Genomic DNA, 43,540 nt, shown 5'->3' with positions numbered 1-43,540 from the left:
AGGACGGTGAGGCCGGAGCGGAGGACGGCCGTACGGACCGGCGGGCGGGTGAAGGGGCCGACGACGGACGTGACGCCCTCGCGGAGGAGGCGCTGGAGGCCCCGGCGGGCGCTCGCGCCCCAGCGGACCTCGTCCATGGGGAGGGAGGACAGGGCCTCGTCCGTGATCGGGTCGGTGCCGGGGATGCCGGGGAGGCCTACCTCGCGCGGGTCGGGGTGGTAGGCGGCCTCCAGCCATGCCGCCGCGTCCGCCGCGCAGCGGCCGGGCCCCAGGGTGCCCGGCCAGCGGCGTACCCGGGCGGACGGGTACGCCGCGGTCAGTTCGTCCAGCGGTCCGATCGCCGCGATCCGGTCGCCCTCGACCGCCACCGCGCGGTCGGCCAGCGGTTCGCCGTCCTCGGTGAGGCGGACGGCGAGCGGGGCGTGAACCGTCAGCACGACCGGGCCGCTACTGGGCGTCGAGGAGCCTGAGCTCCGGGTGGGCGGTGCCGCCCTCGATGGCCGTGGAGGACAGGTGGGAGACGACGCGGTCGTCCACCGGGTCGTTCGCCGGGTCGTCGTGGATCACCAGGTGCTCGTACGTGGTCGAGCGCTGCGCCGGGACGCGGCCGGCCTTGCGGATGAGGTCGATCAGCTCCATGCGGTTGGAGCGGTGCTTCGCCCCGGCGGAGGAGACCACGTTCTCCTCCAGCATCACCGAGCCCAGGTCGTCCGCGCCGTAGTGCAGGGAGAGCTGGCCGACCTCCTTGCCGGTGGTCAGCCACGAGCCCTGGATGTGCGCGACGTTGTCCAGGAACAGCCGGGCGACGGCCAGGATGCGCAGGTACTCGAAGATCGTCGCCTGGGTGCGGCCCCGCAGGTGGTTGTTCTCCGGCTGGTAGGTGTACGGGATGAACGCGCGGAAGCCGCCGGTGCGGTCCTGTACGTCGCGGATCATCCGCAGGTGCTCGATGCGTTCGGCGTTGGTCTCGCCGGTGCCCATCAGCATCGTGGAGGTGGACTCCACGCCCAGCCGGTGGGCGGTCTCCATGATCTCCAGCCAGCGCTCCCCGGACTCCTTCAGCGGCGCGATCGCCTTGCGCGGGCGCTCCGGCAGCAGTTCGGCGCCGGCGCCGGCGAACGAGTCCAGCCCGGCCTCCCGGAGGCGGGTGATGGCCTCCTCCACCGTCACGCCCGAGACCCGGGCCATGTGCTCGACCTCGGAGGCGCCCAGGGAGTGGATCACCAGCTCGGGGAAGCGCTTCTTGATCGCCGCGAAGTGCTCCTCGTAGTACTCCACGCCGAAGTCGGGGTGGTGCCCGCCCTGGAACATGATCTGGGTGCCGCCCAGCGCCACGGTCTCCTCGCAGCGGCGCAGGATGTCGTCCAGGTCGCGGACCCAGCCCTTGGCGGTGTCCTTCGGGGCCGCGTAGAACGCGCAGAACCGGCAGGCGGTCACGCACACGTTGGTGTAGTTGATGTTCCGCTCGATGATGTAGGTCGCGATGTGCTCGGTGCCCGCGTACCGGCGGCGGCGCGCCGCGTCGGCGGCCTGGCCCAGCGCGTGCAGCGGGGCGTGCCGGTAGAGCTCCAACGCCTCCTCCGCGCTGATCCGTCCGCCCCCGGCGGCGCGGTCGAGTACGGACGTCAGGTCGGCGTTCTCGGTCACCGGGCGGTCCTTTCGGGACGTGGTGGTCGGGTCGGTCCAGCGTCCTGGCGCGGGATCCGATCCAGCGTACGCCAGCCCCCGGACGGCGTTCCGGCCGGTCAGTCCACTCTGGTCAGCTCCCCCGCGGGGTTGCCGGCCCCGGCGTCGCGGGACTCGTAGCGCAGCCGGTCGTCCCCGAGGAGGGTGAGGACGACCGTGGAGGTGTTCCCGGTGCACACCTTGACGCCGAGCACCTCGGGGGAGTCGCCGACGCTCTCGTCGGTGACCGTCAGCCGGTCGTCCGCGATCTCCTCGACCGTGCCCTTGGCCCGGCACTCCTCGCCGAGCAGTTCGGAGACGATCCTCAGGGCCTCGTCCCCCTTACCACCCTCGGAGATCGTGAGGGTGACGGTCGGGTTGGACAGGCCGGTCGCGCTGCGGACCTGCCCCCGCCAGGTGCCCAGGAACGCCTCGGGCACCGTCGTGGGCTTCCCGCCGCCGTTCCCCTCCCCGGGGAGGAGGAAGAGGGCCCCGGCGGTCGCGGCGGCCGGCACCCCGGCGGCGAGGACGGCCGTGCGGCGCCGTCCGCGTCCCGGCTCCCCGCCGTCGCGGGCCGGGACGGCGCCGGGGGTGCTCCCGTACGCGGGCGGGGTGCTCCCGTACGTGGGCGGCGGCCCGAAGGCGCCCGGGCTCCCGGCGGGCTCCCCAGGTCCGGCGTACGGCCCGGCGTACGGTGCCGGAGACGGGTGCGGCCCGTGGTCGTGGTCCGCCTCCAGTTCCAGCAGCTCCACCGCGCGGCGGCTCACCCCCTCCACCACCGGCCCCGGCAGCCAGCCGGTGCGGACGAGCCCGGCCGCGCCGGCCGTGCCCGCCAGTTGCCGGGCGACCTCGGCGGGGGCCGGGCGGGCGGTGGGGTCCCTGGCCAGGCAGGCCGCGACGGTCTCGCGCAACCCGCCCGGCACGCCGCCCAGTTCCGGTTCCTCGTGAACCACCTGGTACAGCAGCGCCGCCGGGTTGTCGCCGGGGAAGGGCGGCGCGCCCGACGCCGCGAAGGCGAGCACCGCGCCGAGCGAGAAGACGTCCGTGGCCGGGCCCGTTCCCCTGCCGAGGACCTGCTCGGGCGACATGTAGCCGGGCGAGCCGACCGCGACGCCGGTGGAGGTGAGCGAGGCCGTGCCGTCCAGGGCGCGGGCGATGCCGAAGTCGATCAGGCGCGGGCCGTCCAGCGTCAGCAGGACGTTCGACGGTTTGACGTCCCGGTGCACCAGGCCGAGCGCGTGGACGGCGGCCAGCGCCTCGGCCAGTCCGGCGCCCAGCGCCCGTACGGTGTGCTCGGGCAGCGGCCCGTGGTCGGCGACCGCCTGCTGGAGCGAGGGGCCGGCCACGTAGCCGGTGACCACCCAGGGCGCCGCCGCCTCCGGGTCGGCGTCGAGCACCGGCGCGGTCCAGGCGCCGCCGACCCGCCGGGCGGAGGCGACCTCGCGGCGGAAGCGCGCGCGGAACTCCCCGTCCGCGGCGAGGTGCGGGTGCACGACCTTCACCGCGACCGCCCGGCCCCCGGGGCTGCGCCCCAGGTAGACCCGTCCCATGCCGCCGGCCCCGAGCCGCCCCAGCAGCCGGTGGTCGCCGACGGTCCGTGGACCGTCCGCCTCCAGCGGCCGCATGGCACCCCGCCTTCCCCCGTCGAAGTACGGTGCTCAGCTCAGGAGTTCGACGCGCACGTCGGCCGGGAATCCGGTGGTGGGCCCGGTGCGGCGGGCGAACTCGGCTATGCCGGAGAGCTGTTCGGCCCCCAGGCGGAAGTCCAGCGTGGTGAAGTAGCGCTCCAGCAGGGTCGCGTCGAAGGACTCCCAGCGGGCCGCCTGCTCGGCCACCTTGCCGACCTCCTCCAGGGACAGGTCGCGGGAGGCGAGGAAGGCCCGGTGGACCTCCCGTACGGTCGCCGGCTCGCGGTCGAGGTAGTCGCGGCGGACGGCGAAGACGGCGAAGACGAAGGGGAGGCCGGTCCACTCCTTCCACATCAGCCCCAGGTCGTGGACGTGGAGGCCCAGCCGGGGCGCGTCGTGCAGGGAGGCGCGCAGCGCGGCGTCGCCGATCAGCACGGCGGCCTGCGCCTCCTGCATCATCAGCCCCAGGTCGGGCGGGCAGGTGTAGTAGTCGGGGGCCAGTCCGTACCGCTCGGCGAGCATGAGCTGCGCCAGCCGTACGGAGGTGCGGGAGGTCGAGCCCAGGGCGACGCGCTCGCCGTCGAGGCCCTCCAGCGGCCCTTTGGAGACGATCACGCAGGACATCACCGGTCCGTCGCAGCCCACCGCGATGTCCGGCAGCGCCACCAGCCGGCCGGCGTTGCGCAGGAACTCCACGAGGGTGATCGGGCCGATGTCGAGTCTCCCGTCCACGAGCTGTTCGCTCAGCTTCTCGGGGGTGTCCTTGGTCAGCTCCAGGTCCAGCAGGGTGCCGGTCCTGGCGAGGCCCCAGTAGAGGGGCAGGCAGTTGAGGAATTGGATGTGCCCGACGCGGGGCCGCCTCCGGGGCGCCGCGGCGACGGGTTGGTCAGCGGCAGTACTTTCCACCTCGCGAGGCTATCGCCGGGGTCCGGACGGCCCCGGTGGGGGGTGTCCGCCCACGGCGGCGGCACGCCGCGGCATGATCCTCTTTCTCTCCGGGGGCCGTCGTGCTAGGCTGGGAGCAAGTTGCAGTTTGGTTTCCCTTGCAGTACAGAGCCTGCGGAGCATGTAACCGCGGGCTCTCGTCGTTTTCAGAGTTCCTGTGGGTTCTGGAGCAGGGCAACCCTTATAGGCCCAAGGAGGGCTTATGGCTACCGGAACCGTCAAGTGGTTCAACGCCGAAAAGGGCTTTGGTTTCATCGCCCAGGACGGCGGCGGTCCCGATGTGTTCGTTCACTACTCCGCCATCAACGCTTCTGGTTTCCGCTCCCTGGAGGAGAACCAGGCGGTCACCTTCGACGTGACGCAGGGCCCGAAGGGTCCGCAGGCGGAGAACGTCACCGCGGCCTGAGTTGCCCGGCTCGGCCTCTGGCCGTGTCGGCGCGGTCCCCTCGGCAGAGGGGGCGCGGCGCCGGCAGACGACCGGATAAGCAGTACCCAAGGAGCCCCCGCCCCGGCGGGGGCTCCTGCCTTTGCCCCCGTGCCCGGCCGCGGTGCCGCGTCCGCCCGGGGGCTTTCGCATCGGCGCCGCGCCCCGCGCGCCTGCCGGTCGTGCCGCCTGCCGCGCCGGGGCACGGGGCCCGGGAGGACGCGGACGGGCCCCTTCCGCCCCCGGCGCGCGGGGTGGAAGGGGCCCGTGGGCCCATGGGACCGGTGTCCGGGCTGTCCGGGCGTCCGTACCGGATTGGGCCGGATCGGACCGGGGGACGACCGGCCGGATCAGGCCGGGACGGCGGCCGGGTCGGCGCTGCCCCGGGGACGGTCGGCGCCGTCCGCGTCGGCCTCGTCCACGTCGAAGCTCCGGGCGCGCTCGAAGGCGTCGAGGTCCAGGATCTTCTCGCGGGCCGCGACCAGGACCGGGACCACGGCCTGGCCCGCGACGTTGGTGGCGGTCCGGATCATGTCCAGGATCGGGTCGATCGCCAGCAGCAGGCCCACGCCCTCCAGCGGCAGGCCGAGCGTGGAGAGGGTCAGCGTGGTCATCACGGTGGCGCCGGTGAGACCGGCGGTGGCGGCCGAGCCGACGACCGAGACGAAGGCGATCAGCAGGTAGTCGCCGACGCCGAGGGAGACCCCGAAGATCTCCGCGACGAAGATCGCGGCGAGCGCCGGGTAGACCGCGGCGCAGCCGTCCATCTTCGTGGTCGCCCCGAAGGGGACGGCGAAGGACGCGTACTCCCGGGGCACGCCCAGGCGCTCGGTGACCTTCTGGGTCAGCGGCATGGTGCCCACCGAGGAGCGGGAGACGAAGGCGAGCTGGATGGCGGGCCAGGCGCCGCGGAAGAACTGGAGCGGGTTGACGCGGGCGACCGTGGCCAGCAGCAGCGGGTAGACGCCGAAGAGGACCAGCAGGCAGCCGATGTAGACGTCGGCGGTGAAGGTGGCGTACTGGCCGAGCAGGTTCCAGCCGTACTCGTTGATCGCGCGCCCGATCAGGCCGAGGGTGCCCAGCGGTGCCAGGCGGATGACCCACCACAGCGCCTTCTGGAGCAGGGCGAGGGCGGCCTCGCCGAAGGACAGCAGCGGGGCGGCCTTCTCGCCCAGCCGCAGGGCGGCGATGCCGGTGACGGCGGCCATGAAGACGATCTGCAGGACGTTCAGCTCGGTGAACGGCGTGATGACGTCGGCCGGGATGATCCCGGTCAGGAAGTCCAGCCAGGACCCGGTCTCCTCGGGCCGGGCGCCGTCCTCACGGGACAGCCCGGTGCCCGCGCCGGGGTCGGTGAGCAGGCCGATGGCCAGGCCTATGCCGACGGCGACCAGCGAGGTGGCCATGAACCACAGCAGCGTGCGGGTGGCCAGCCGGGCCGCGTTCGAGACGTTCCGCAGGTTGGTGATCGAGACGGTGATCGCGAAGAAGACCAGCGGGCCGACGGCCAGCTTCAGCAGTTGGACGAAGGTCTCGCCGATCCGGTCGAGGGTGGTGCCGAGCCAGGCGGCGCCGGTGCTGCGGGCGATCCAGCCCAGCAGGACACCGAGGGCCAGGCCCAGGACGATCTGGGCCCAGAAGGGCACTCTGGGCACCTTGGACGGGCGCGCAGGCGCGGCGGACGTGCTGGATGACACGTTGGATGACACGGACACACTCCGGTGAGGCGTCGGGGGACGGAGCACTCCGAGGGCTCGGAGGACTCGACGGTCCCGGAAAACTCTGAAGGGGGAAAGGGCGCGCCGGAGGGGACGTCCGGCCGCTGTGGTCGCGCTCGCTCAGCGTGTGCGACAGGCCGCCGCGGGACAGCGGCAGAGGTCGACGTGCAGCCGCGCCACGAGCATCGTGCTCCTGGCGCGGGGAGAGCGGGCCGCGGTCGTCATGGTCCTCACGCTAACACCGAGTCTTTGAGGGACCCAAAGAACACCTTTGGGCAGGTCGTACGCCGACGCACAACGCCCCGCCGGGGAAGGGGTATTCCCGGCGGGGCGTGCGGAGGGGCCCGGAAGGGTGTGACGCTGATTACGCCGGCCTGCACCGGCTTGCACCGGCCGGGCCGGTCAGGCCGCCTCGTCCTCCTGGCTCTGGTTGGCCGCGAGCTTCCGCTTGGCGCGGGCCACGCGCGCCGCGATCTGCACGGACATCTCGTCGCGCTGCTTGCGCAGCAGCACCAGGCTGAGCGGCGCGGAGACCACCAGGGCGAGCATGACGAGCCACAGCGGGTTGGCCTTGCCGATGGCCTCGGGGAAGACGCCGACGTAGGCGAGCACCGAGACGACCACGTAGCAGGCGGCGAAGAGGCCGAGGCGCATGGCCGTGTAGCGGAGCGTCGCGTGCGGCGCGCGGCCCGGCGCGTTCTCCCGGGTGTTCTCCTGGATGTTCTCCGGTGTGCTGGTCACGGTGGTGGTCCTTTCGTGTGGCCGGCGTCAGCGGAGCTGGAGCCACATGGTGATGTCGTCCCGGAAGTCGTCGTCCGCGACCTTGATGGCGCCGGGGACGCGACCGACCTCCTTGTAGCCGCACGAGCCGTAGAAGCGCTCCAGTCCGAGGCCGCCGCGGCAGGTGAGCCGTATGCCCCGGATGCCGTCCATGCCCCGGACGGCGTCCTCCACGGCGGCCATGAGGGCGCGGCCCTCGCCCCGGCCCTGGCGGGCGGGATGCAGCATCACGGTGTACAGCCACACCCAGTGTCGCATCAGCCGGTGTTTGTTGAAGGTGAGGAAGGCGGTGCCGGCCGGCCGCCCGTCCTCGTCGTACGCCACCAGCAGCCGCGTCCGGCCCTCGGCCATCGCGGTGAGGTGCCCGACCAGCTCGGGCCGGACGTCGTCGGGGGTCACGGGCGGGACGAAGCCGACGGCGCCGCCCGCGTTGCTCACCTCGGCCCACAGCGTGCAGATCCCGTCGACGAGCCGCCGGTCGACGGGGGGATCGAGGACGTACCGCAGCGTCATCGTGTCACCGCGCCGTCCCCGTCGGCCCCGCCGGTTCCATCGCTCCCGTCGCTCCCATCGGTCCCACCGGTCCGCGCCGCCGGGTCAGACCCGCATGGGCTGCGGGGACTCGCGCCGCATCGGGTCGGGGCCGTCGTACTCGCGGATGACCTCGTAGCGGGTGTTGCGCTCCACCGGGCGGAAGCCGGCGTCGCGGATCAGCTCCAGCAGGTCCTCGCGGGTGAGCTTGTCCGGGGTGCCGTAGTTGTCCGCGTCGTGGGTGATCTTGTACTCGACCACCGAGCCGTCCATGTCGTCCGCGCCGTGCTGGAGGGCGAGTTGGGCGGTCTGCAGGCCGTGCATCACCCAGAAGACCTTCACATGCGGCACGTTGTCGAACAGCAGCCGGGAGACCGCGAACGTCTTCAGCGCCTCCGCGCCCGTGGCCATCGTGGTGCGGGACTGGAGCCGGTTGCGGATCTTGCCGTCCTTCATGTCCACGAAGTCGTGCTGGTAGCGCAGCGGGATGAAGACCTGGAAGCCGCCGGTCTCGTCCTGGAGTTCGCGCAGCCGCAGCACGTGGTCCACCCGGTGGCGGGGCTCCTCGATGTGGCCGTACAGCATCGTGCACGGCGTCTTGAGGCCCTTGGAGTGCGCCAGGCGGTGGATGCGCGACCAGTCCTCCCAGTGGGTGCGGTGGTCGACGATGTGCTGCCGCACCTCCCAGTCGAAGATCTCCGCGCCGCCGCCGGTCAGCGACTCCAGGCCCGCGTCGATCAGCTCGTCGAGGATCTCGGAGGCGGACAGGCCCGAGATCGTCTCGAAGTGGTGGATCTCGGTGGCGGTGAACGCCTTCAGCGACACCTGGGGCAGGGCCTTCTTCAGCTCCCGCAGCGAACGCGGGTAGTAGCGCCAGGGCAGGGTGGGGTGGAGGCCGTTGACGATGTGCAGCTCGGTGAGGTTCTCGCCCTCCATCGCCTTGGCCAGCCGCACGGCCTCCTCGATGCGCATGGTGTACGCGTCCTTCTCGCCCGGCTTGCGCTGGAAGGAGCAGTAGGCGCAGGAGGCGGTGCACACGTTCGTCATGTTCAGGTGGCGGTTGACGTTGAAGTACACCACGTCGCCGTTCAGCCGGGTGCGCACCTCGTGGGCGAGGCCGCCCAGCCAGGCCAGGTCGTCGGACTCGTACAGGGCGATGCCGTCCTCACGGCTCAGCCGTTCACCGGCGCGGACCTTCTCCTCCAGCTCACGCTTGAGCCCAGCGTCCATGCGTCGCCGCCTCCTTGTCCTGTGCGGTCCTGTACGGGGCCGCCTGCCGCGGGCGGCTCACCGAGCCTACGCCCAGCCCGGTCCCCGGCCGGACCGGGCCCCCGCCGCCCCTCGCGTCAGTCCTCGCCGCCGGGCAGTTCGCCGACCCGGTTCTCCCACTTGGTGGAGAGCACGATGGTGGTGCGGGTGCGGGAGACGCCCTTGGTGCCCGACAGCCTGCGGATCGTCCGCTCCAGGCCGTCCACGTCGGTGGCGCGCACCTTGAGCATGAAGGAGTCGTCGCCGGCGATGAACCAGCAGTCCTCGATCTCCGGCAGCTCCCGCAGCCGGTCGGCCACGTCCTCGTGGTCCACGGCGTCGGACAACTGGATGCCGATCAGCGCGGTGACCCCGAGGCCCAGCGAGGCGGCGTCGACGGTCGCGCGGTAGCCGGTGATGACCCCGGCCGCCTCCAGCCGGTTGATGCGGTCGGTGACGCTGGGGCCGGAGAGGCCCACCAGCCGGCCCAGTTCGGCGTACGAGGCCCTGCCGTTCTCGCGCAGCGCCTGGATGAGCTGCCTGTCCACCGCGTCCATGCGTCCTGGTGCCTTCCGTCGTTCCGCCCTGTCGGATGTCTGTGACCGAATCTAAGGCATACGGGCAAGTTGCCCTACGACTGGCCTTGTGCGGCCCCCAGCTCGCCTTTCCATCGGCGGTAAAGGCTGTGGGGGACACCCATCGCGTCCAGCACCCGGCCGGCGACGAAATCGACCAGGTCCTGGATGTGGGTCGCCCCGGCGTAGAACGCGGGCGAGGCCGGCAGCACGACGGCGCCGGCCTCGTCGAGGGCGACCAGGTGCCGGAGCGTCCGGCCGTTCAGCGGCGTCTCGCGCACGGCGACGACCAGCGGGCGCCGCTCCTTGAGGGTCACGCTCGCCGTGCGCTGCAGCAGGTCCTTGGAGAGTCCCAGCGCGATCCCCGCCACGCACGCGGTGGAGGCCGGGACGACCACCATGCCCCGGGCCGGGTACGAGCCCGACGACGGCCCGGCGGCCAGGTCCCCGGCCGGCCAGTACCGCACGGTGCCGCCGGTGCCGGCGCTGCCGTCGCTGTCGGCGGTGCCGTCGGTGTGCTCGGGGATCTTCACGTCGTACGCGTCCGGCGTGCCGTCCGCACCCCGGGCCAGCCAGCGCCGCAGGTCCTCGCGCCAGTGGGCGTCCCGGAAGGGGTGGCCGGTCTCGTCCAGCAGCGTCAGCCGGGAGGCCCTGCTGACCACCAGGTCCACGTCCTCGCCCGCCGCCAGCAGGGCGCGCAGCACCGACGCGGCGTACGGCGTCCCGGACGCCCCGGACACACCGACGATCCACGGCCGTCGCACACTGTCCCTCACGGCACCGAGCCTAGCCGCCGCCGTACCGCCCTCCCCCGCCGACCGGGCACCCTTGGTTCCCGGCCGGTCCTGGCCGCATCCGTCCCGGAGTAGTTGGATCGTCACATGCCCATCACCCGCAAGAGCCTGGCAGCCGCCGGGTGCGCCCTCCTGATCGCCGCCTCCGCCTCCTGCGACACCTCCGAGCGGGCCGACGCGGAGACCAGGGCCCGCCGGGCCGTCGAGAAGCTCGGCGAGTGGGAGGCGGTGTCGGTCACCGCGCGCGTCGAGGCCCCGGCCGACGACGTGTACGCCTTCCTCCGGCGCCTCGGGGGCCGGGAGGGCGGCGCGCTCCCCTCCCGCACGGACGCCCTGGCACTGTCCCGGATGGAGACGGCGATCACGGTCGGCGCGGACAAGCCGCTGAAGGACGTCGGCGAGGGCGACCGCCTCGACTCCGGCACGATGGTGAACTTCGGCGGCGTGGACCTGGCCGGCTACAAGTCGATCGGCACCGACTTCTACGTCCGCGCCGACTGGACGCGGCTGGCCTCGGAGCTGAACTGGGGCCACGCGACGGTGACGCAGGCCGCCGAGCTGGCCGGTTCGGCGGACGAGCTGCCGCCCTCCCTGGCCGCGGCCCGGGACATGTTCCAGGGCCGGTGGGTGCAGATCGACCCCGAGGAGTTCGACCACTTCGCGCGGGCGGTGGGCGGCAAGTACGGCGAGCGCGCCGAGCGGCTGGCCAACAGCGTGGACCTCCTGCAGAGCGCCCGGGCCCAGCACCACGTGGTGGACTCGGTGCGCCGGGCCCTGGACGAGCACGCCTCCTTCCGGGACGCCGGGCGGCGCGACGGCGCCGAGCACATCACGGTCTCCCTCCCGGCCCGCGCGGTCGCCCGCGACCTGGCGGCGGCGCTGGGCCCGCTGGAGGAGCGCTTCGACGGGATCGGGTTCGCCTGGCTGGAACGGGCGCCGGACCGCGAGGTCACCGTGGACCTGGCGCTGCGCGACGGCGCCCTGTCGGGCATGACGGTGGACCTGGCGCAGTTCGCCGGGCCGGAGGACCCCGAGGGTTCCGGGGGCTCCGGGGACTCCGGGGGTTCGGGGAAGTTGCCGCTCACGCTGTTCTTCGCGGCCGGGCAGGCGGTCCCGGTGGAGGCGCCGCAGGGCGCGAAGTGGCTGGACCCGCAGGACGTGATGGCCGCGGCGCTCTACGGGGAGCTGGACGCGTCCGGCTCCTGACGCGCCCGGCCCCCGGCGCGTACGGCTCCGGAACTTCCGGCGCGGTCCGTGACGTTGTCGTACACGACGGCGAAAGCGGGCAGACCCACTGCAGCGCGGTGTGGCCGGCGGACGGGGAGAGGACCGGATGGTGTACGGATCGACGACCGGCGCGACCCGCCCGTCGCGCGCGTCCAGGGCGGTGGCGGCGGGCGTGCTGATGCTGGCCTGGGTGACCCTGCTGTGGCTGCTGGAGGCGTTCGACGTCGCCACCGGCCACTCCCTCGACCCGTACGGCGTCTCGCCGCGGGACACCGACGAGCTGGCCGACGTCGTACCGGCGGCGTTCCTGCACTTCGGCTGGGACCACGTCGCCGCCAACAGCGTGCCGCTGCTGGTGCTGGGCTTCCTCGCGGCCGTCCGCGGCATAGGCCGCTTCCTCGCCGTGAGCCTGACGATCATCGTCGTCAGCGGCGTCGGCGTCTGGCTGACCGCGCCGGAGAACTCGATCACGGCGGGGGCCTCGGGCCTGGTGTTCGGCCTCTTCGGCTACCTGCTGGTCCGCGGCTTCGTCGACCGCGACGCGCTGGACATCACGGTCGGCATCACGGTCGTCCTGCTCTACGGCTCGATCCTGTGGGGCGTGCTGCCCACCGCCTCGGGCGTCTCCTGGCAGGGCCACCTGTTCGGGCTGGTCGGCGGGGTGCTGGCGGCGTTCTGGTTCCGCCGCTCCACACCGGTCGGCCGGTCCCGGCGGGCCCGGCTGACCGGCTGAGCCGCCGGTCCGGACGACCCCCTTCCGGCGGCCCCGGCGTCCCGCGGCCGTCACACGGTCAGGCCGCGCACCACCAGGTCGGCCAGGGCGCAGCCGAAGAAGACCATCCCGATGAAGCCGTTGACGGTGAAGAACGCCCGGTTCAGCCGGGACAGGTCCCCGGGCCGCACGATGGAGTGCTCGTAGACGAACGCCACCGCCACGACCGCCAGCCCCGCCCAGTAGGGCGCCCCTGCGCCCGTGGCCGCCCCGTACCAGGCCAGCAGCGCCACGGTGACGACGTGGCTGCCGCGGGCGCCGTACAGCGCGGCGGCCACGCCGAAGCGCGCCGGGACGGACCGCACTCCGTGGGCCCGGTCGGCGGCCACGTCCTGGCAGGCGTAGATCAGGTCGAATCCGCCGATCCATATGCCCACCGCGAGTCCGAGGAGCACCGCGTCCCACGACCAGGTCCCGGTGACGGCGATCCAGGCGCCGACGGGACCGATGGCCTGGGCGAGCCCGAGGATGGCGTGCGGGAAGTCGGTGAACCGCTTCCCGTACGGATAGACCACCATCGGCACGACGGCGAGCGGCGAGAGCACCAGGCACAGCGGGTTGAGCAGCGCGGCGGCGCCCAGGAAGGCGGCCAGCGCGACCAGCGCGCCGGTCCACGCGGCGCGCACCGACAGCGCGCCGGTGACCAGTTCGCGGCCCGCGGTGCGCGGGTTGCGGGCGTCGATCTCCCGGTCGATGATCCGGTTGGCGGCCATGGCGAAGGTGCGCAGGCCCACCATCGCGACGGTGACGAGGAACAGCTCCCACCAGTGGACGCCGCCGTCCTTGAGGAACATCGCCGTGAGCGAGGCGGTGTAGGCGAAGGGCAGCGCGAAGACCGAGTGCTCGATCATCACCGTCCGCAGGAACGCCCTGACCCTGCCCGCGGGGCGGGCGGGCCGCGCCCCGGCGGCACCTCCGGCGCCCTCGGCGGCTTCCCTGGCGCCCTCGGTGCCCCCCGTGCCCTCGGTGACGGAGCTCACAGCCCGTACTCCCGCCAGCGCCGGGTGACCTTGGCCGCGGTCTCGGGGTCGGAGACGATCATGTCCGGCCAGCCCCCGTTGCGCGTGTAGCCCTCCTCGGGCCACTTGGCGGTGGCGTCGATGCCCGCCTTGCCGCCCCAGAACTGCTGGTACGAGGCGTGGTCCAGGTGGTCGACCGGGCCCTCGGTGAGCAGCAGGTCGCGCGAGTAGTCGGTGTTGCCCAGGGCCCGCCAGGCGACCTCGTGGAGGTCGTGGACGTCGCAGTCGGCGTCCACCACGATGATCAGCTTGGTCAGCGACATCATGTGCGCGCCCCAGATCGCGGACATCACCTTCTGCGCGTGCTTGGGGTACTTCTTGTCGATCGAGACGATCGCGCAGTTGTGGAAGCCGCCCGCCTCGGGGAGGTGGTAGTCCACGATGTCCGGCACGATGATCTTCAGCAGCGGCAGGAAGAAGCGCTCCGTGGCCCGCCCCAGCGGCCCGTCCTCCGTCGGCGGACGCCCGACGACGATCGACTGGAAGACCGGCCGTCTGCGCATCGTGACGCAGTCGACGGTCAGCGCCGGGAAGTCCTCCTGCGGGGTGTAGAAGCCGGTGTGGTCGCCGAACGGCCCCTCCGGCAGCATCCTGCCCGGCTCCAGCCAGCCCTCCAGCACCACCTCGGCGCGGGCCGGGACCTGGAGCGGCACCGTCTTGCAGTCCACCATCTCCACCCGCCTGCCCTGGACGAAGCCCGCGAAGAGGTACTCGTCGATGTCGGCGGGCAGCGGCGCGGTGGCGGCGTAGGTCACGGCGGGCGGGCAGCCGAAGGCGATGGCGACCGGCAGCCTCTCGCCGCGGCGGGCGGCGACCTGGTAGTGGTTGCGGCTGTCCTTGTGGATCTGCCAGTGCATGCCGATGGTGCGCCTGTCGTGGCGCTGGAGCCGGTACAGCCCGAGGTTGCGGATGCCGGTCTCCGGGTCCTTGGTGTGGGTGAGGCCCAGGTTGAAGAAGGAGCCGCCGTCCTTCGGCCAGGTGAACAGCGCGGGCAGCTTCTCCAGGTCCACGTCGTCGCCGGTGAGCACCACGTCCTGGACGGGCGCCTCCTTGACCTTCTTCGGCGGCACGTGCGCCATCGCGCCGAGCTTGCCGAAGGCCTCCCGCACCCCGACGAAACCGTGCGGCAGTTCCGGCCTGAGCAGCCCGCCGATCTTCTCGCTGATCTCGTCGTAGGACGTCAGGCCCAGCGCCTTGAGCAGCCGGCGGTCGGTGCCGTAGACGTTCATCGCCAGCGGCATCGTGGAGCCCTTGACGTTCTCGAAGAGCAGCGCCGGGCCGCCGGACTTCTGGACCCGGTCGACGATCTCCCCGACCTCCAGATGAGGATCGACCTCGGCCTTGACGCGGATGAGGTCACCGTCACGCTCCAGGGCCCGCAGCAGCGAGCGGAGATCGTCGTATGCCATAGGGGCAAGTATCCGACACCTATTACCCTGGGCGTGTCGCGGGGCCTTCTCCGGCCCCGGCCCGGCATCCCCGGCCCGACGGGCCCGCAAGGGCCCACCCATGCCGCACTACCGCTTCCAGGGGGCGTTGCCCATGCTCAGGCTTCTTCCGACCGTTCTCGTGCTGGCGGTGTGGATCTACGCCTTCATCGACTGCCTCAACACCCCCGAGAACGAGGTCCGCAAACTGCCGAAGCTGGCGTGGGTCTTCATCATCCTGTTCTTCGGCTCGGTCCTGCTGGGGCCCATCGCCTGGTTCGCCGTCGGCCGTCCGCGCCGGAACGTCCCCTACGGCGCCACCCGGCCCTCCGAGCGCCGCTGGATCGCGCCGGACGACAACCCCGAGTTCCTGAGGTCCATCAACGAGCGGACGCGGCGTCCGGCCCCCGAGCCGCCGGAGGCCGTGGAGGCGTCCGGGGACGGCGGGGACGAGGGCCTCGACCGCTCCGGGGACGGGCCGCGCCACGGCCAGGAGAGCCGCAACAAGGAGAACGGCGGGCCGGAGGACAGCGCCCCGCCCGCCGCCTGAGCCGGGCGGTCCCTCCCGCCCGGCGTCACGCCTCCGGCGTCCTCACAGGTCCACGTCGGCGTAGGAGTGCTTGCCGTCGAAGAGGATGTTGACGCCGTAGTAGTTGAACAGGAAGCAGGCGAAGGCGAACAGCGCCAGGTACGCCGCCTTGCGTCCCTTCCAGCCCGCCGTGGCGCGGGCGTGCAGGTAGCAGGCGTAGCCGACCCAGGTGATGAACGACCAGACCTCCTTGGGGTCCCAGCCCCAGTAGCGGCCCCACGCCTCCTCCGCCCAGATCGCGCCCGCGATGATGGTGAAGGTCCAGAACGGGAAGACAGCCGCGTTGATGCGGTACGCGAAGGTGTCCAGGGAGGCGGAGCTGGGCAGCCGCTCCAGCACGGAGGTGGAGAAGGCGCCGGGCTTCCCGCCGGCCTCCAGCTTGGCCTCGTAGCGGTCCCGGAACAGGTACAGCACCGTGGAGACCGCGCCCAGGTACAGCAGGGCGCCGCAGACGATGGCCAGTGAGACGTGGATCCACAGCCAGTACGAGTCGAGCGCCGGGACGAGCTGGTCGCTCTCGGTGTAGAGGACCACGATCGCCAGGCCCAGGTCGAGCAGCACCGTGGTGACCAGCGGCAGCCCGATCCAGCGGACGTTCTTCCTGGCGGCCAGGAAGCCCAGGTACGCGCCGACGGCGACCATGGAGAAGGCCGTCGAGAACTCGTACATGTTGCCCCAGGGCGCGCGCTGCACCGACAGGGCGCGGGTGAGCACCGCGCCGGAGTGCAGCAGGAAGGCCAGGACGGTGAGCGAGACGGCGATCCGGCCGTACAGGTCGCCCTGTTCGTCCTCGCCCGCCGCGCCGGGCCCGTCCGGCACCTCGGCCCGGCGGCCCGCGGTGGAGCGGGTGACGACCTTCGGCTTCTCCAGCACGCCCGTGCCGCCGGAGGTCCGCACGGTGACGGAGACTCCCCCGCCGGCGTCCCCGGCGCCCCCGGCCCCCCCGGTCTTCTTCGCGGTCAGCGCGGCGGCCGTACGGGCCACCTTGCTGCGGCTGCCGAACGCCCACTCCACGATGTGGGCGACGAAGGCGAGGGCGTAGACGGCCATCGCCGACTTGATCAGCAGGTTGCTGAACTCGGCCAGGTTCTCGTTCACTGCGGCGGCGATGTTCACTCGGTCTCTCCTCGTGACGAGGGTCCGGCGCCTTCGGCGGCGCCCGGTGCGGCCGCGGTCCTGTCCGCGGCGGTCTTCTCTTCGGCCTCGGGGCCGCCGGCCCCCGGCTCACCGTCCTCCGGCGGCGCCTCCCCCGGTGGCGCGTCGGCCTGCAGGGCGAGGGCCAGGTCGGCCAGTTCCTCGGGGACCTTCGCGGACTCGCTGCGCCCGAGCCCGGCCATCTCCACGACGGTGAGCCCGTCCCCGTCGCGCCGGGCGCGCACCCACACCCGGCGGCGCTGGACGAACAGCGAGGCGGCCAGGCCCAGGACGGCGGCGGTCGCCCCGGCCAGCGCCCAGCCCTCGCCCGGTTCCTGGGAGACCTGGAAGCTGGCCCACTCGTCGACGCCCTCGAACGTCAGGGTGCCCGCGCCGTCCGGCAGCTCGACGGACTCGCCCGGACGCAGGTCGGCGCGGAACAGGTCGCCGTCCTCGCCCTTGAACTGCTTCATCTTGTCGGTGTCGAGCTGGTAGACGTTCTGCGGGATGCCGGAGTCGAGCCCCAGGTCGCCGTGGAAGGCGTTGAGGGAGAGCACCGGGTAGTCCAGCTCGGGGAACGTCGAGTGGGGTCCGCGGACCTCGTCGATCCCGTAGGTGGGGGTGAAGATGCCCTGGAAGCCGAGCTGGTCCGGCTTGCCGTTCCGGTCGAGGGAGTCGGTGACCTTGATCACGCCGGTGGAGGTGAGCCCGGCGCTCTCCTGCGGCAGGAAGGGCACCGGCCCCCGGAACGCCACGTTCCCCTGCCCGTCGGTGACGGTGACGACCGGCGCGTAGCCGTGGCCGACGAGGTAGACCTGGGAGTCGCCGACCTCCAGCGGGTGGTTGACCTCGATCCTCGCCTTCTTCTCCGTGCCGTCGGCGCCCTCCCAGTACGTCACGTCGGCGCGGAACTCGCGCGGGGTGCCGCGCTGCGGCCCGTTGCGCTCGAAGGTGGCCTCGAAGTCCTTGAGCGTGAAGCCGAACGAGTCCAGGTCGCCGGTGTCGTACAGGGAGCCGGAGGTGAAGTCGTCGTACTGGGTGAGGGTGTTGGAGAAGCCGTCGCCCTCCACGATCAGCTTGCCGCCCTCGGACTTCCAGAGCTGTCCGGCCGCGAAGGCCAGCAGCATCACGACCAGCGAGATGTGGAAGACGAGGTTCCCGAGTTCGCGCAGGTAGCCCTTCTCGGCGGCCACCCAGCCCCCGGCGCCGCGCGCCGCGTCCGCCGCATCCGTGCGGAAGCGCCTGCGGCGCAGCAGCGAACGCGCCGCCGTCAGCACCCGCTCCGGTTCGGCGGTGGTGCGCCAGGTGGTGTGGGCGGGCATCCGGTCCAGCCGGCGCGGGGCGCCCGGCGGACGGCCGCGGAGCTGGCCGGCGAACTGCCAGGTGCGGGGCACGATGCAGCCGATCAGCGAGACGAACAGCAGGATGTAGACCGCGGAGAACCACACCGAGCTGTAGACGTCGAAGAGCTGGAGCTTGTCGTAGAGGGGCGCCAGGGTCTCGTGCCGCTGCCGGAAGTCCTCGACCGCGAGGGGGTCCACGTCCTGCTGCGGGATCATCGAGCCGGGGATCGCGGCGAGGGAGAGCAGCAGGAGCAGGATCAGCGCCACCCGCATCGAGGTGAGCTGCCGCCAGAACCAGCGCAGCCAGCCGGCCGTCTCGCGGAGGGTCCAGGCCGCCGCCCCCAGCGCGCCGGGGCGGCGCACGCCGCCGAACGACCCGGGTACGGCCTGCCCCCCGGAGGGGGTGGTGCCGCTCCCGCCGGCGTCGGCGTCCGTGTCCGCGGGCGCGGTGGACAGCCGCGCGCCCGCGCGGGCGACGTCCAGCTCGTCGGTGTCCGCCGTCCGGCTCTCGGTGGTGGTGGAGTCCGTGTCGCTCATGGCTTCAGATCCCAACGGTGAAGTCGGCCGACCACACCTGTAGCTCGTAGACGATCCGGTCCCAGACGCCCGTGACGAGCAGCAGCCCGACCGCGACGAGCATCGCGCCGCCCGCCCGCATCACCCAGGCGTAGTGCCGCTTGACCCAGCCGAAGGCGCCCAGCGCCCGCCGGAAGGCGACGGCGGCCAGGACGAACGGCAGCCCCAGCCCCAGGCAGTACGCCACGGTGAGCAGCGCGCCGCGTCCGGCGCTCGCCTCGCTGAACGCCAGGGTCTGCACGGCCGCCAGGGTCGGCCCGATGCACGGCGTCCAGCCCAGCCCGAACAGCACCCCCAGCATCGGCGCGCCCGCCAGCCCGACCGCCGGCCTGGTGTGGAGGCGGAACTCGCGCTGGATCAGGCGCGGCATGACGCCCATGAAGGCGAGGCCGAGCACGATGGTCAGCGCCCCCAGCACTCTGGAGATGGCCTTCTGGTGCTCCTGGAGGAGGGCGCCGAAGCCGCCGAACAGCGCCCCGCCGGAGACGAAGACGGCGGTGAAGCCGAGCACGAACAGGGAGGCGCCCAGGAACATCCGCCCGCGCCGCGCCTCGGCCAGGTCGGTGCCGCTGACGCCGGTGACGTAGCTGAGGTAGCCGGGCACCAGCGGCAGCACGCACGGCGAGAAGAACGAGACCAGGCCGCCCAGGACCGCGATCGGCAGGGCCAGCAGCAGCGCGCCGCTCAGCACGGTCTCGTTCATGCCGGTGGCCGCGGCGAGGAGGAACGGGCCGGGGTGCGTGTCGGGAGGCATGTCAGGTCACTTCTCCGCGACGACCGGTTCGAGCGCGGAGCGCAGGTCCTCCTCGCTGAGCGGCTTCAGCGCGCGCACGGCGATCCTCCCCTCCCGGTCGATGATCAGGGTGGACGGGATGGCCTTCGGGGAGAGGCTGTACTTGGGGAACTTCAGGATCAGCCTGCCGCTGGGGTCGTACAGGCTCGGGTACTCGATGCCGTAGCGGCGGTCGAACGCCCGGGCGTTGGCCTTGTCCAGGTCGCGGGTGTTGATCCCGACGAACCGCACGCCCTCGTCCTCGGTGTCCTCGGCGACCTTGGCGAGGTTGGGGGCCTCGGCGCGGCAGGGCGCGCACCACGAGCCCCAGACGTTGAGGACGACCACCTTGCCCCGGTAGTCGGACAGGGAGAGGTGCTCGCCGTCCACGGTCTCGCCGGAGATGTCCGGCAGGGGCCTGCGGTCCTTCTCGGCCACCGTGGTGATCTGACCGGTGCCCTGGACGAACTGGGTGTCGCCCGAGGACGCGGCCTTCTCCTCACTGCCACCGCCGCACGCGGACAGCGCGAGCACACCGGCCACGGCTCCGGCCACGGCCGCGGGGAGACGGCGGCCGGGACGCGGGGGGCGGCGTCGGGGGGCGCGGCTCTGACTCATGTGAAAAGTTTCGCATGCACTCCCGGGCGATCTTCCGCGCCCCCCTCGCCGGTGTCCGTCCCGTCCGCTCAGGCCCCGAACCCCCTGGTCCGCCGGGCTCCCCTGGCCGGCCTGGCCGGCTTCGCGCCCGCCCGCAGGTGGGGCGGCACGAGGTCGCGGGCCGGCTCGGAGTAGCCGACCGAGACGATCCGGTCGCCGACGTAGGTGAAGGTGGTCAGCGACGCCAGGGTGCACTGCCGTCTGCGCGGGTCGTGCCACAGGCGGCGGCGCTCGACGAAGCTGCGCACGGTCCAGATGGGGAGTTGGTGGCTGACGCAGACGGCCTCGTGCCCGCGGGCGGCGTCCCGGGCGGCCTCCAGCGCGGCCATCATCCGCACCACCTGGTCGATGTACGGCTCGCCCCACGACGGCCTGAAGGGGTTGCGCAGGTGCGGCCAGTTCGCGGGCCGGCGGAGCGCGCCGTCGCCGACGCCGAAGGTCTTGCCCTGGAAGATGTTCTCCGCCTCGATCAGCCGCTCGTCGGTGGCCACGTCCAGGCCGTGGGCCTTCGCGACCGGGGCGGCGGTCTCCTGGGCGCGCTCCAGCGGGGAGGCGACCACGTACGCGATGTCGCGGTCGGCCAGGTGCTCGGCCACCCGCTCGGCCATCCGGCGGCCCAGTTCGGACAGGTGGTAGCCGGGGAGGCGGCCGTAGAGGATCCCCTCGGGGTTCTCCACCTCGCCGTGCCGCATCAGGTGGACGACGGTCCGCTGCCCGCCGCCGTGGCGTTCCCGCTCCCCCGCGGTCTCCCCGGAGACCGTCACGTCCGCCGGGTCGGTCATGCCCGCCGGGTCCATCGGGGCCGTCATGCCGCGGTCTCCGCGGGGTCGGTGGCCTGCGCCGCGGCGCGCGCCGCGGCGGGCAGCGCGTCGGCGATCCGCTCGACGGCCCGCTCGTCGTGCGCGGTCGAGACGAACCACGCCTCGAAGGCCGAGGGCGGCAGGTAGACGCCCCGGGAGAGCATCTCGTGGAAGAACGCGGTGTAGCGGAACGCCTCCTGCCGCCGGGCGGCGTCGTAGTCCGTCACGTCCTCGTCGGTGAAGAAGACCGAGAACATGCTGCCCGCGTTCTGCAGCCGGTGGGCCACGCCCTCCTTGGCCAGCGCCTCGGTGACCAGGGAGCGGAGTTCGGCGGAGACGGCGTCCAGCTTCCGGTACGCCGCGTCGTCCAGCAGCCTGAGCTGGGCGAGGCCGGCCGCGGTCGCGACCGGGTTCCCGGAGAGGGTGCCGGCCTGGTAGACGGGGCCGGCGGGGGCGAGGCGGGACATCACGTCGGCCCGGCCGCCGAAGGCCGCGGCCGGGAAGCCGCCGCCCATCACCTTGCCGAAGGTCATCAGGTCCGGCACGACGCCGTCGAGGCCGTACCAGCCCGCCTTCGAGACGCGGAAGCCGGTCATCACCTCGTCGGAGACGTACAGCGCGCCGTGGCGCTCGCACAGCTCCTTCAGGCCGGCGTTGAAGCCCTCGCGCGGCGGCACGACGCCCATGTTGCCCGGCGACGCCTCGGTGATCACGCAGGCGATCTCGCCGGGGTGCGCGGCGAAGGCGGCGGCGACGGCCTGAAGGTCGTTGTACGGCAGCACCAGCGTCTCCCCGGCCTGCGCGCCCGTCACACCGGGGGTGTCGGGCAGGCCGAAGGTGGCCACGCCCGACCCGGCGGCGGCCAGCAGGGCGTCGACGTGTCCGTGGTAGCAGCCGGCGAACTTGATCACCTTGCTCCGCCCGGTGAACCCGCGCGCCAGCCGGATCGCGGACATCGTGGCCTCGGTCCCGGAGGAGACCAGCCGTACCTGGTCGACGGGGGCGACGCGGGCCACGATCTCCTCGGCCAGTTCGACCTCGCCCTGGCCGGGGGTGCCGAAGGACGTGCCGCGGGCCACCGCGGCCTGGACGGCCTCGGTCACGGCGGGGTGGGCGTGCCCGAGGATCATCGGGCCCCACGAGCACACGAGGTCCACGTACTCGCGGCCGTCGGCATCGGTGAGGTACGGACCGGTACCGGACACCATGAAGCGGGGCGTACCGCCCACGGCGCGGAAGGCACGCACCGGAGAGTTCACACCTCCGGGCGTCACGACGGCGGCGCGGTCGTACAGCGACTGCGATACTGGTGCATCGTACGGATAGCTCACGCAAGCCATGGTCTCAGAGACCCTCGCGCACATGTGCGGCCGGGCGTTTCACGGCCCGCCAGAAGGGGAGGTCTTTGGGAGTCTCTGAGACGATGATCGGGTTGCGCGGCGGGGGCCGCGGATGGTCGGGTGGTGTCATGCAGCGTGGTGGCGGACTGGGCGAGGGCACGGGGGACACCAGCCCCGGGGGGCCCAGGCGCGCACGGGGCCGTCACCGGCGTGAGGCGGCAGAGACGAGGAGCAGCAAGGGTGGCCGGGTGGGGGTGACCTACAAGTACTTCGGCGCGCCGGACGGCGCCACCGCCGCCCGCGTGCCCATTTCGATGCGCCCGGAGGAGCTGGGCGGGGACGAACTGGGCCACGGCATGTTCACCAGGATCAAGCCGGAGACGATGGCCGCGATGGTCCTCACCGGCATCGAGGGGATACCCCTGCACAAGGTGCCCCCGCTGGAACTGGTCGTGCTCCGCTCCGACTACGCCGTGGTCAAGCTCCCCATGACGGTCGTCGACCCGCTGCGGGGCATCGGCGAGGAGTCGGTGGGCGCCGCCGCCTTCATCTGGTCCACCGTCCCCGACCGCGGAGGCCCGCGCGACGCGTTCGACGTCTACCAACTCCTGCACGAGTGGCAGGACTTCTCGCACCGCCTCCACGAGGCGGGCCACCAGCCGTACTGCCTGGTCTGGCCCTGAGCCCGGCCGCCCGCACCCCGCGTCCCGGTTCCCCGCCGTGTCCGTCGCCCGCTCCGCGCTCCTGTTCGTCCTCGCCGCCCTCCTGGAGATCGGCGGCGCCTGGCTGGTCTGGCAGGGGACGCGCGAGCACCGCGGCTGGGCCTGGATCGGCGCCGGAGTGCTCGCCCTGGGCGCGTACGGCTTCGTCGCCACGCTCCAGCCGGACGCCCACTTCGGCCGCATCCTGGCGGCGTACGGCGGGGTCTTCGTGGCCGGCTCGCTGGCCTGGGGCATGGCCGTGGACGGCTTCCGCCCGGACCGCTGGGACGTGCTCGGCGCGCTGATCTGCCTCGCGGGGGTCGCGGTCATCATGTACGCGCCGCGGGGAGGGTGATCCGGCCGGGGGTCCGGGGGTGGCCCCCGGGAGACCGCAGTATGTACGCGCCGCGGGGAGGGTGATCCGGCCACTCCCCCTTCCGGGCGATCTTCGGCACCTATGCTGCGGAGCGGCACCGGAACGTCAACCCCCGTCCGCCCCCGTCCACCTCCCGGGAGGGTCCGTCCATGACCTCGTCCACCGAGACCGGGCAGTCCGCCGCGCCCACCGCCGTGATCACCGGCGCGAGCAGCGGGATCGGCGCCGCGACCGCGCGGCGGCTGGCCGCCGAGGGCTACCGGACCGTCCTCACGGCCCGCCGCGCGGAGCGCATCGAGGCCCTCGCCGCCGAACTGACCGACGCCGGCCACCAGGCCCTGGCGCACCCCCTGGACGTCACCGACCGCGCGGCCGTGGACGCCTTCGCCGGCCGGCTCGGCCCCCTGGCCCCCGGCAGCGTGCTGGTCAACAACGCGGGCGGCGCCCTGGGCCTCGACCCCGTCGCCACCGCCGACCCGGCCGACTGGCGGGCGATGTACGAGGTCAACGTCCTGGGCGTGCTGCACATGACCCAGGCGCTGCTGCCGGCGCTGACCGCCTCCGGCGACGGCACGGTGCTGGTGCTGTCCTCCACGGCCGGCCACGCCACCTACGAGGGCGGGGCGGGCTACGTCGCCGCCAAGCACGGCGCCCACGTCCTGGCCGAGACCCTGCGCCTGGAGGTGTGCGGGCAGCCCGTCCGCGTCATCGAGATCGCGCCCGGCATGGTCCGCACCGAGGAGTTCTCGCTCACCCGCTTCCGCGGGGACGCGGAGCAGGCCGCCAAGGTCTACGAGGGCGTCGCCGAACCGCTGACCGCCGAGGACGTGGCCGACACGATCGCCTGGGCCGTGACCCGCCCGCCGCACGTCAACGTCGATCTGCTGGTCGTCCGTCCCCGCGCCCAGGCGTCCAACACCAAGGTGCACCGCGAGCGCTGAGCACGCGCCGGACGGCGCACCGGAACAAGCGCACGGGCCGGACGGTTCCCACCGTCCGGCCCGTGCGCGCGTCCGTCCGCGGTCCGGCCTACAGCCGCTCGGGCGTGCGGATGCCCAGCAGCGCCATGCCCTGGTGGAGGGTGCGGGCGGTCAGCTCGCACAGGAACAGCCGGTTCTCCACCGTCGCCGCGTCCCCGGCCTTCAGCACCGGGCACTGGTCGTAGAACGTCGTGTAGTGCGAGGCCAGTCCGTACAGGTACGCCGCCAGCTTGTGCGGCTCGTACGTCTCGGCCACGCTCTCCAGCGTCTCGGCGAACTCGTCCAGGTGCAGGCCCAGCGCCCGCTCCGCCGGGGCCAGGGACAGCTCCGGGTGCGGCAGGGGCTTGGCGTCGCCGGCCTTGCGCAGGATCGACTGGATGCGGGCGTAGGCGTACTGGAGGTAGACGCTGGTGTCGCCGTTGAGCGAGACCATCCGGTCCAGGTCGAAGACGTAGTCGCGGGACATCGAGGTGGACAGGTCCGCGTACTTCACCGCGCCGATGCCCACCTGGGCACCGCGCTCGGCGATCTCCTCCTCGGTCAGGCCCGCGCCCTGGGACTTCTCCCGCACCACGGCCGTGGCCCGCTCCACCGCCTCGTCGAGCAGGTCCACCAGCCGGACCGTCTCGCCCTCGCGCGTCTTGAACGGCTTGCCGTCCTTGCCCAGCACCGTGCCGAACGCGAGCTGGCGGGCGGCGCCCTCGGGCAGCCAGCCGGCCCGGCGCGCGGTCTCGAAGACCATCTTGAAGTGGAGCGCCTGCCGGGCGTCCACCACGTACAGCAGGGTGTCGGCGCCCAGTTCGCCGACCCGGTTGCGGATGGCGGCCAGGTCGGTGGCGGCGTAGCCGAAGCCGCCGTTGGACTTCTGCACGATCAGCGGGACCGGCTTGCCGTCGGGGCCCTTGACGTCGTCGAAGAACACGCACAGCGCGCCCTCGGACCGGACCGCGACCCCGCTGGACTCCAGGTCCTTCACGACCTGGTGGAGGTCGTCGTTGTACGCGCTCTCGCCGACCACGTCCTCGTCGCGGATCTCCACGTCGAGCTGGTCGTAGACCGCGTGGAAGTAGATCATCGACTCGTCGACGATCTTCCGCCACAGCTCCAGCGTGCGCTCGTCACCGGCCTGGAGCTGCACGACCCGGTCGCGGGCGCGCTGCTTGAACTCCTCGTCGGAGTCGAACAGCGCCCGCGACTCCCGGTAGAGCCGGCCCAGCCGGGACATCGCGGCCTCGCCGCTCTCGCCGCCGGCGGCGCTCGGGGCGTCCGCGGCGTGGTCCAGCTCGTGCGGGTGCTCGATGAGGTACTGGATGAGCATGCCGAACTGCGTGCCCCAGTCCCCGATGTGGTGGCGCCGGATCACCTTCTCGCCGCGGTGCTCCAGGATCTTCACGATCGCGTCGCCGATCACCGTGGACCGCAGGTGCCCGACGTGCATCTCCTTGGCCACGTTGGGCTGGGAGTAGTCGATCACCGTCGTGCCCGGGTGCTCCGCGTACGGCACGCCCAGCCGGTCGTCGGCCGCCCGCGCCGCCAGGGTCCGGATGATCGCCTCGTCGGCGACGGTGATGTTGAGGAAGCCCGGCCCGGAGACCTCGATCCCGGCGATCACCCGGTCCTCGTCGCCCTCGGCGACCCCGGGCAGCCGCTCCACGACCTTCGCCGCCAGCTCCCGCGGGTTGCCCTTGAGCTTCTTGGCCAGCGCCAGCATCCCGTTGGCCTGGAAGTCCGCCCGGTCGCTGCGTCGCAGCAGCGGGTCCGCGGACGCGGCCTCCGGCAGGGCAGCCGAGAGGGCCTCCGCGACACGCTGGCGGACGGTGGCGGCGAGGGAAGGGACCGAGGCCATGAAAGGTATGCCATTCCTCTGAGTGCGGTTACCGGATCGGTCCAGTATCCCACGGGGGTGGTGGCCGGGGCTCGCGCATATCAGGCGCCGGGCCCGTACCGGGTCTGAAAGAATGGAACCGTCACCTTCGACATCCGACGCATCCGGCGCCTCGGAAGAGGCCGGACTCGAAGAAGCTGGAAAGGGACGTGCCGACCGTGGCTCAGAGCACCGAGACCGACTGGGTCTCCCGCATCGCGGACGAGGTCATTGCCGAGGCGGAGCGCCGCGCCCCCGGCAAACCGATCGTCTGCGCCTCGGGCCTGAGCCCCTCCGGCCCCATCCACCTGGGCAACCTCCGCGAGGTCATGGTGCCGCACCTCGTCGCCGACGAGATCAAGCGGCGCGGCGTGGCGTGCGAGCACATCCTGTCCTGGGACGACTACGACCGCTTCCGCAAGGTCCCGGCCGGCATCGACCCCTCCTGGGCCGAGCACATCGGCAAGCCGCTCACCTCCGTGCCCGCGCCCGCGGGCAGCGCGCACCCCAACTGGGCCGAGCACTTCAAGTCCGCCATGATCGAGGCGCTCGACGCGCTGGGCATCGAGGTGCGCGGGATCAGCCAGACGGCGATGTACACCTCCGGCGCCTACCGCGACCAGATCCTCTTCGCCATGCGCGAGCGCGCGCGGATCGACGCCGTGCTGGACCGCTACCGCACCAAGGTCACCCCGGAGAGCGCGGCCAAGAAGCAGCAGAAGCCGAAGGACCCCGAGATGACGGCCGCCGAGATCGAGGCCGCCGAGGGCTCCGGCGCGGCGGGCGAGGACGACGGCAGCTCCGGCAGCGCCGGGTACTTCCCGTACAAGCCGTACTGCACCGTCTGCGAGCGCGACCTGACGACGATCACCGCGTACGACGACGAGAGCACCGAGATGACCTACGTGTGCCAGTGCGGCCACGAGGAGACGGTGCTGCTCTCGGAGTTCCACCACGGCAAGCTCGTCTGGAAGGTCGACTGGCCGATGCGCTGGGCGTACGAGGGCGTGATCTTCGAGCCCTCCGGCGTGGACCACCAGTCGCCGGGCTCCTCCTTCGTCGTCGGCGGGCAGTTGGTGAAGGAGATCTTCGGCGGCGAGCAGCCGATCGGCCCGATGTACGCCTTCGTCGGCATCAGCGGCATGGCCAAGATGTCCAGCTCCAAGGGCGGGGTGCCGACCCCGCTCGACGCGCTGGAGATCATGGAGGCGCCGCTGCTGCGCTGGCTGTACGCGCGCCGCAAGCCGAACCAGTCCTTCAAGGTCGCCTTCGACCAGGAGATCCAGCGGCTCTACGACGAGTGGGACGCCCTGGAGCGCAAGGTCGCCGACGGCACGGCGCAGCCCGCCGACGCCGCGGCCCACCGCCGGGCCGTCAGCACGGCGGCCGGCGAGCTGCCCAGGACGCCGCGCCCGCTGCCGTACCGCACGCTCGCCTCGGTGGTGGACATCACCACCGGGGACGAGGAGCAGACCCTGCGCATCCTGAGCGAGCTGGACCCGGACACCCCGGTCCGCTCCCTGGAGGAGACACGCCCGCGCCTGGACTGCGCACAGCGCTGGATCAACACCCAGGTCCCGGCCGAGCAGCGCACCCGCGTCCGCGAGGAGCCGGACACCGAGCTGCTGGACTCGCTCGACGACGCCCAGCGCGAGTCCCTGCGGCTGCTGCTGGACGGGCTGGACGAGCACTGGTCGCTGGACGGGCTGACCACGCTCGTCTACGGCGTGCCCAAGGTCCAGGCGGGGCTGACGCCGGACGCCAAGCCGACCCCGGAGCTGAAGGTGGCCCAGCGCGCCTTCTTCGCACTGCTCTACCGGCTGCTGGTGGGGCGCGACACCGGCCCGCGGCTGCCCACGCTGCTGCTCGCGGTGGGCGCGGACCGGGTCCGCAAGCTGCTGGGCGCCTGACGCCGGAACCGGAACGAACGGCCGGAAGCCGGCCCGTCCGTACGCGCGGACGGGCCGGCTTCTCCGTGTCGCCCGCGGCCGGTTCCGCCGTCCGGCGGAGTGCCCTCGCGGGGTGCGGGGCGGAAAGTCAGGAGGCTGTTATTCCGTTTCGGCGGAACGCCGGGCGAATTCCCCGCCGAGCGGTTCCTTCCGGGCCCGCCGACAGGGGCCGCCGGGCGCCCTGCCGGCCGGTGATCCCCTTTTCCAAAAGATTACCCGGGCCCCCGGCGGACGCGGTCGGCGGTTTCCGGAATACGGACGGCCGGTGATCCCACGGGCCGCTCGCCGTCGATTCCCGTAGCGCAAGGGGCACTTTTCGGACCTCGCGCGTCCGCCCGCACGCAATTACGCCGGCCACCGGCCGGGGCCCGCGGTAATCCGGTACGCTCCCGTCCGTCCGCCTTCCGTCCCCGTTCTCCTCTTCCGGCCCTTTTCGGGCCGCTCCGGTGTGCGTCCGCCTCCCCCGGAGAACACGGGGCGACCCGGCAGGAACAATCGATTCCGTATTTCCGGGAACGGGCCGGAGACCGGGCGGGGCGCCCGGATCAGCGGGCCTGTGCCGCCCCGCCGGACCCGGGCCCGGCGGGCCCGGACCTCCGGTCGGCCGGCGGGACCGAGTACGTCACCGTGGCGGTCGCCGCCAGGCCCGCCTCCTCGTCCTCCAGTTCCGCGAGCACCACGCACAGGCGCCTGCCGGACTTGGCCATCCGGACGCGGGTGCGCAGCAGCCCCGTCCCGGGCCGGTTCAGGAAGTTGACCTGGAGCGAGCTGGTCAGCGCCATCAGCGTGGGGCCGAGCCGCGCGTTGATGAGGAGGAAGCCGGCGAGATCGACGAGCCCGACCTGTTCGGGGCCGGAAATCGTCCCTCCCGGACGGGTCCGCAGCCGCGCGCCCTCGGCCTCCATCACCAGGTGCGCCGGATCGACCTCGACCACCCGGCAGGCCGCGTAGTCCGGGAAGTGGCGCGCTATCAGACGGTTGAGGTCGTCGGGGGCCATCATGAGGCCCGCCTCGCTCCGCAGGGACATCTACTCGAACGCCTTGGCCAGCCGGCGCAGTCCCTCGGCGATCTCCTCGGGGGAGTGCGTGGTGAAGGACAGGCGCATGGCGCTCGGATCCGGAGCGCCCACGAAGAAGGGCGCTCCGGGGACGTACGCCACCTCGTGTTCGACCGCGACCCGCAGCAGCTCGCTCGCGTCGTACCCCTCCGGGAGGGCCGCCCAGACGAACATGCCGCCCTCGGGGCGGTTCCAGCGGCTGCCGGGGGGCAGCGCCTCCGGAAGCCCCTGGAGCATGGCGTCGCGGCGCTCCCGGTAGGCCGCGCGGATCACGCGGACGTGGGCGTCGAGATCGCTGTCCCGCAGGTAGTACGCGGCCGCGGCCTGGTCGATGGTCGAGGTGTGCAGGTCGGCCGCCTGCTTGGCGATCACGCAGGAGCGGAGCAGGGCCTCGGGGGCGCGCAGGAAACCGAGCCGCATGCCCGGCGCCATGATCTTGGAGAAGGAGCCGAGCAGCACGGCGCGGTCGGCCGCGGCCGGCACGGAGGCGATCCACGGCACGTGCTCGCCGTCGTAGCGCAGCTCCCCGTACGGGTCGTCCTCGACGATCCAGAAGCCGTGCCGGGCGGCGGCCTCGGCCACCGCGACGCGCCGCGCCTCGGGGAGCGTACGGCCGGTGGGGTTCTGGAAGGTCGGGACGAGGTACAGCAGCTTGGGCCTCTCCCGGGCGGCGATCTCCTCGAGCGCCACCGGGTCCAGCCCCTCGTCGTCGGTCGGCACCGGGACCAGGCGCGCGCCGGCGAATCCGAAGCACTGGAGGGCGGCCAGGTAGCACGGGTCCTCGACCAGCACCACGTCACCGGGCTCCAGCAGGGCGGTGGTCAGCAGGGTGAGGGCCTGCTGCGAGCCGGTGGTGATCAGCAGGTCGCCGGCCCCGGTGGGCAGGCCGCGGGCGGTCGTCCGGTCCGCGATCGCGGACCGCAGGCCCTCGTCCCCCTCGGTGGTGGAGTACTGCAGGGCCCGCCACGGGCTCTCCGCCAGGACCCGGTCGTAGGCGCTCCTGATGCCCTCGACGTCGAAGAGCTCGGGCGCCGGCAGGCCGCCGGCGAAGGTGATGACCTCGGGGCGTGCCGTGAGCGCCAGGATTTCGCGTACGGGCGAGGACTCGACGGCGACGGCACGCCTGGCGACCGCGGGCACGGGGGCGGGAAGGAGCATGGCGTCAGCATATAGGGAATAAGGGACCTGTCCATGCCGCCCGGCGGAAAGTGAATGAGGCATTCCGCCCCCGGCGGCCGACCACCATCCGAGACCGCCGCAGCGTTCGGCGAGCCGTTTCGGCCACAACCGGATCTGATTGACTCCTAAATCATCCGGGTGCCCGGCCGGAATCACCGGAGGAAACGGCCCCCGGAAGGACTTGTTCCTCAATGCCTACCGCCCCGTAGCTCCGCCGCGCTGGCCGATAAGCGCCGTTGATGCGGCGAGGAGGCGGCGCCTACGATGCGCAGCGTTTGCCGCCCGAAATGAATTTCAGTCGGCCGACGGGCAGAAGCTGAACATTTTCCGGAAGGGAAGGTCGGCATGGTTATCTCCATTCCGAGCGACGAGGCGGTTGTCGTCCGCACCCCCGACGAATTCCTCGCGATGCCGGAGGAGTACCGCGAGATCGCGGTACGGGGAATGATCGTCAACACCGAGGGGGAACTCTCCGGCGGCGACGACTACATCCAGGTCTTCCTCCCCCTGGCCCCCACCGCCGAGGAACGGCAGGTGTGCGCCGAGCGGGCCGTCGAGGAGTACGACCACTACAAGCTCGGCAAGGCGGTGCTCGCCGACATCGGGATCGACACCAGCTACATGGAGGCGCAGACCCTGTCCGAGCGGAACCTCTTCGCCGGCCACGAGTTCCACACCTGCACCACCTGGGCCGAGCGCGGCATCTTCTCCTACATCGGCGAGGAGACCGCGATGGTGATGATCTCGGAGTTCGCGCAGAGCAGCTACAAGCCCTGGGCGAACGCCGTCCGCACGATCATCCAGGACGAGAAGGTGCACATCGCCCACGGCGCCCGGGTGTGCCGCAACCTGGCCCGCACCGACGAGGGGCGCGAGCAGCTCCAGAACGCGCTGGACCGGCTCTGGCCCGGCTTCGTGCGGATCTTCGGCAGTCCCCGCTCCGAGCGGTCGAAGCTCGCCGTGCGCTTCGGGCTGCGCCAGACCACCAACGGAGAGGCCTGCGACCTGTGGCGGGCGAAGGTGACGCCGCGGATCAAGAACCTGGGGCTGAAGGTCCCGGAGTGACGGACCGCACGTCCCCCCGACTTCCTAGGAGCCACCGATGGCGACACCGGTCACGATCTCCCAGCGTCCCCCGACCCGCCGCGAAGCCAAGGAACGCACCGCGGCCATCCTGACCGAGCGGCCCGAACTGGCCGAGCGGCTGCACCGCATCCGCCGGCTGGGCCGCGAGGTCCGCTCCTGCGAGGTGCACCTCACCAACGCCTGCAACATCCGCTGCAAGGGCTGCTGGTACTTCGAGGGCGGGTTCGACACCGCCGTGCGCGAGCAGACGGACCTGGAGAAGATCCGGGCCTTCGCGCGCCGGCTGGCCGAGGAGGGCACCAACCAGGCCACCCTGATCGGCGGCGAACCGACCCTGGTGCTGCGCCGGGTGGAGGCCTTCGTCGAGGAACTGCCGTACATCACCATCTCCACCAACGGCCTGCGGCCGATGCCCACGCAGGGCTTCGAGCACATCGCCGTCGCGGTCAGCCTCTTCGGCGGCGGCCCGCTCGACGACGACCTCCGCGCCATCCGGGTCAACGGCTCCAAGTTCACCGGCCTGTTCGACACCGCGCTCTCGCACTACCGCGACGACCCCCGGGTGCTGTTCATCTTCGCCCTGTCCGAGGCCGGGCTGCCCCACCTGGAACCGACGGTCCGCAAGATCGCCGAGAACGGGAACATCGTCACCTTCAACTTCTACAGCGAGCACGGCACCGAGTCCCCGATCCGGATCGAGAACGAACGGCGCGTGCTGGACGAGGCGCTGCGGGTCAAGGAGGCCTACCCCGAGACGGTGGTGAGCCACCCCTACTTCATCCGGACGCTCATCACGGGCACCACCCACTGGGGCGGCCGGTTCGGCTACGACGTCTGCCCCAGCCTCAGCGTCGACCACCCCGACCACGCCGAGCGGGTGGTCAACGGCAACCCGGTGATCCCGGGCTTCGCCGCCTGGGGCGCCGACTACGAGACGCTGCAGTTCTGCTGCACCTCCGGCGACTGCAACGGCTGCCGGGACAGCCAGGCCGTCTACAGCTGGCTGGTGGTGAGCGGCTCCCGCTTCCTGGACAGCGCGGAGCGCCTGGAGCAGTGGCTGGACATCGCGGAGAGCTACTGGCGGCAGTGGCACTGGTCCCCCTACCACGCGAGCAAGGCCCAGGCTCCGGGCCACTGAGCCGCTCCGGGACGCGTCCCCCTCCCCCTTCCCGTAAGGAGATCCATGTCTGACACGCTCGACCGCACCGCCATCGAGAAGTTCGTCACGGACGCCCTCGTCGATCTGGGGGTCGACCGGGAGGACGTCCTCCCCGACGCGGCGCTCGACGACCTGGAGATCGACTCGCTCGACATGGTCGAGCTGAGCCAGAACATCAAGAAGGACCTGGAGATCCCCGTCAAGCCGAAGGACTTCGACGGGATCGAGACGGTCGGGCAGGTGCTGGGGCTCTGCTACCGGAAGGCCGGCCTGGAGTGACCGCGGGGGTGGTCACCGGCTTCGGCGCGGTCACCCCGCTCGGCGTCGGCGCCGATGTGCTCCACGAGCGCGCGGTGGCCGGCGGGAGCGGCCTGTCCGATGGAATGGGCCGGTGCGACGGCTTCGTCGCCGGTGACCACCTGCCCCGCAGCCAGGTCCGCCGCACCGACCGCTTCACCCAGCTCGCGCTGGTCGCGGCCGGCGAGGCGCTGGCGCGGGCCGGCTGGCAGGAGGGCGCGCCGCCGTACCCGCCCGAGCGGATCGCCTGCGTGGTCGGCTGCGGCCTCGGCGGCACCGCGAGCTTCGAGGCCCAGGGCAGGGTGCTCGCCGAGCGGTCGGCGGAGTACGTGTCGCCGCTGTTGGTGCCGCAGATGATGGCCAACGCGGCGGCGTCCCACCTGTCGATGCGCCACGGCTTCCGGGGCGAGGCGCTGTGCGTGGCCGCCGCGTGCAGCAGCGGCGCGCAGGCCATCGGCGCCGGGCTGCGGATGCTGGCGGCGGGCGAGGCGGACGCGGTGCTCGTGGGCGGCGCCGAGGCGTCCACGTCGGAGCTGGTCGGCGCGGCCTTCCGCAACGCCGGGGCGCTGTCGCCGACCGGTTCGTCGATGCCGTTCGACCGGGACCGCGACGGGTTCGTGATCGGCGAGGGGGCCGGGATCCTGGTCCTGGAGACCGCCGCCGGGGCCGCCCGGCGCGGGGCCGAGGTGCTCGGCAGGGTGCTCGGCTACGGGGCCACCTCGGACGCGCACCACGTGACCGCCCCGGATCCCACCGGGGCCCCCGCGGCGGCCGCGGTCACCCGGGCGCTGGCACACGCCGGGGTGGCGCCGCGGGACGTCGACTACGTCAACGCCCACGGCACGGGCACCGTGCTCAACGACCGGCTGGAGTGCGAGGCGCTGCGCCTGGCGCTGGGGGACGCGCTGGCCACCGTCCCCCTGTCGTCGAGCAAGGCGGCCCTCGGCCACCTCTTCGGCGCCGCCGGGGCGGTGGAGGCCATCGTCACCCTCCAGGCGCTGCGGCACGCCGTCGCACCGCCCACGGTGGGCCTGCGCACCCCGGACGAACGGCTCGGCGCGCTCGATCTGATCCGCACCGCACGGCCGCTGACCGCGTCCGGGCGGCCCCTGACCGGGCTCTCCACCTCGTTCGGGTTCGGCGGCCACAACGCGGCGATCGTGCTGGCCGCCCCCTGACGAGGCCCCCGACGGACCACCCGACAGCCCGACAGCCCGACGGACGAAAGGCCACCGCTGATGCTCGGCTTCGAGGGGCGCCGGTACCTGATCACCGGGGTGCTCAACGACGACTCCATCGCCTGGCACACCGCCAGAGCGCTGCAACAGGCGGGAGCCGGGGTCCTGCTGACCGGATTCGGCCGCACCCGGCGGATCACCGAGGCCGCGGCGTCCAAACTGCCGGACCCGCCCGACGTCCTCGAACTGGACGTCACCCGGCCCGGTGACTTCGCCCGGCTGGCCGAGGAGCTGGAGCGGCGCTGGGGCGCGGTGGACGGCGTGCTGCACTCCGTCGCGGCCGCCCCGCAGGACGCCCTCAGCGGCAACTTCCTGACCACCCCCGTCGACAGCGCGGCACACGCCCTGCGCACCGCGGCGATCTCGCTGCACACCCTCACCACCGCGCTCGTCCCGCTGCTGACCGAGGGCGGGCGGCGGGGCAGCGTGGTCGGGCTCGACTTCGACTCCTCGGGGGCCTGGGCGGGGTACGACTGGATGGGCGTCGGCAAGGCGGCGCTGGGCGCGGTCTGCCGCTACCTCGCCCTCTACCTCGGCCCCCTGGGGGTCCGCGTCAACCTGGTGGCGGCCGGGCCCGTCGAGACGGTGGCCGGACTGGCCATCAGCACCTTCGACCGGATCGCGGACCGGTGGGAGGAGGAGGCGCCGCTCGGCTGGGACCGGACCGACCCGGCCCGGCTCACCGGCCCGCTGCTGTTCCTGCTGTCCGACCTCGCCGCCACCGTCACCGGCGAGGTCCTGCACGCCGACGGGGGCATGCACGCCGTACGCGTCGGGGCGGCCGGCCCGCGCCCGGGAGGGCCCGGGGAGGCCGGAGAGCCCGGAGAGGGGGCCGTCCGATGACGGCGGCGATCGTGGGCATCGGTGCCGCGCTCCCCGAACGGACCGTGCCCAACAGCCACTTCGACCGCATCGGCTCCTCCGACGAGTGGATCGTGAAGCGGACCGGCATCAGGGAGCGCCGCTTCCTGGCGGAGGACGGCCACCTCGCCGACCTCGCCGTGGCCGCGGCCGGGTCCGCGATCGAATCGTCCGGCCACCGGGCCGACGACATCCGCCACGTGGTGGTCGCGACCACCACGCCGGACCGGGTCACCCCGGGCCTCGCGGTCGAGGTGGCCGCCCGGCTCGGCCTGGCGCACGCCGCCGCCTTCGACCTGCACGCGGCCTGCGCCGGTTTCGTCTACGCGCTGGACCACGGCGGCGCGCTCATCGAGTCCGGCCGCGCCGGGGCGGTCCTGGTCTGCGGCGCCGAGGCGCTCACCCGCATCACCGACCGGGAGGACCGGAGCACCGCCGTGCTCCTGGGCGACGGCGCCGGTGCCGTCCTGCTCGCCGACGTGCCGGACGCGCCCGCCCCGTACTTCCACCTCGGCTCGGACGGGCGGCAGATCCCGCTGCTCTACGCCGACCGGCACGACCGGAAGCTGCGGATGGACGGGCCGGAGATCTTCGTGCACGCCGTCGAGAAGATGTCCGACGCGGCCCGCCGCGTGCTCGACCGGCAGGAGCTGACCTGCGACGACATCGACCTGTTCGTCGCGCACCAGGCCAACGCCCGCATCGTCAGGGCGGTCGGCAAGGAGCTCGGCCTGCCCCCCGAGCGGCTCTTCCTCAACGTGGACCGGGTGGCCAACACCTCCTCGGCCTCCATCCCCATCGCGCTGTCCCACGCGCTGCGGGAGGGCCGCATGGGGCGGACGGGGCTGCTGGCAGTGGCCGCCTTCGGCGCCGGGATCACCTGGGGGGCCGGGGTGCTCGGCTGGCGGCTGGCGGGACGATGAGACGGCCCGCCCTTCCGGTGCTCGCCCGGATCACCGTCCCCGACGGGGCCCGGCTGACCGTGCGCGCGCTGCCCGCCCGGGACGCCACCGCGCCGGTGCTGGTGGTGTTCCCCGCCATGGGGACGGCCGCGCGGCACTACGTCCCGCTCGTACGGGCCCTGCACCGGCGGGGGATGACCGTGGTCACCACCGACCTGCGGGGCCACGGCGAGAGCCTGCCGGTCCCGGCGCGCGGCGTCCGGTTCGGCTACCGCGAGATCGTGGAGCACGACATCGGGGCGGTGCTGGCCGAGGCCGGCCGGGCGTTCCCCGGGGCCCCGGTGCTGCTGCTCGGCCACAGCCTGGGCGGGCAGTTGGGGATGGTGCACTGCGGCCTCTTCCGGCCGCGGCTCGCCGGTGCGGTGCTGGTGGCCAGCGGCTCGGCCTGGTACCGGGCGTTCGGCCTGCCCACGGGGCTGCGCCGGCTGCTGCTGGGCCACTCCTACGCCGCCGGCGCGGCGCTGCTGGGCTACTGGCCGGGCGAGCGGCTGGGCTTCGGCGGGCGGGAGTCCGCCCGTCTGATGCGGGACTGGGCGCGGCAGTTGCGCACCGGCAGGTTCTCCTCCCGGGGGGCGTGCGCCGACTACGAACGGGCCCTGCGCTCGGTCGAGCTCCCGGTGCTGGCCGTGGACGTCGAGGGCGACGACCTGGCACCGCCCCGCGCGGTGGACCACCTGTGCGGCAAGATGCCGGCGGCCCGCGTCCGGCGCTGGAGCTACACCCGGGCCGCCGCCGGGGACCGCCCGCTGGACCACTTCCGCTGGATCCGCCACAACGGCGGGCTGGTCGAGGAGATCGCCGCGTGGACGTCGCGGACCGTCGCCCGGCACGACACCCCGGCCGGGCCGGTCCGCCTCGCCGGCCCGGAGGGCTGACCCCGTGCCGCCCCGGCGCCCCGCCGTCCCCGCCGTCCCGCGGCAGGACCGTCCCCTGCCGGCGCGGCTGCTGCCGTCCTGGGCGGGGTGCGCGGAGCTGACGTCGGACCCGGAGCCGCCGGTGCTCTTCCCCGAGGAGGAGGAGCTGGTGGCCCGGGCGGGCGCCGGCCGCCGCGGGGAGTTCGGCGCGGGCCGGCTCTGCGCGCGGCGGGCCATGGCCGCCCTGGGCCTGCCCGGGGTCGCGCTGCCCCGCGGCCGGCGCGGCATGCCCGCCTGGCCCGCGGGGGTGGTGGGCAGCATCACCCACTGCGACGGCTACCGGGCGGCGGCGGTGGCCCGCTCCCGGGACGCCGTGGCACTGGGCCTGGACGCGGAGCCGGACGCGCCGCTTCCGGCGGGGGTGCTGGAGGCGGTGGCGTTCGGCGCGGAACGGGAGTGGCTGGCGGAGTACCGGGAGCGGCACCCCGCGGTCTCCTGGGACCGGCTGCTGTTCAGCGCCAAGGAGGCCGTCTACAAGGCCTGGTGCTCCGCCGGCGGCTCCTGGCTGGGCTTCGAGGACGCCGAGGTGACCGCCGCCCCGGAGGGCGGCACCCGCCGCGGGACCTTCCGCGCCCGGCTCACGGCGGCCCCGGCCGGCGTCCCGGTCCCCCGGCTGCTGCACGGACGCTGGCTGTCGCACCGCGGCCTCCTGGTCACCGCGGTCGTCGTGACCTGACCCCGGCTCCGCGCCCCCGCCCCCACCCGGCCCCCTCACCCCGCACCGTCACACGGAGGAGAACCATGACCGACGTCAGACCGCCCGTCGAGGCCGGACCGCCACCGGCCGCCGCACCGTACGCCGTACCGGCCGCCGCGGACCTGATCCCCGCCCTCCTCGCCGCCACGGCCGCCCGCCACCCCGACCGCCCCGCCATCCGGCTCGACGGCGAGGAGCTGACGTTCGCCGAGCTGGACGACCTCAGCAGCCGCGCCGCCGGCCGGCTGCGCTCCCTGGGGGTCCGGGCGGGCGACCGGGTGGCCCTCCACCTCCCCAACACCCCGGTCTTCGCGGTCCTCTACTACGGCGTCCTCCGCGCCGGGGGCGTGGTCGTGCCCGTCAACCCCCTGCTCAAGGCCGGGGAGGTGGAGCACTGCCTGGCGGATTCCGGGGCGTCCCTGCTGTTCGCCTGGCACGAGGACGGCGGCCAGGCCGCGCTGGGCGCCCGGCGGGCGGGCACCCGGCACATCGCGGTGGAACCGGCCGCCTTCACCGCACGGGTGCGGGAGCACGCGCCGCTGCCCGGGACCGGGGAGCGCTCGGCCTCCGACACCGCGGTCATCCTCTACACGTCGGGCACCACCGGCAGGCCCAAGGGCGCCGAGCTGACCCACCGCAACATCCTCCGCAACGTGGCCGCCGGGGCGGAGGTGCTCCGCCTGGCCCCGGACGACGTGATCTTCGGCGGTCTGCCGCTCTTCCACTCCTTCGGCCAGGTGATGGGGCTCAACTGCGCGGTGGCCGTGGGCGCCTGCCTCACCCTGCTGCCGCGCTTCGACCCGGCCCGGACGCTGTCGGTGATCGAACGCGACCGGGTCACCGTGTTCCTCGGGGTTCCGACGATGTACACGCTGCTCCTGGGCCTGCCGGACCGGTCGGCCCACGACGTCTCCTCGCTCCGCGTCTGCCTGTGCGGCGGCTCCCCGATGCCCGTCGAGGTGCTGCACGGCTTCGAGGCCGGTTTCGCCTGCGCGGTCCTGGAGGGGTACGGCCTCTCGGAGTCCTCACCGCTCGCCTGCGTCAACCGGATCGACCGCCCGCGCGTCGCCGGCACCATCGGCATCCCCATCGACGGCGTCGAGATGCGCGTGGTCGACCGCCGGGGCGGAGAGCTGCCGGACGGCGAGGTCGGCGAGATCGTCATCCGCGGGCACAACGTCATGAAGGGGTACTGGCGCCGTCCGCGGGAGACCGCCGAGACGGTGCGGGACGGCTGGCTGCACACCGGGGACCTGGGCACCCGGGACGCCCGGGGCGACTTCCGCATCGTGGACCGCATCAAGGACGTCATCATCCGGGGCGGCTACAACGTCTATCCCCGCGAGGTCGAGGAGGTGCTCTACCGGCACCCGGACGTCGCCGAGGCGGCGGTCCTGGGGGTTCCGCATCCCGTCCACGGCCAGGAGGTGGCCGCCGCGGTCGTCCTGCGTCCGGGGGCCGGGACCGCCCCGGAGGAGCTGCGCGACTTCGTGCGGGAGCAGGTGGCGCCCTACAAGTACCCGCGGATCGTCTGGGCCGCCGACTCCCTCCCCAAGGGCCCGACGGGCAAGATCCTCAAGCGGGAGATCATCCCGCCAGACCCATCTCCGCGTTGTAGCGGTGCTTGAACTCCCGCAGGTAGTCGCGGAGATAGGCCTCGGTGAGCAGGCTGCCGTCGGCGTACATCACGCCGTCGCGCTCGTGGAGCGCCCGGGCGAGCTGGCGGGCGGTGGGGCGCGTGCCCTGCTCCGCTATGAACCGCTGGTAGGCCGCGTAGTAGACGTCCTCGCGCGGCACCCCGTCCGGGATGCCGACGGGCTCGGCGTCCGGCTCGGGCTCCGGCTCCGGTTCGGACTCCGGTTCGGGCTCCGGCCGGGCCGAGCGCTGCGCGGGTACGGGGACGGACCGGCCGTTCGCCTGCGCCTGGCCCAGGCTGCGGCGCCGCCCGCCCGGAGTGACCGGGACGGTCACCGCGGGTCCGGCGGCCTCCTCGGCAGCCCTCTCGGCGGTCTCCTCGGCAGCCCTCTCGCCGGCCTCCTCGGCGGTGGGCACGGGGGCGGGCCGGGGCTGGGGCGCGGCCTCGGCCACGACCGCCTCCCCCGCCGGCTCGGCCTGCTCCCGCACCGGCTCCCGTACGGGCTCCTCCGCCGCCGACTCCCCTGCGGACGGCTCCAGTTCGGGCACGGCCCCCCGCGGCGCCTCCACCGCACCGCCCGCCGGCCCGCCCACGGCACCGCCCGCCGCCGGAGCCGCCGGCGGCTCGATGCCGGCCGCGGCCAGCCCCGCCGGAGCGGTCTCCGACAGCGGCACCCCGTACCGCGCCAGCCGCAGCGGCATCAGCGCCTCCACCGGCGCCCGGCGCTTCCAGCCGCGCCCGTACCGGGCCCGCAGCCGCGCCTCGTACACCAGGCGCTCCTGTTCCATGCGGATGACCTGGTCGTAGGAGCGCAGCTCCCACAGCTTCATGCTTATCTCTATGCGTCGGTGCAATTGTGCAGGTGAATGTGTTGAAGAAGTATGTGGCACGTGAGCCGTCAGACGCCCGTGGCATGGAGGATGCCGGAGACAAAGATCAGGCCTGGAACGATGAGAGCCACTTGCGGTACTAGGGTCCGTCTTCAAGGATCATCCGGGTGGTAGATCATGGTGTCGTGGTACGTCGTCATGAACTCACTGACCAGGAGTGGGAGTTACTCGCTCCGCTGATACCCAAGGCCGCGACGGGGCGTCCCCGCGTGGAGGACCGGCAGGTCATCAACGGGATGGTCTACAAGATCCGCACCGGGATCTCCTGGCGTGACCTGCCGGAACGCTACGGGCCGTGGAAGACCGTGTACACCCGCTTCCGCCGCTACACCCTCGACGGGGTGTTCACCCAAGCCCTGCGGCACATCCAGGCCCACGCCGACGCGGCCGGCGACATCGACTGGCTGGTCCAGATCGACTCCACCATCGTCCGCGCCCACCAGCACGCCGCCGCCACCGGCCGAAAAGGGGCGGCATCAGCAGGACGAACCGGACGATCACGCCCTCGGCCGATCCCGAGGCGGACTGACCACCAAGATCCACCTCGCCTGTGACGGCAAGGGCCGACCGCTCGCGATCCTGGTGACGCCCGGCCAACGCCACGACAGCGTCTGCGCACGCCCTCTGTTGGAACGTATCCGTGCTCCCCGCACCGGCCCGGGCCGGCCGCGGTGCAGGCCCGACCAGGTCATCGCAGACAAGGCTTACAGCTCCCGCGGCTTCCGTGCCTACCTGCGAAAGCGCGGCATTGCGAACACCATCCCCGAAAAGACCGACCAGCGACGGCACCGGCTGAGGCGCGGTGGCTACGGTGGCCGACCGCCAGGGTTCGACCGGGAGACCTACCGGCGGCGCAACGTGGTCGAGCGCTGCTTCAACCGGCTCAAGGTCTTCCGCGGCATCGCCACCAGATACGAAAAGACCGCCACTTCCTACGAAGCGGCGGTCACCCTCGCATCATTCCTGCTCTGGGCAAGATCCGTTTGAAGACGGACCCTAGTCGCCCTTGAGCGCCGCAAGTGAATTGAGAATGGCGGTCATGGCGCGGTGTTGCATCTCAGTATTGGTGAAACCTTCTCCCAGTTGTTCCCATTGTTCCAGTAGCGGACGCCACCAGCTTTCGTTTGCGTGTAGCGAACGGGCGAGCCGTTGGATGTATTCGATTTCGTTGTGTGATGGCCGTTCCGAATGGGTCTCAAGTCGGTCGAGTACGACCAGAGCCGGGTCATCGTACAAGTGTGTTTTGAGGAAGTGAAGTCGTCTAATTCGCTCGGCGTCGGCATGACGCTGGGCAAGAATTTCTCGTGCTGCCGTCGAGAGGCTTAGATGAACCTCGACCTTCACTAGCCGGTATCGGGTGTTTTCTGCGAGGTGGGGATCTCCGACAGCTGCGTTGATCGCGTCTTGAGCGGCAGGAAGGTCAGTCGCCTCGAGGCATTGCGCTAGCTTATCGGCGGCGGCTGTTACGTCATGCCGGACCAGTTCCTCGAGGTTCAAATGGCGACTACGACGCTTAGGACGCCACCAGACGGTGATATTGGCCTCGAATGCGATGCCAGGAGTGGCGCTGGCTAGACGGCGTGGTTGTGCGGATGTGGTCTTGCGCGGTTCTCGGCGCCACAACCATGTCACGATGCGCTCTCCGTCAGGGGAAAGACGGATCGCAGCCGGGGATCTCCCAACCTGCCATATAGGTCTTCACCGATGCTGCTGCCGTCCGGTCGCCGTACGTCGGCCAAGGCCTGCATCAGCTGCATTCCGGCATTGAAGACCTTCTGGTCACGCAAGGGAGAAAGCAGCCTGTCCCTCAGTCGTTCGTATCGGCTCGTGTCATCGGCGCAGGAGCGAACCCAGCCGATGACGACAGGAATCGTCTCTGAAAGTAGCTCAGGATCGGCGAAAAGGTCACGGAGTCCGGCTTCCACGTCAATCTCGGGAGGTTCGTCGGAGAGCAACCATGGAATTCCGTCGTGTTCGAGTGGCATGAGGGCGAGCAGGGCGAGTTTTCCTGCTGTTTCCTGCGTGGCTTTACGCTGCCACTTCTGAACCTCCTCTACCAGAAGGTCGGTGCGACCCAGATCAGTGGCGAGGGCGCGCCAAGCTTCGAGTACAGCTTCTCGAACGGGTCCGCTGCTGGCTTCCTGGACCACTCGGCGAAGCCGGACCATTGCCATCTTGGAGACCGGAACGGTGGCGTTTGGGTCACGCAGGACGTCACGGCACATGGCGACAACTACTGATTGCACCTGGGCTTGGGACGCCCAAGAGTAGAGGGTGGCCCACACTAGTCGGCCTGTGTGCTCGTCATGGGCGTTGTGAGCAAGAACCTTGCCGAGCACAGCGTCCCCTTGGGGTGTTTTCAGAGCCGTTGCGCGTAGATCGGACAGGTCCTTTGTTCCCCCAAACCGGAAGGTCAGCTGAGCGAGTGCGTTGATGGCGGGGTCGTCATTCGCAGTGGCGTCGCTGGCTCTCACCAACCACTCCAGCAGGCGCGGCCGCATGATCTCGTAGTTATCCCACACGTATGTCAGGACGGCCTGACCATAGCCGGGACGGTCAAAGGAAACGTAGTCCCGCGAGTCGACCGCAGCACCGACGTCCTGAATGCGCCGACGCAGCCCTCGCCCAGAAAAGACACTTCCGGTATCGGAGAAACGGCTTGGCTTGCTTGAAGACGCTTCGATCTCTTCCTGGAGGAGTCGAGCGTCCGTCGCGATCTGCAGGACTGGTGAGGACTGCCGCAGTGCCAGAGCAAGCAGCAGGCAACGATCGTCCAGTGGAAGCGGCCGCATGCCGCGCTGTCCGCCCTCTTCAGGGTCCCCGAACAAGACGTCCAAGTCATCGCGCCAGTCGGCCAGGGCGCTCTCGACCTGACCACGCAGCTCCTCGTCTAGTGGCGCCTCCTGGCCGTCCCCCACCAACAGGGCTGGTGGCCGGCGTCGCCCCAGCTCTTCCCATTGCCTGATCACGGTGCTTGCCGCACGTACGGCCTCAATAGCGTTCAGCCCACGGATTTGCTCGCGCGCCTTTTCGGTTTGCGCGTAAGCGACAAGTCCCGGATATCCAGCTGCCCGCAGGTGCGCTGTGACGACGTGCTGAGGATCGGGTGAATCGTTAAGGTGGACGACACGAGCGCGGTCTGGAACCCAGGCACGATGGCCTCGCCACAACTCTTCGGCAATGGTGAGAACGAGGTAGGACTTGCAATCCTCGAGCTTCTGAGCGTGCCCATCGAGGTCCTTCAAGAACGTGGTCGAGGGGCGATCTTGGCCAGGCTCCTTCAAGTCGATCTGAAGGATTTGTCCCACCTCGAGAGGCAACTTGCTTACAGTTGGGCTTTCCCAGTCCGCTTCTGCCCTGCACAGCTTGAAACGGGTGTCTGCCTCACGCGCGATGAACTGGTGGGTGAAAGTCGTGGAGCCACAGCCGCGAGGAGCCACCACGACAAGAATACGCACCCGTGTCTCCTTGGTGGCGGCACGCGCACTTTGCCAGGCCGAGTCCCATTTGGGATCCTTCACGAACGGATCACGCTCAATTAGGCGCTGACGGTCGAGTTCGACCCAGTCCAAGACATCGCGCTTACGTGTCTCGTTTACGATCTTGTCCACGCGGTCCGCGACCACACCTACCGGGCTGGCGAATGTGTATGAGGCGCTCGTCTGTGGAGGCTCGTGGGCTTGGTCACCGAGCCGGCGATCGGAAGCATACTCGAAGGAGGCCCCGGCC

Annotated in this window: 42 protein-coding genes; 18 read left to right on the top strand and 24 right to left on the bottom strand. The window is 72.2% G+C overall.

Annotated features, from left to right (window positions below):
* The 4 genes from VE546_RS20055 to VE546_RS20040 form a co-directional block, all read right to left on the bottom strand.
* The coding region (locus VE546_RS20055) for an imidazolonepropionase-like domain-containing protein (protein ID WP_324924278.1) at positions 1–437 on the bottom strand (437 nt) is incomplete at its 3' end.
* A gap of 10 nt (positions 438–447) precedes the next feature.
* On the bottom strand, positions 448–1,647 hold the full coding sequence (gene mqnC / locus VE546_RS20050; RefSeq protein ID WP_324924276.1) for a cyclic dehypoxanthinyl futalosine synthase: 1,200 nt from the start codon (positions 1,645–1,647) through the stop codon (positions 448–450).
* A 98-nt stretch (positions 1,648–1,745) separates the two neighbouring features.
* On the bottom strand, positions 1,746–3,290 hold the full coding sequence (locus tag VE546_RS20045; protein ID WP_324924274.1) for a serine/threonine-protein kinase: 1,545 nt from the start codon (positions 3,288–3,290) through the stop codon (positions 1,746–1,748).
* A gap of 33 nt (positions 3,291–3,323) precedes the next feature.
* A complete protein-coding gene (locus tag VE546_RS20040) occupies positions 3,324–4,199 on the bottom strand; it encodes a menaquinone biosynthesis protein (RefSeq protein ID WP_324924272.1) in 876 nt (291 codons plus the stop codon).
* Between the two features lie 241 nt (positions 4,200–4,440).
* On the opposite strand from VE546_RS20040, the gene VE546_RS20035 reads away from it, so the two are divergent.
* The gene (locus tag VE546_RS20035; protein ID WP_031511278.1) at positions 4,441–4,644 is read left to right on the top strand and encodes a cold-shock protein; all 204 of its coding nucleotides are present in this window, start codon (positions 4,441–4,443) and stop codon (positions 4,642–4,644) included.
* 368 nt (positions 4,645–5,012) lie between these two features.
* Here VE546_RS20035 and VE546_RS20030 read toward each other — a convergent pair whose 3' ends face one another.
* The 6 genes from VE546_RS20030 to VE546_RS20005 form a co-directional block, all read right to left on the bottom strand.
* Positions 5,013–6,359 carry a dicarboxylate/amino acid:cation symporter gene (locus VE546_RS20030; RefSeq protein WP_324924284.1) on the bottom strand — a complete coding sequence of 449 codons (1,347 nt, stop codon included), beginning with the start codon at positions 6,357–6,359 and terminating at the stop codon, positions 5,013–5,015.
* Positions 6,360–6,782: 423 nt separating this feature from the next.
* Positions 6,783–7,100 (bottom strand): DUF4229 domain-containing protein, encoded by a 318-nt coding sequence (locus tag VE546_RS20025; protein WP_324924282.1) that lies wholly within the window; start codon positions 7,098–7,100, stop codon positions 6,783–6,785.
* 48 nt (positions 7,101–7,148) lie between these two features.
* Positions 7,149–7,673: a GNAT family N-acetyltransferase gene (locus VE546_RS20020; protein ID WP_324924269.1), complete on the bottom strand. Its 525-nt coding sequence runs from the start codon at positions 7,671–7,673 to the stop codon at positions 7,149–7,151.
* Positions 7,674–7,757: 84 nt separating this feature from the next.
* Positions 7,758–8,921 carry an aminofutalosine synthase MqnE gene (gene mqnE / locus VE546_RS20015; protein WP_324924267.1) on the bottom strand — a complete coding sequence of 388 codons (1,164 nt, stop codon included), beginning with the start codon at positions 8,919–8,921 and terminating at the stop codon, positions 7,758–7,760.
* A gap of 116 nt (positions 8,922–9,037) precedes the next feature.
* A complete protein-coding gene (locus VE546_RS20010) occupies positions 9,038–9,496 on the bottom strand; it encodes an Lrp/AsnC family transcriptional regulator (RefSeq protein WP_324924265.1) in 459 nt (152 codons plus the stop codon).
* A gap of 74 nt (positions 9,497–9,570) precedes the next feature.
* Positions 9,571–10,290: a UbiX family flavin prenyltransferase gene (locus VE546_RS20005; RefSeq protein ID WP_324924263.1), complete on the bottom strand. Its 720-nt coding sequence runs from the start codon at positions 10,288–10,290 to the stop codon at positions 9,571–9,573.
* A 105-nt stretch (positions 10,291–10,395) separates the two neighbouring features.
* Between VE546_RS20005 and VE546_RS20000 the strand changes: the two genes are divergently transcribed.
* Both VE546_RS20000 and VE546_RS19995 read left to right on the top strand, forming a co-directional pair.
* The gene (locus tag VE546_RS20000; RefSeq protein WP_324924261.1) at positions 10,396–11,514 is read left to right on the top strand and encodes a hypothetical protein; all 1,119 of its coding nucleotides are present in this window, start codon (positions 10,396–10,398) and stop codon (positions 11,512–11,514) included.
* 127 nt (positions 11,515–11,641) lie between these two features.
* Positions 11,642–12,268 (top strand): rhomboid family intramembrane serine protease, encoded by a 627-nt coding sequence (locus tag VE546_RS19995; protein ID WP_324924259.1) that lies wholly within the window; start codon positions 11,642–11,644, stop codon positions 12,266–12,268.
* Between the two features lie 50 nt (positions 12,269–12,318).
* Here the strand turns inward: VE546_RS19995 and mqnP are convergent, their stop codons facing one another.
* Both mqnP and VE546_RS19985 read right to left on the bottom strand, forming a co-directional pair.
* Positions 12,319–13,287, bottom strand: coding sequence for a menaquinone biosynthesis prenyltransferase MqnP (gene mqnP, locus VE546_RS19990; RefSeq protein ID WP_324924257.1), 969 nt, complete (start codon positions 13,285–13,287; stop codon positions 12,319–12,321).
* Positions 13,284–14,735, bottom strand: a complete 1,452-nt coding sequence (locus tag VE546_RS19985; RefSeq protein WP_324924255.1) for a menaquinone biosynthesis decarboxylase — start codon at positions 14,733–14,735, stop codon at positions 13,284–13,286. The genes mqnP and VE546_RS19985 overlap by 4 nt, the downstream gene beginning before the upstream one ends.
* A gap of 133 nt (positions 14,736–14,868) precedes the next feature.
* On the opposite strand from VE546_RS19985, the gene VE546_RS19980 reads away from it, so the two are divergent.
* Positions 14,869–15,303 carry a PLD nuclease N-terminal domain-containing protein gene (locus tag VE546_RS19980; protein ID WP_324924253.1) on the top strand — a complete coding sequence of 145 codons (435 nt, stop codon included), beginning with the start codon at positions 14,869–14,871 and terminating at the stop codon, positions 15,301–15,303.
* 42 nt (positions 15,304–15,345) lie between these two features.
* Here the strand turns inward: VE546_RS19980 and ccsB are convergent, their stop codons facing one another.
* The 6 genes from ccsB to hemL form a co-directional block, all read right to left on the bottom strand.
* On the bottom strand, positions 15,346–16,458 hold the full coding sequence (gene ccsB / locus VE546_RS19975) for a c-type cytochrome biogenesis protein CcsB (RefSeq protein WP_324924251.1): 1,113 nt from the start codon (positions 16,456–16,458) through the stop codon (positions 15,346–15,348).
* Positions 16,455–18,356 carry a cytochrome c biogenesis protein ResB gene (resB, locus tag VE546_RS19970; protein WP_324924249.1) on the bottom strand — a complete coding sequence of 634 codons (1,902 nt, stop codon included), beginning with the start codon at positions 18,354–18,356 and terminating at the stop codon, positions 16,455–16,457. Before resB ends, ccsB begins: the two co-directional genes overlap by 4 nt.
* A gap of 4 nt (positions 18,357–18,360) precedes the next feature.
* On the bottom strand, positions 18,361–19,149 hold the full coding sequence (locus VE546_RS19965) for a cytochrome c biogenesis CcdA family protein (protein ID WP_324924247.1): 789 nt from the start codon (positions 19,147–19,149) through the stop codon (positions 18,361–18,363).
* Positions 19,150–19,155: 6 nt separating this feature from the next.
* A complete protein-coding gene (locus VE546_RS19960; protein WP_324924246.1) occupies positions 19,156–19,785 on the bottom strand; it encodes a TlpA disulfide reductase family protein in 630 nt (209 codons plus the stop codon).
* Positions 19,786–19,853: 68 nt separating this feature from the next.
* The gene (locus tag VE546_RS19955) at positions 19,854–20,516 is read right to left on the bottom strand and encodes a histidine phosphatase family protein (RefSeq protein ID WP_324924280.1); all 663 of its coding nucleotides are present in this window, start codon (positions 20,514–20,516) and stop codon (positions 19,854–19,856) included.
* A 113-nt stretch (positions 20,517–20,629) separates the two neighbouring features.
* Complete coding sequence (gene hemL / locus VE546_RS19950) at positions 20,630–21,964, bottom strand: glutamate-1-semialdehyde 2,1-aminomutase (protein ID WP_324924244.1); 1,335 nt, start codon at positions 21,962–21,964, stop codon at positions 20,630–20,632.
* 128 nt (positions 21,965–22,092) lie between these two features.
* On the opposite strand from hemL, the gene VE546_RS19945 reads away from it, so the two are divergent.
* The 3 genes from VE546_RS19945 to VE546_RS19935 all read left to right on the top strand — a co-directional run bounded on the left by VE546_RS19945 (position 22,093) and on the right by VE546_RS19935 (position 23,982).
* Positions 22,093–22,647, top strand: coding sequence for a hypothetical protein (locus VE546_RS19945; RefSeq protein WP_324924242.1), 555 nt, complete (start codon positions 22,093–22,095; stop codon positions 22,645–22,647).
* 37 nt (positions 22,648–22,684) lie between these two features.
* Positions 22,685–23,020, top strand: a complete 336-nt coding sequence (locus VE546_RS19940) for a YnfA family protein (protein WP_324924240.1) — start codon at positions 22,685–22,687, stop codon at positions 23,018–23,020.
* A gap of 170 nt (positions 23,021–23,190) precedes the next feature.
* Entirely contained in the window at positions 23,191–23,982 is a 792-nt protein-coding gene (locus tag VE546_RS19935; protein ID WP_324924238.1) for an SDR family oxidoreductase, read from the top strand.
* 88 nt (positions 23,983–24,070) lie between these two features.
* Here the strand turns inward: VE546_RS19935 and argS are convergent, their stop codons facing one another.
* Positions 24,071–25,867, bottom strand: a complete 1,797-nt coding sequence (gene argS, locus VE546_RS19930) for an arginine--tRNA ligase (protein ID WP_324924236.1) — start codon at positions 25,865–25,867, stop codon at positions 24,071–24,073.
* Positions 25,868–26,064: 197 nt separating this feature from the next.
* Between argS and lysS the strand changes: the two genes are divergently transcribed.
* Positions 26,065–27,795, top strand: a complete 1,731-nt coding sequence (gene lysS / locus VE546_RS19925; protein WP_324924234.1) for a lysine--tRNA ligase — start codon at positions 26,065–26,067, stop codon at positions 27,793–27,795.
* A 584-nt stretch (positions 27,796–28,379) separates the two neighbouring features.
* Here the strand turns inward: lysS and VE546_RS19920 are convergent.
* The gene (locus VE546_RS19920) at positions 28,380–28,862 is read right to left on the bottom strand and encodes a PaaI family thioesterase (protein WP_324924232.1); all 483 of its coding nucleotides are present in this window, start codon (positions 28,860–28,862) and stop codon (positions 28,380–28,382) included.
* Positions 28,863–30,050 carry a PLP-dependent aminotransferase family protein gene (locus tag VE546_RS19915; RefSeq protein ID WP_324924230.1) on the bottom strand — a complete coding sequence of 396 codons (1,188 nt, stop codon included), beginning with the start codon at positions 30,048–30,050 and terminating at the stop codon, positions 28,863–28,865.
* Positions 30,051–30,416: 366 nt separating this feature from the next.
* Between VE546_RS19915 and VE546_RS19910 the strand changes: the two genes are divergently transcribed.
* The 9 genes from VE546_RS19910 to VE546_RS19870 all read left to right on the top strand — a co-directional run bounded on the left by VE546_RS19910 (position 30,417) and on the right by VE546_RS19870 (position 38,913).
* Positions 30,417–31,136 carry a Phenylacetic acid catabolic protein gene (locus VE546_RS19910; RefSeq protein WP_324924228.1) on the top strand — a complete coding sequence of 240 codons (720 nt, stop codon included), beginning with the start codon at positions 30,417–30,419 and terminating at the stop codon, positions 31,134–31,136.
* A gap of 37 nt (positions 31,137–31,173) precedes the next feature.
* Positions 31,174–32,295 (top strand): radical SAM protein, encoded by a 1,122-nt coding sequence (locus VE546_RS19905; RefSeq protein ID WP_324924226.1) that lies wholly within the window; start codon positions 31,174–31,176, stop codon positions 32,293–32,295.
* 45 nt (positions 32,296–32,340) lie between these two features.
* Positions 32,341–32,595 (top strand): acyl carrier protein, encoded by a 255-nt coding sequence (locus VE546_RS19900; protein ID WP_324924224.1) that lies wholly within the window; start codon positions 32,341–32,343, stop codon positions 32,593–32,595.
* Complete coding sequence (locus VE546_RS19895) at positions 32,592–33,791, top strand: beta-ketoacyl-[acyl-carrier-protein] synthase family protein (RefSeq protein WP_324924222.1); 1,200 nt, start codon at positions 32,592–32,594, stop codon at positions 33,789–33,791. Before VE546_RS19900 ends, VE546_RS19895 begins: the two co-directional genes overlap by 4 nt.
* Positions 33,792–33,851: 60 nt before the next feature.
* A complete protein-coding gene (fabI, locus tag VE546_RS19890; RefSeq protein ID WP_324924220.1) occupies positions 33,852–34,694 on the top strand; it encodes an enoyl-ACP reductase FabI in 843 nt (280 codons plus the stop codon).
* Positions 34,691–35,635 (top strand): beta-ketoacyl-ACP synthase III, encoded by a 945-nt coding sequence (locus tag VE546_RS19885; protein ID WP_324924218.1) that lies wholly within the window; start codon positions 34,691–34,693, stop codon positions 35,633–35,635. Before fabI ends, VE546_RS19885 begins: the two co-directional genes overlap by 4 nt.
* Positions 35,632–36,549: an alpha/beta fold hydrolase gene (locus tag VE546_RS19880; protein WP_324924216.1), complete on the top strand. Its 918-nt coding sequence runs from the start codon at positions 35,632–35,634 to the stop codon at positions 36,547–36,549. The genes VE546_RS19885 and VE546_RS19880 overlap by 4 nt, the downstream gene beginning before the upstream one ends.
* 4 nt (positions 36,550–36,553) lie before the next feature.
* The gene (locus tag VE546_RS19875) at positions 36,554–37,264 is read left to right on the top strand and encodes a 4'-phosphopantetheinyl transferase family protein (protein ID WP_324924214.1); all 711 of its coding nucleotides are present in this window, start codon (positions 36,554–36,556) and stop codon (positions 37,262–37,264) included.
* A gap of 65 nt (positions 37,265–37,329) precedes the next feature.
* A complete protein-coding gene (locus tag VE546_RS19870) occupies positions 37,330–38,913 on the top strand; it encodes a long-chain fatty acid--CoA ligase (RefSeq protein ID WP_324924212.1) in 1,584 nt (527 codons plus the stop codon).
* Here VE546_RS19870 and VE546_RS19865 read toward each other — a convergent pair.
* A complete protein-coding gene (locus VE546_RS19865; protein ID WP_324924210.1) occupies positions 38,873–39,751 on the bottom strand; it encodes a hypothetical protein in 879 nt (292 codons plus the stop codon). The two genes, VE546_RS19870 and VE546_RS19865, sit on opposite strands and share 41 nt — an antisense overlap.
* A gap of 185 nt (positions 39,752–39,936) precedes the next feature.
* On the opposite strand from VE546_RS19865, the gene VE546_RS19860 reads away from it, so the two are divergent.
* Positions 39,937–40,798, top strand: a protein-coding gene (locus VE546_RS19860) for an IS5 family transposase (RefSeq protein ID WP_414720530.1) whose coding sequence is annotated in 2 segments (ribosomal slippage) — positions 39,937–40,292 and positions 40,291–40,798 — 864 coding nt in all. Because the reading frame shifts where the segments join, the coding sequence is not laid out codon by codon here.
* Positions 40,799–40,807: 9 nt separating this feature from the next.
* On the opposite strand, the gene VE546_RS19855 is transcribed toward VE546_RS19860, so the two are convergent.
* Both VE546_RS19855 and VE546_RS19850 read right to left on the bottom strand, forming a co-directional pair.
* Positions 40,808–41,443 (bottom strand): hypothetical protein, encoded by a 636-nt coding sequence (locus VE546_RS19855; protein ID WP_324924207.1) that lies wholly within the window; start codon positions 41,441–41,443, stop codon positions 40,808–40,810.
* Positions 41,440–43,540 (bottom strand): hypothetical protein (locus VE546_RS19850; protein ID WP_324924205.1); only part of this gene is annotated, 2,101 nt, incomplete at its 5' end. The genes VE546_RS19850 and VE546_RS19855, both read right to left, overlap by 4 nt.

It is taken from the genome of Streptomyces sp., from assembly GCF_035644915.1.
Classification (GTDB): Bacteria; Actinomycetota; Actinomycetes; order Streptomycetales; family Streptomycetaceae; genus Streptomyces.
This window is presented reverse-complemented; position numbering and strand designations above follow the sequence as displayed.

Excerpts from the sequence above, each read along its gene's own strand:
- VE546_RS20010 (WP_324924265.1), bottom strand. The coding sequence starts at position 9,496 with ATGGACGCGGTGGACAGGCAGCTCATCCAGGCGCTGCGCGAGAACGGC.
- VE546_RS19920 (WP_324924232.1), bottom strand. The coding sequence starts at position 28,862 with ATGTCCCTGCGGAGCGAGGCGGGCCTCATGATGGCCCCCGACGACCTC.
- VE546_RS19980 (WP_324924253.1), top strand. The coding sequence starts at position 14,869 with ATGCTCAGGCTTCTTCCGACCGTTCTCGTGCTGGCGGTGTGGATCTAC.
- fabI (WP_324924220.1), top strand. The coding sequence starts at position 33,852 with ATGCTCGGCTTCGAGGGGCGCCGGTACCTGATCACCGGGGTGCTCAAC.
- mqnE (WP_324924267.1), bottom strand. The coding sequence starts at position 8,921 with ATGGACGCTGGGCTCAAGCGTGAGCTGGAGGAGAAGGTCCGCGCCGGT.
- VE546_RS20035 (WP_031511278.1), top strand. The coding sequence starts at position 4,441 with ATGGCTACCGGAACCGTCAAGTGGTTCAACGCCGAAAAGGGCTTTGGT.
- VE546_RS19915 (WP_324924230.1), bottom strand. The coding sequence starts at position 30,050 with ATGCTCCTTCCCGCCCCCGTGCCCGCGGTCGCCAGGCGTGCCGTCGCC.
- VE546_RS19865 (WP_324924210.1), bottom strand. The coding sequence starts at position 39,751 with ATGAAGCTGTGGGAGCTGCGCTCCTACGACCAGGTCATCCGCATGGAA.
- hemL (WP_324924244.1), bottom strand. The coding sequence starts at position 21,964 with ATGGCTTGCGTGAGCTATCCGTACGATGCACCAGTATCGCAGTCGCTG.
- VE546_RS19905 (WP_324924226.1), top strand. The coding sequence starts at position 31,174 with ATGGCGACACCGGTCACGATCTCCCAGCGTCCCCCGACCCGCCGCGAA.
- VE546_RS19910 (WP_324924228.1), top strand. The coding sequence starts at position 30,417 with ATGGTTATCTCCATTCCGAGCGACGAGGCGGTTGTCGTCCGCACCCCC.
- VE546_RS19880 (WP_324924216.1), top strand. The coding sequence starts at position 35,632 with ATGAGACGGCCCGCCCTTCCGGTGCTCGCCCGGATCACCGTCCCCGAC.
- VE546_RS19960 (WP_324924246.1), bottom strand. The coding sequence starts at position 19,785 with ATGAGTCAGAGCCGCGCCCCCCGACGCCGCCCCCCGCGTCCCGGCCGC.
- VE546_RS20045 (WP_324924274.1), bottom strand. The coding sequence starts at position 3,290 with ATGCGGCCGCTGGAGGCGGACGGTCCACGGACCGTCGGCGACCACCGG.
- VE546_RS19965 (WP_324924247.1), bottom strand. The coding sequence starts at position 19,149 with ATGCCTCCCGACACGCACCCCGGCCCGTTCCTCCTCGCCGCGGCCACC.
- VE546_RS19885 (WP_324924218.1), top strand. The coding sequence starts at position 34,691 with ATGACGGCGGCGATCGTGGGCATCGGTGCCGCGCTCCCCGAACGGACC.
- VE546_RS19945 (WP_324924242.1), top strand. The coding sequence starts at position 22,093 with ATGCAGCGTGGTGGCGGACTGGGCGAGGGCACGGGGGACACCAGCCCC.
- argS (WP_324924236.1), bottom strand. The coding sequence starts at position 25,867 with ATGGCCTCGGTCCCTTCCCTCGCCGCCACCGTCCGCCAGCGTGTCGCG.
- VE546_RS20020 (WP_324924269.1), bottom strand. The coding sequence starts at position 7,673 with ATGACGCTGCGGTACGTCCTCGATCCCCCCGTCGACCGGCGGCTCGTC.
- VE546_RS19870 (WP_324924212.1), top strand. The coding sequence starts at position 37,330 with ATGACCGACGTCAGACCGCCCGTCGAGGCCGGACCGCCACCGGCCGCC.
- VE546_RS19900 (WP_324924224.1), top strand. The coding sequence starts at position 32,341 with ATGTCTGACACGCTCGACCGCACCGCCATCGAGAAGTTCGTCACGGAC.
- resB (WP_324924249.1), bottom strand. The coding sequence starts at position 18,356 with ATGAGCGACACGGACTCCACCACCACCGAGAGCCGGACGGCGGACACC.
- VE546_RS19955 (WP_324924280.1), bottom strand. The coding sequence starts at position 20,516 with ATGCGGCACGGCGAGGTGGAGAACCCCGAGGGGATCCTCTACGGCCGC.
- VE546_RS19935 (WP_324924238.1), top strand. The coding sequence starts at position 23,191 with ATGACCTCGTCCACCGAGACCGGGCAGTCCGCCGCGCCCACCGCCGTG.
- VE546_RS19995 (WP_324924259.1), top strand. The coding sequence starts at position 11,642 with ATGGTGTACGGATCGACGACCGGCGCGACCCGCCCGTCGCGCGCGTCC.
- VE546_RS19985 (WP_324924255.1), bottom strand. The coding sequence starts at position 14,735 with ATGGCATACGACGATCTCCGCTCGCTGCTGCGGGCCCTGGAGCGTGAC.
- VE546_RS20000 (WP_324924261.1), top strand. The coding sequence starts at position 10,396 with ATGCCCATCACCCGCAAGAGCCTGGCAGCCGCCGGGTGCGCCCTCCTG.